This is a genomic window from Ruminococcus sp. AF31-8BH, from assembly GCF_003460605.1.
Classification (GTDB): Bacteria; Bacillota; Clostridia; order Lachnospirales; family Lachnospiraceae; genus Blautia_A; species Blautia_A acetigignens.
The window spans coordinates 19241-67592 of record NZ_QTVN01000022.1 but is presented as its reverse complement, the minus strand read 5'-3'; the positions used below and the strand labels follow the sequence as shown (position 1 = coordinate 67592).

The 48352-nt window shown below is 43.5% G+C and carries 49 protein-coding genes and 3 pseudogenes; 48 read left to right on the top strand and 4 right to left on the bottom strand.

The window, feature by feature from the left end:
- Positions 1–263: 263 nt before the first annotated feature.
- The 19 genes from DWZ38_RS20175 to DWZ38_RS20085 all read left to right on the top strand — a co-directional run bounded on the left by DWZ38_RS20175 (position 264) and on the right by DWZ38_RS20085 (position 19936).
- Positions 264–1226, top strand: coding sequence for a glycosyltransferase family 2 protein (locus DWZ38_RS20175; RefSeq protein WP_021926899.1), 963 nt, complete (start codon positions 264–266; stop codon positions 1224–1226).
- On the top strand, positions 1210–1623 hold the full coding sequence (locus DWZ38_RS20170; protein WP_021926900.1) for a GtrA family protein: 414 nt from the start codon (positions 1210–1212) through the stop codon (positions 1621–1623). The genes DWZ38_RS20175 and DWZ38_RS20170 overlap by 17 nt, the downstream gene beginning before the upstream one ends.
- On the top strand, positions 1623–2675 hold the full coding sequence (gene cobT / locus DWZ38_RS20165; RefSeq protein WP_117855002.1) for a nicotinate-nucleotide--dimethylbenzimidazole phosphoribosyltransferase: 1053 nt from the start codon (positions 1623–1625) through the stop codon (positions 2673–2675). Before DWZ38_RS20170 ends, cobT begins: the two co-directional genes overlap by 1 nt.
- 1 nt (position 2676) lies before the next feature.
- Positions 2677–3219: a bifunctional adenosylcobinamide kinase/adenosylcobinamide-phosphate guanylyltransferase gene (locus tag DWZ38_RS20160; protein WP_021926902.1), complete on the top strand. Its 543-nt coding sequence runs from the start codon at positions 2677–2679 to the stop codon at positions 3217–3219.
- Positions 3164–3970: an adenosylcobinamide-GDP ribazoletransferase gene (gene cobS / locus DWZ38_RS20155; protein ID WP_207725595.1), complete on the top strand. Its 807-nt coding sequence runs from the start codon at positions 3164–3166 to the stop codon at positions 3968–3970. Before DWZ38_RS20160 ends, cobS begins: the two co-directional genes overlap by 56 nt.
- Before the next feature lie 46 nt (positions 3971–4016).
- Complete coding sequence (locus tag DWZ38_RS20150; RefSeq protein WP_021926904.1) at positions 4017–4397, top strand: bifunctional adenosylcobinamide kinase/adenosylcobinamide-phosphate guanylyltransferase; 381 nt, start codon at positions 4017–4019, stop codon at positions 4395–4397.
- Positions 4390–4983, top strand: a complete 594-nt coding sequence (locus DWZ38_RS20145; protein WP_117854996.1) for a histidine phosphatase family protein — start codon at positions 4390–4392, stop codon at positions 4981–4983. Before DWZ38_RS20150 ends, DWZ38_RS20145 begins: the two co-directional genes overlap by 8 nt.
- Before the next feature lie 292 nt (positions 4984–5275).
- Positions 5276–6613 (top strand): putative aminohydrolase SsnA, encoded by a 1338-nt coding sequence (gene ssnA, locus DWZ38_RS20140; protein WP_117854993.1) that lies wholly within the window; start codon positions 5276–5278, stop codon positions 6611–6613.
- Between the two features lie 2 nt (positions 6614–6615).
- The gene (gene ygfK, locus DWZ38_RS20135) at positions 6616–9609 is read left to right on the top strand and encodes a putative selenate reductase subunit YgfK (RefSeq protein WP_117854991.1); all 2994 of its coding nucleotides are present in this window, start codon (positions 6616–6618) and stop codon (positions 9607–9609) included.
- A gap of 209 nt (positions 9610–9818) precedes the next feature.
- The gene (gene xdh / locus DWZ38_RS20130) at positions 9819–12398 is read left to right on the top strand and encodes a selenium-dependent xanthine dehydrogenase (protein WP_117854988.1); all 2580 of its coding nucleotides are present in this window, start codon (positions 9819–9821) and stop codon (positions 12396–12398) included.
- A gap of 1 nt (position 12399) precedes the next feature.
- Positions 12400–12882: a 4Fe-4S binding protein gene (locus DWZ38_RS20125; protein ID WP_117854985.1), complete on the top strand. Its 483-nt coding sequence runs from the start codon at positions 12400–12402 to the stop codon at positions 12880–12882.
- A gap of 260 nt (positions 12883–13142) precedes the next feature.
- Positions 13143–15416 (top strand): xanthine dehydrogenase subunit XdhA, encoded by a 2274-nt coding sequence (gene xdhA, locus DWZ38_RS20120; protein WP_117854982.1) that lies wholly within the window; start codon positions 13143–13145, stop codon positions 15414–15416.
- A gap of 17 nt (positions 15417–15433) precedes the next feature.
- Complete coding sequence (gene xdhB / locus DWZ38_RS20115) at positions 15434–16342, top strand: xanthine dehydrogenase subunit XdhB (protein WP_021926911.1); 909 nt, start codon at positions 15434–15436, stop codon at positions 16340–16342.
- The gene (gene xdhC, locus DWZ38_RS20110) at positions 16339–16830 is read left to right on the top strand and encodes a xanthine dehydrogenase subunit XdhC (protein WP_021926912.1); all 492 of its coding nucleotides are present in this window, start codon (positions 16339–16341) and stop codon (positions 16828–16830) included. The genes xdhB and xdhC overlap by 4 nt, the downstream gene beginning before the upstream one ends.
- A gap of 94 nt (positions 16831–16924) precedes the next feature.
- Positions 16925–17740: a selenium-dependent molybdenum cofactor biosynthesis protein YqeB gene (gene yqeB, locus DWZ38_RS20105; protein WP_117854980.1), complete on the top strand. Its 816-nt coding sequence runs from the start codon at positions 16925–16927 to the stop codon at positions 17738–17740.
- Positions 17741–17748: 8 nt separating this feature from the next.
- On the top strand, positions 17749–18474 hold the full coding sequence (gene yqeC, locus DWZ38_RS20100) for a selenium cofactor biosynthesis protein YqeC (RefSeq protein WP_021926914.1): 726 nt from the start codon (positions 17749–17751) through the stop codon (positions 18472–18474).
- Entirely contained in the window at positions 18471–19115 is a 645-nt protein-coding gene (locus DWZ38_RS20095; RefSeq protein WP_021926915.1) for a nucleotidyltransferase family protein, read from the top strand. Before yqeC ends, DWZ38_RS20095 begins: the two co-directional genes overlap by 4 nt.
- A 209-nt stretch (positions 19116–19324) precedes the next feature.
- On the top strand, positions 19325–19624 hold the full coding sequence (locus DWZ38_RS20090; RefSeq protein ID WP_021926916.1) for a BMC domain-containing protein: 300 nt from the start codon (positions 19325–19327) through the stop codon (positions 19622–19624).
- Positions 19625–19648: 24 nt separating this feature from the next.
- On the top strand, positions 19649–19936 hold the full coding sequence (locus tag DWZ38_RS20085) for a BMC domain-containing protein (protein WP_021926917.1): 288 nt from the start codon (positions 19649–19651) through the stop codon (positions 19934–19936).
- A gap of 111 nt (positions 19937–20047) precedes the next feature.
- Here DWZ38_RS20085 and arcC read toward each other — a convergent pair whose 3' ends face one another.
- The 4 genes from arcC to dpaL form a co-directional block, all read right to left on the bottom strand.
- A complete protein-coding gene (gene arcC, locus DWZ38_RS20080) occupies positions 20048–20992 on the bottom strand; it encodes a carbamate kinase (RefSeq protein ID WP_117854977.1) in 945 nt (314 codons plus the stop codon).
- 93 nt (positions 20993–21085) lie between these two features.
- A complete protein-coding gene (ygeW, locus tag DWZ38_RS20075; protein ID WP_117854974.1) occupies positions 21086–22279 on the bottom strand; it encodes a knotted carbamoyltransferase YgeW in 1194 nt (397 codons plus the stop codon).
- A 115-nt stretch (positions 22280–22394) separates the two neighbouring features.
- On the bottom strand, positions 22395–23705 hold the full coding sequence (locus tag DWZ38_RS20070; RefSeq protein WP_117854972.1) for a YgeY family selenium metabolism-linked hydrolase: 1311 nt from the start codon (positions 23703–23705) through the stop codon (positions 22395–22397).
- 27 nt (positions 23706–23732) lie between these two features.
- Entirely contained in the window at positions 23733–24962 is a 1230-nt protein-coding gene (gene dpaL, locus DWZ38_RS20065; RefSeq protein WP_117854969.1) for a diaminopropionate ammonia-lyase, read from the bottom strand.
- A gap of 286 nt (positions 24963–25248) precedes the next feature.
- Between dpaL and DWZ38_RS20060 the strand changes: the two genes are divergently transcribed.
- The 29 genes and pseudogenes from DWZ38_RS20060 (at position 25249) to DWZ38_RS19925 (ending at position 48039) form a co-directional block, all read left to right on the top strand.
- Positions 25249–26499, top strand: coding sequence for a DUF1015 family protein (locus DWZ38_RS20060; protein WP_117854967.1), 1251 nt, complete (start codon positions 25249–25251; stop codon positions 26497–26499).
- A 3-nt stretch (positions 26500–26502) separates the two neighbouring features.
- Positions 26503–26691 carry a hypothetical protein gene (locus DWZ38_RS20055; RefSeq protein ID WP_117854964.1) on the top strand — a complete coding sequence of 63 codons (189 nt, stop codon included), beginning with the start codon at positions 26503–26505 and terminating at the stop codon, positions 26689–26691.
- 170 nt (positions 26692–26861) lie between these two features.
- On the top strand, positions 26862–29207 hold the full coding sequence (locus DWZ38_RS20050) for a LuxR C-terminal-related transcriptional regulator (RefSeq protein ID WP_117854962.1): 2346 nt from the start codon (positions 26862–26864) through the stop codon (positions 29205–29207).
- Positions 29208–29251: 44 nt separating this feature from the next.
- The gene (locus DWZ38_RS20045) at positions 29252–30598 is read left to right on the top strand and encodes a hypothetical protein (RefSeq protein ID WP_117854959.1); all 1347 of its coding nucleotides are present in this window, start codon (positions 29252–29254) and stop codon (positions 30596–30598) included.
- 12 nt (positions 30599–30610) lie between these two features.
- The gene (locus DWZ38_RS20040; protein ID WP_117854957.1) at positions 30611–31171 is read left to right on the top strand and encodes a hypothetical protein; all 561 of its coding nucleotides are present in this window, start codon (positions 30611–30613) and stop codon (positions 31169–31171) included.
- Between the two features lie 60 nt (positions 31172–31231).
- Positions 31232–31801, top strand: coding sequence for a hypothetical protein (locus tag DWZ38_RS20035; RefSeq protein WP_117854954.1), 570 nt, complete (start codon positions 31232–31234; stop codon positions 31799–31801).
- A gap of 17 nt (positions 31802–31818) precedes the next feature.
- On the top strand, positions 31819–32682 hold the full coding sequence (locus DWZ38_RS20030; protein WP_117854951.1) for a hypothetical protein: 864 nt from the start codon (positions 31819–31821) through the stop codon (positions 32680–32682).
- Between the two features lie 157 nt (positions 32683–32839).
- Positions 32840–33343, top strand: coding sequence for a hypothetical protein (locus DWZ38_RS20025; RefSeq protein WP_147343040.1), 504 nt, complete (start codon positions 32840–32842; stop codon positions 33341–33343).
- Complete coding sequence (locus DWZ38_RS20020; RefSeq protein ID WP_117854946.1) at positions 33340–34095, top strand: hypothetical protein; 756 nt, start codon at positions 33340–33342, stop codon at positions 34093–34095. The genes DWZ38_RS20025 and DWZ38_RS20020 overlap by 4 nt, the downstream gene beginning before the upstream one ends.
- A 74-nt stretch (positions 34096–34169) precedes the next feature.
- Positions 34170–34658 carry a transposase gene (locus DWZ38_RS23700; protein WP_347520243.1) on the top strand — a complete coding sequence of 163 codons (489 nt, stop codon included), beginning with the start codon at positions 34170–34172 and terminating at the stop codon, positions 34656–34658.
- Between the two features lie 42 nt (positions 34659–34700).
- Positions 34701–35852 (top strand): transposase, encoded by a 1152-nt coding sequence (locus tag DWZ38_RS20015; RefSeq protein ID WP_330385756.1) that lies wholly within the window; start codon positions 34701–34703, stop codon positions 35850–35852.
- Between the two features lie 535 nt (positions 35853–36387).
- Entirely contained in the window at positions 36388–36846 is a 459-nt protein-coding gene (locus DWZ38_RS20010) for a GNAT family N-acetyltransferase (RefSeq protein ID WP_118111050.1), read from the top strand.
- Between the two features lie 47 nt (positions 36847–36893).
- Positions 36894–37298: a hypothetical protein gene (locus DWZ38_RS20005; RefSeq protein ID WP_004853444.1), complete on the top strand. Its 405-nt coding sequence runs from the start codon at positions 36894–36896 to the stop codon at positions 37296–37298.
- 68 nt (positions 37299–37366) lie between these two features.
- The gene (locus DWZ38_RS20000) at positions 37367–37552 is read left to right on the top strand and encodes a DUF6219 family protein (protein WP_117854944.1); all 186 of its coding nucleotides are present in this window, start codon (positions 37367–37369) and stop codon (positions 37550–37552) included.
- Positions 37507–37950 (top strand): LytTR family DNA-binding domain-containing protein, encoded by a 444-nt coding sequence (locus DWZ38_RS19995; RefSeq protein WP_117854941.1) that lies wholly within the window; start codon positions 37507–37509, stop codon positions 37948–37950. The genes DWZ38_RS20000 and DWZ38_RS19995 overlap by 46 nt, the downstream gene beginning before the upstream one ends.
- On the top strand, positions 37947–38417 hold the full coding sequence (locus DWZ38_RS19990; RefSeq protein ID WP_117854938.1) for a DUF3021 domain-containing protein: 471 nt from the start codon (positions 37947–37949) through the stop codon (positions 38415–38417). Before DWZ38_RS19995 ends, DWZ38_RS19990 begins: the two co-directional genes overlap by 4 nt.
- A 96-nt stretch (positions 38418–38513) precedes the next feature.
- On the top strand, positions 38514–39347 hold the full coding sequence (locus DWZ38_RS19985) for an ABC transporter ATP-binding protein (RefSeq protein ID WP_117854936.1): 834 nt from the start codon (positions 38514–38516) through the stop codon (positions 39345–39347).
- A complete protein-coding gene (locus DWZ38_RS19980) occupies positions 39348–40139 on the top strand; it encodes an ABC transporter permease subunit (protein WP_117854934.1) in 792 nt (263 codons plus the stop codon). It abuts the gene before it with no gap.
- A 148-nt stretch (positions 40140–40287) separates the two neighbouring features.
- A pseudogene (locus DWZ38_RS19975) lies at positions 40288–40583 on the top strand (nucleotidyltransferase domain-containing protein); the annotation flags it as partial.
- Positions 40564–41304, top strand: coding sequence for a class I SAM-dependent methyltransferase (locus tag DWZ38_RS19970; protein ID WP_117854931.1), 741 nt, complete (start codon positions 40564–40566; stop codon positions 41302–41304). The pseudogene DWZ38_RS19975 and the gene DWZ38_RS19970, both read left to right, overlap by 20 nt.
- A 37-nt stretch (positions 41305–41341) precedes the next feature.
- Positions 41342–41835 (top strand): annotated as a pseudogene (locus DWZ38_RS19965) (HD domain-containing protein).
- A gap of 62 nt (positions 41836–41897) precedes the next feature.
- A pseudogene (locus DWZ38_RS19960) lies at positions 41898–42140 on the top strand (GNAT family N-acetyltransferase); the annotation flags it as partial.
- Between the two features lie 147 nt (positions 42141–42287).
- Positions 42288–43052, top strand: a complete 765-nt coding sequence (locus DWZ38_RS19955) for a methyltransferase domain-containing protein (RefSeq protein ID WP_023924069.1) — start codon at positions 42288–42290, stop codon at positions 43050–43052.
- Positions 43053–43204: 152 nt separating this feature from the next.
- Positions 43205–43939, top strand: a complete 735-nt coding sequence (locus tag DWZ38_RS19950; RefSeq protein ID WP_004612415.1) for a MerR family transcriptional regulator — start codon at positions 43205–43207, stop codon at positions 43937–43939.
- A gap of 77 nt (positions 43940–44016) precedes the next feature.
- Positions 44017–44340 carry a hypothetical protein gene (locus DWZ38_RS19945; protein ID WP_004613237.1) on the top strand — a complete coding sequence of 108 codons (324 nt, stop codon included), beginning with the start codon at positions 44017–44019 and terminating at the stop codon, positions 44338–44340.
- A 277-nt stretch (positions 44341–44617) separates the two neighbouring features.
- Positions 44618–45958 (top strand): MATE family efflux transporter, encoded by a 1341-nt coding sequence (locus tag DWZ38_RS19940; protein ID WP_117854928.1) that lies wholly within the window; start codon positions 44618–44620, stop codon positions 45956–45958.
- Between the two features lie 22 nt (positions 45959–45980).
- A complete protein-coding gene (locus tag DWZ38_RS19935) occupies positions 45981–47312 on the top strand; it encodes an MATE family efflux transporter (RefSeq protein ID WP_117854925.1) in 1332 nt (443 codons plus the stop codon).
- Between the two features lie 16 nt (positions 47313–47328).
- The gene (locus tag DWZ38_RS19930; protein WP_330414948.1) at positions 47329–47517 is read left to right on the top strand and encodes a hypothetical protein; all 189 of its coding nucleotides are present in this window, start codon (positions 47329–47331) and stop codon (positions 47515–47517) included.
- Between the two features lie 111 nt (positions 47518–47628).
- A complete protein-coding gene (locus tag DWZ38_RS19925; protein WP_278286633.1) occupies positions 47629–48039 on the top strand; it encodes a LysE family transporter in 411 nt (136 codons plus the stop codon).
- Positions 48040–48352: the final 313 nt, after the last annotated feature.

Below are 48352 nucleotides of genomic sequence, written 5' to 3'. Positions count from 1 at the left end.
GTTCCATCGAACGAAGTGAGATGGAACTTCCGATTTATTCGCAAGGTTGAGAATGATTCAAAAGATTCCAAACGAGGATACAGCATGTATGTAGTTTTGAAGGTACAGTAAGCAAACGGTAGCCGATTGGTTATCGTTTTTTTTATTGCCATAAAACCCTAATATCCTTAAGAAATTCTGAAGAAACCGAAATAAGGTTGCCTGCCAAATGGTTTTGTACTATAATGGGAACGTTGAAAAATGAAAGACTAGAGGACAAAAAAATGAGCAGATTATCAGTAGTTTTGCCCGCTTACAACGAAGAACTGATGGTAGGAAAAACCTGCCGGGTCCTTCATGAGGTTTTAACAGAAGCAGGCATTTCTTATGAATTGGTACTTGTAGACGATGGCTCAAACGACAGAACATGGGAAGAAATCACCAAAGCAGGTGAGAAAGACGCAAATATCTTAGGCGTTCATTTTTCCAGAAACTTCGGGAAGGAAGCGGCAGTTTATGCAGGCCTTGCCCAGGCCACAGGAGATGTGGTCGCTGTGATGGACTGCGATCTGCAGCACCCGCCGGAAACCCTGATCCCAATGTATCACCTTTGGGAAGAAGGCTGGGAAGTGATTGAGGGCGTGAAGAAAAGCAGAGGAACTGAAAGTCTTCTGCACAAAGAAAGCGCAGGCTTTTTCTATGGGATCATGTCCAAGGCAACAGGGGTAAACATGCAGAATGCCTCCGATTTTAAGATGATGGACCGGAAAGCTGTGAACAGCATTCTCTCCATGCCGGAGCGGAATATGTTTTTCCGTGCCACCTCCTCATGGGTAGGCTTCAAAACCACACATGTGGAATTCGAGGTTCATGACAGGGAGGCAGGACAATCCAAGTGGTCCACCTGGTCCCTTGTGAAATATGCCTTTACCAATATTGTGGCATTTACTACAGTCCCCCTGCAGTTTGTAACCATTATAGGAGGAGCCTGTTTTGGATGTTCTCTGATTCTGATCATCTACTCTCTGGTGCAGTTTTTTGCCGGAAGAGCAGTGGAAGGCTACACCACCACGCTGATCGTACTGCTTCTTATTGGAAGTGCGATTATGCTAAGCCTTGGAATCATTGGATACTACATTGCAAAAATATACGAAGAAGTAAAAAGGCGTCCCCGCTACATTATTTCCCAGATCGTTCGCGGGAAAAAGGACGTTTATCAGGAGGTAAATCATGATCGCTCTCATTAAGAAGCTTTATGCCAATGACGTAATACGCTACATATTTTTCGGCGGCTGCACCACAGTTGTAAATTTAGCCAGCTTTTTCTTTCTGCGCCAGGCAGGCCTGCAAAGAGAAATTGCCAATGTGATTTCCGTTATTCTGGCAATTGTGTTTGCCTATGTGGTAAACTCCAAATTTGTTTTTCTGGACAAATGCGAAACCTTGAAGGACCACATCCGGCCTTTCTGCAAGTTCGTAGGAGCCAGACTGAGCACCATGGTCATCGAGGTTGGCGGAGTATGGTTTTTCGCCGAGATCGTACATTTAAATGATATGGTTGGAAAACTGATCATCCAGTTTGTAGTTATGGCTTTAAATTATGTATTCAGCAAATTCCTGGTATTTACCAGTGGGAGGAAATGATGACATTAGAAGAAGCACGGAAGAAGATAAAGCCTCTTGATGAGGAAAAGATGGAGACTGCAAGGAAGCGCTGGGACAGCATTGCCAAGCCTCTTCATTCCCTTGGAAAAATGGAGGACCTGATCACCCAGATCGTGGGAATTACAGGTGAGGTGAAGGTTGACATTGGCAAAAAAGCACTGGTTGCCATGTGCGCAGACAACGGAGTTGTGGAAGAGGGAGTTACCCAGACTGGACAGGAAGTAACCGGAATTGTGGCGGACAACTTTGTGAAAGAAACCACCACTGCATGTGTGATGTGCCATCAGTGCGGCGTTGCTGTGAAGCCTGTAGATGTGGGAATGGTGAAAGACACTACTGCCCGCACTGATCTGAAGGTTATGTACGGAACACGCAATATGACAAAGGACCCGGCTATGACAAGAGAAGAAGCTGTGAAAGGAATCGAAGCCGGAATCGCCATGGCAGAGGAGCTGAAAGCACAGGGCTATCGCCTTCTTGCTACCGGAGAAATGGGCATTGGAAATACCACAACCAGCAGTGCAGTTGCTTCTGTACTTCTGGATCAGCCTGTGGAAACGATGACCGGAAGAGGCGCAGGCCTTTCCAGCGACGGACTGACCCGCAAGATCAATGCCATCAAAAAGGCAATCGCCCTCAATGAGCCAGATCCGTCAGACCCCATTGATGTGCTTGCCAAGGTTGGCGGACTGGATATCGCAGGTATGGCCGGGGTTTATCTTGGCGGAGCCGCTTTGCAGATTCCGGTGCTGATCGATGGCTTTATCTCCGGAGTAGCAGCCCTTGTGGCTGCAGGAATCTGTCCGCAGGCAAAAGATTATATGATCGCAAGCCATGTCTCCAAAGAGCCGGCAGCGCATCTGGTTCTGGAAAAGCTTGGTAAGGAAGCGGTGCTTCATGCAGATATGTGTCTTGGAGAGGGAACCGGGGCCATTGCCCTCTGCCCGTTTTTGGACATGGGAGCCACTCTTTACAATACCTTAAGTACGTTTGATGATATTCACGTAGACCAGTACGAGGAGCTGAAATAACATGATGGCTGTAGTGACAGGCGGAAGCGGAAGCGGGAAATCTGCTTTTGCCGAGGACAAGATCCTGTCTCTGGGACAGGGAAAACGATTCTACATCGCGACCATGCACCCTTATGATGAGGAAAGCTATAAGCGCGTAGAGCGCCATCGCAAAATGCGTGCGGGAAAAGGCTTCGAGACAGTAGAGTGCTATACAGGACTTGAAAATCTGGAATTTCCACAAGACGCCATTGTTCTTCTGGAATGCATGTCCAATCTTGCGGCAAATGAAATGTTCGAAGAAAGTGGGGCAGGAGCGGATACTGTGGAGGCTGTCCTAAGAGGTGTCCGAAAGCTGAAAAGCCAGGTCCGTCACCTTGTGATTGTTACCAATGAGATTTTTTCCGAGGCAGCTTCCTATGAGGGAGATACCGTCCGCTATCAGGAGTATCTTGGGAAAATCAACCAGAAGCTTGGAGAAATGGCAGATCAGGTGGTAGAAGTAGTATATGGAATCCCGATTTGGCACAAAGGAGGAAAAACAGGTGAAAATGCTGTGGAATAATTTTAAGGTGGCCTTTGCCATGTATTCGAAAATCCCCATGCCAAGAGCTGACTGGAGCAAGGAGAATATGAAATATACCTTCTGCTTCTTTCCCTTTATCGGTCTTGTGATCGGGGCTTTGTCCCTGGCTGTGGGCTGGGCGGGAAGCAAATTTGGGTTTCAGGCGGCATTTGTGGCAGCTGTGCTGGTACTGGTTCCGGTATGGGTCACAGGAGGAATCCATGTGGACGGGCTTCTGGACACTTCCGATGCCTTAAGCTCCTGGCAGGAAAAGGAGCGCCGCCTTGAGATCTTGAAGGATTCCCATGCTGGGGCATTTGCTGTGATCACGGCCTGTGTTTACTTTCTTGCCTGGTATGGTGCTTACAGCCAGCTGTGGCTTTGCAAACCTGCACTTGAGATCATGGCGCTTGGCTTTATGGTTTCCAGATGCTTTTCCGGAATCAGCGTCATGACTTTTCCAAAGGCTAGAAAGGATGGCACTGTGGCGGAGTTTTCAAGAAAAGCAGAGGATCTGGCGGTGCGGAATGTGCTGATCGTTTATCTTGTGATCCTTCTGGCTGTGATGGTCTGGATCCAGCCTGTGCTTGGGATTCTGGCATTTGCGGCAGCTGGGGCAATCTTCCTTTTTTATCATCACAAGGCCATGAAGTATTTCGGCGGAATTACAGGAGACTTGGCCGGCTATTTCCTTTGCCTCTGCGAGGTGGGAATGGCAGTAGTGCTGGCGGTGGCTTCTGTGCTGATTTAGAAGAAATAATATACAAAAGCGTGAGTGTAGAAGGAGAGATACCAGAATGGAAATGATTATCGGCGGCGCTTTTCAGGGAAAAAGCGATTATGCAAAGGAAAAACACCCGGAAATCTGCTGGAAAAATGGCGGCAAGTTAGAGGAATACCAGCTTATGAAGGCAGAGGGGGTTCTGGATTTCCAGGAATTTATCCGTAAGGAATTAAAGGCTGGTCATGATGTTGCCGGGCTTGCAGAGAAGCTTGCAGAAGGGAATCCGGACATTGTGGTCGTAAGCCAGGAGGTAGGCTACGGCGTCGTTCCCATGGACGCTTTTGACCGGAAATACCGGGAAGCAGTGGGCAGAGTCTGTACGGGACTTGCTTCCAAAAGCAAAAAAGTGACCCGTGTGGTCTGCGGAATTGGGACGGTGATCAAGGATGCTTAAGCTGATGCTTATTCGTCACGGAGAAACCGCTGGCAATCAAAAACAAAGATATATAGGAAGAAGAACCGATGAGCCTCTTTTACCTCAGTCTCAGGAAGTGCTGAAGCAGCTGGACTATGGAGAACCCCAGGCAGTATATGCAAGTCCCATGCTGCGCTGCACCCAGACTGCGTCTATTCTTTTTCCGGGAAAACCACTGAACATAATCGATGAGCTTGCAGAGTGCGATTTCGGGGAATTTGAGAACAAAAATTATCTGGAGTTGGACGGCAATGCAAATTACCAGGCATGGATCGATTCCGGCGGACTTCTTCCATTCCCGGGAGGGGAGAGCCGGGAAGAATTTAAGCGAAGAAACATCACCGGATTTCAGATGGCAGTTGGCAGCTGCATCCGCAAAAATATTTCCAGCGCCGCACTGGTGGTACATGGCGGCACCATTATGAATATTATGGAAGAATATGCAGATGAGGAACGGTCCTTTTATGACTGGCATGTGAAGAATGGAAAAGGCTACGAAGTGGAAATCGACACAGAACTCTGGAAAAAGGAGCGCAGAAGCCTGCATGTGGTCAGAGAACTGTAGGGAAATGTACTCGGAACAACTTAAATCAGAAAAATAGAATAAGCAAGTGGCAGAAAGAGCAGTTCGCATAAAAACGGGCTGCTTTTTTTGCGCCCTTTTTCCTGTAAATACCAGGTTTGCCCCCAGGCAACAAAAGTTAGACTACAAAAATTTTAAGAAAGCCAAAAATATTTTTTGAAATACTATTGAAATTCGGATGAGAATATGTTACATTATCTGTATAAAATATCCTAAAAAATGTTGAATTGTGCATTTTGATTCAACAATTTTAACAAGTAAAGGAGGACTCCATATGCTTATTATTGGTAACGGAAGAATGATCACACGGGACGCATCCAATGCATTTATAGAGAACGGCGCAGTTGCAATGGATGGTAACACCATAGTAATGGTGGGGACTACAGATGAGGTGAAGAGAGCATATCCGAATGGAGAATTTGTGGATGCCAGAGGCGGAGTAATCATGCCTGCATTTATCAATACTCATGAGCATATCTACAGCTCTTTTGCCAGAGGCTTAAGTATTAAGGGATACAATCCCAAGGGATTCCTTGATATTCTGGATGGACAGTGGTGGACCATTGACCGCCATCTGACTCTGGAGCAGACCAGACTTTCTGCAATGGCTACCTATATTGACAGTATTAAGAACGGTGTTACTACTGTATTTGACCATCATGCAAGCTTTGGACATATTACAGGCTCCCTTAGCGCTATTGAATCCGCTGCTAAGGAACTGGGCGTAAGAACCTGTCTTTGCTATGAGATTTCTGACCGTGACGGCATGGACAAGTCCAGAGAGTCCGTAATGGAGAATGTGAATTTTATTAAACATGCACTGGATGATGACAGCGATATGCTGGCAGCTATGATGGGTATGCATGCATCCTTCACAATTTCTGATAAGACCATGGAGCTGTGCAATGAACTGAAGCCAGAGGGCGTAGGTTATCATATTCATGTAGCTGAGGGAATCTATGACCTTCATCAGTGCCTGAAGGAGCATAGCAAACGAATTGTAGACAGGCTTTATGATTGGAACATTCTTGGACCGAAGACTCTTTTGGGACACTGTATTTATATCAATGAGCATGAGATGGATCTGATTAAGGAAACAGATACAATGGTTGTCCATAATCCGGAATCCAATATGGGAAATGCCTGCGGATGTCCTCCTACTATGGAGCTGGTTCATAAGGGAATCGTGACCGGACTTGGAACAGATGGTTATACTCATGATATGCTGGAATCCTGGAAGGTTGCCAATATTCTTCATAAGCATCATCTGTGCGATCCTAATGCTGCATGGGGAGAAGTTCCGAAGATGCTCTTTGAGAATAATGCTGTTATTGCAAACCGTTACTTTAAGAAACCTCTTGGCGTATTAAGAGAGGGTGCTGCAGCTGATGTGATCGTAATGGATTACAACCCGCTGACACCTATGAGAGCTGATAACGTAAACGGACATCTGCTGTTCGGTACTACAGGACATGATGTAGTAACGACTGTCTGCAATGGAAAGATTCTTATGAAGGACAGAGAAGTACTGGTATGTGATGTAGATAAGGTTATGGCTGACTGCAGACAGTCTGCCAAGGAACTGGCTGATGATATTAACGGAGGAAAATAAATATGAGCGATATTATGACATGTATGCCTTTCGGGCAGCTGATGGAATGGGTCCTTCAGGAAAAAAGCGGGAAAGATACAGTATTTGGGGTACATCGCCCATATACAATAAATGCAGATCATAATCTGACAATCTTTGAAAGAACTCTGGAGACACCTGTGGGACCTGCAGCAGGTCCACACACACAGCTTGCCCAGAATATTATTGCTTCCTATTATGCAGGAGCACGTTTCTTTGAGCTGAAGACCGTTCAGAAAATGGATGGTGCAGAGCTTTCCGCATGTGTAAATAAACCGTGTATTCTTGCGGATGACGAAGGCTATAACTGTGAATGGTCTACAGAGCTTACCGTTCCGGATGCAATGAGTGAATATATCAAGGCATGGTTTATCCTTCATGTTATGGCGAAGGAATTTAATCTTGGAGCACAGGATGGCTTCCAGTTTAATATTTCCGTAGGCTATGATCTGGAGGGAATCAAAGGTGACAAGGTGAACACCTTTATCGATGGAATGATGGAAGCCAAGGATACTGCTGTCTTCCAGGAATGTAAAAAATGGCTTCTGGACAATGCAGACAGATTCCACAATTTCACCAGAGAAGATATTGAGGCGATTCCATCTGATGTCTGTAATTCTGCAACGATTTCCACTTTACATGGATGTCCGCCACAGGAAATCGAGAGCATTGCAAACTACCTTCTTACCGAGAAGCATCTGAATACCTTTGTAAAATGCAATCCTACTCTTCTGGGCTATGATTTTGCAAGAAAGACTATGGATGAAATGGGATACGACTATATGGTATTCGGTGATTTCCATTTCAGAGATGACCTGCAGTATGAGGATGCAGTTCCTATGCTTACCCGCCTGATGAAATTATCAGAGGAGCTGGGGCTGGAATTCGGTGTGAAGATCACCAATACCTTCCCTGTTGACGTTACAAGAAATGAGCTTCCAAGCGAAGAAATGTATATGTCAGGTAAATCCTTATTCCCTCTGTCCATTTCTCTTGCAGCCAAGCTTTCTGAAGAATTTGCAGGAAAGCTGAGAATTTCCTATTCCGGTGGTGCTGATTATTACAACATCGATCGGATCGTAGGCTGCGGAATCTGGCCTGTAACCATGGCAACGACTCTTCTGAAGGCCGGCGGTTATCAGAGATTTTCTCAGGTTGCAGCTAAGACTGACGGAATTGCTCCGAAGAAATGGGATGGAATTGATGTGGATGCACTGAAAAAGCTGGCAGCGGATGCCATCACAGATGCACATCATGTAAAGAATATCAAGCCGATTCCAAACAGAAAGAGCACAAAAGAGGTTCCGCTTCTGGACTGCTTCTATGCTCCATGTGCAGAGGGATGCCCTATTCATCAGGATATTCCGCAGTATGTGGCTCTTACAGGTGAGGGCAAATACAAAGAAGCTCTGGAAGTGATCCTTGAGAAAAATGCACTGCCATTTATTACAGGAACCTTATGTGCGCATAACTGTATGAATAAATGTACCCGTAATTTCTATGAGGAATCTGTAAATATCCGCGGAACTAAGCTGATTGCAGCACAGAAGGGCTATGAGGAGCTGATCGGTCAGATCAAAGCCGGAGAACCAAACGGTAAGAAGGTTGCTGTTGTAGGCGGCGGTCCTGCCGGTATTGCTGCAGCTTATTTCCTTGCAAGAGAGGGCGCAGCTGTAACTGTTTTTGAAAAAGAGGAAAAAGCAGGCGGTGTGATCCGCTACGTGATCCCGGGCTTCCGTATTGGAGATGATGCCATTGACAAAGATATTTCCTTTATTGAAAAGATGGGAGTAAAGATCTGCACCAATACAGAAATTACATCTGTAGCAGAGCTGAAAGCACAGGGCTATGATGCAGTGATTCTTGCGATCGGAGCCGGCAAGCCAGGTACCTTGAAGCTTAAGAAGGGTGAGACTGTAAACGCACTGAAATTCCTTCGTGATTTCAAGGCAAGTGATGGCAGTCTGGATATCGGAAAGAATGTGGTAGTTATCGGCGGCGGTAACACAGCCATGGATACTGCAAGAGCAGCAAAGCGCACAAAAGGCGTAGAGCATGTATATCTTGTATACAGAAGAACCAAACGCTACATGCCTGCAGCAGAGGATGAGCTTCTGGAGGTTCTGGAAGAGGGCGTTGAGTTTAAAGAGCTTCTTTCTCCGGTAAGTCTTGAGAATGGAAGACTGATCTGCCAAAAGATGGAGCTTGGACAGATGGATGCGTCCGGACGTGCCGGTGTTACTGAGACAGCAGACGTAGAAGAGGTTCCTGCTGATACTGTAATCGTGGCAGTTGGTGAGAAGCTTGATACAGACTTCTATACTGCAAACCAGATTGCAGTGGACGAAAGAGGAAGAGCAAAGGTCAACGACAAGACTCTTGAAACCAGTGTAAGCGGCGTTTATGTTGCTGGAGACGGAGCAAAGGGTGCTGCTACGATTGTAGAGGGAATCCGCGATGCGCAGCTTGCAGTTAAAGATATCCTTGGCAAAGAGATCACAAGGGATGCAGCTGTAACCGGCAAGGAAGCAGACTGCTATGCAAAGAAGGGAATCTTAAAGCACAGCGAAGAAGTGAAGACAGAGGAAGAAAGATGTCTTACCTGTAATAAGGTCTGCGAGAACTGTGTGGATGTTTGTCCGAACCGTGCAAATATTTCTGTAAAGGTTCCGGGAATGGCAATGAATCAGGTGATCCATGTAGATTACATGTGTAATGAGTGCGGTAACTGCAAGAGCTTCTGTCCATACGCAAGTGCACCATACAAAGACAAATTCACTCTGTTTGCAAATGAAAAAGATATGGCAGACAGCACAAACGACGGATTTGTTGTGCTTGATAAAAAAGCAAAGACCTGCAAGGTAAGATTTGTAGGCCAGATTACAGATTGCAAGGCAGATGATCCTGCTGATAAGCTGTATGATGGTCTGAAGAAGCTGATCTGTGCAGTGATCGATGATTATGGATATATGATCTGATCTGTGATTTAACCGAATCAAGCTGCGAAGCAGCATTTGGTTATGAGCAAGCAGCGAAGCGGATTGCGAATATCCGCTTGACCAACAAGGCAAATGCTGTCCACAGCTTTATCCGGGCTGTGGACAGTATCTATATAATGTAAAAGCTTCCGGAAAAATGGCAAAGCGTATGCCTGACCGGGAGAACCCGCAAGAAAGGAGAGTCCAATATGGCAGCATTTACAGTCAATGGACAGACCGTAGAGTCCGGGAAAAACCAGAAGCTGCTTCGCTTTCTGCGTGATGAATTGCATCTGACCTCTGTAAAGGACGGCTGCAGTGAGGGCGCCTGCGGAGCCTGCACCGTGATCATTGATGGCAGGACCTGCAAAGCCTGTGTGCCGGACACGGATTCCCTGGAAGGGAAAAACGTGATCACAGTAGAAGGCCTGACCGATTGGGAAGAAAAAGTATATACCTATGCATACGGTAAAGCCGGAGCTGTACAGTGCGGTTTTTGCATTCCGGGTATGATTATGTGTACCAAAGCTCTTCTGGATGTAAATAAAGAACCAACTGATGAGGAAATCAAGTATGCCCTGCGCAACAATTACTGTCGCTGTACAGGGTATGTAAAAATAATAGATGCAGTGCGGATTGCCGCAGGAATTATGCGGGAGGGCGTAATTCCACAGGAGGATGAAAACTGGGAGCTTGGATCCCGTGTGGCAAGAATTGATGTGGGGGAAAAGGTTCTTGGCACCGGAAAATATCCTGATGATTTCTATCCGGAAGGCATGCTTTACGGAGTGGCTCTCCGAAGCAAATATCCGCGGGCACGTGTTCTTTCTATTGACACAACAAAAGCAGAACAGCTTCCGGGGGTGGAGGCTGTTGTTACAGCTAAGGATATTCCGGGTGAGAATAAGATCGGCCATTTGAAGCACGATCAGTATACCCTGATTCCGGTTGGTGGCCTGACTCATTATCTGGGGGACGCCATTGCACTTGTCGCAGCAAAAGATAGAGAAACTGCAGAGAAGGCGAAGAAGCTGATCAAGGTAGAATATGAGGTGCTGCCTCACATCCATACCATTGAGGAAGCTGCTGCACCGGACGCACCAAGGGTATTTGATGAGGAAGAGAATAATATCTGTGCATATAAGCACATTAGCCGCGGCAATGCCACAGAAGCTATTGAAGGCTCTAAATACGTGATTTCCAAGCATTTTGAAACACCATGGACCGAGCATGCATTTCTGGAGCCGGAGTGTGCAGTGTCATTTTACGATGAGGATGGAGATATTTTCATATATTCCACAGACCAGTCTGCACATCAGACATTGCATGAATGCAGTCTGCTTCTTGGAACAGATAAGGTGAAGGTTCAGAATGCCCTGGTAGGCGGAGGCTTTGGGGGCAAAGAGGATATGACCGTGCAGCACCTTGCAGCGCTTCTTACTTATGTGACTAAGAAGCCTGTTAAAATGAAGCTTTCAAGGGCAGAATCTTTGCTGGTTCATCCAAAACGTCATCCATTTTATATGGATATGACAATGGGCTGTGACGAGAACGGAAATATTATGGGTGTTAAGGCAAAGGTTAAGGCTGATACCGGCGCGTTTGCATCTCTTGGAGGTCCGGTTCTGGAGCGTGCCTGCACTCATGCAGCCGGTCCCTATCATTATCAGAACTTTGAGATTGAAGGAACTGCTTATTATACTAATAATCCGCCAGCAGGAGCTTTTCGGGGCTTTGGAGTTACGCAGACCTGCTTTGCAACAGAGACCTTACTGAACATGATGGCAGATAAAGTGGGAATTACACCATGGGAGATTCGCTATCGAAATGCTATCCGCCCGGGAGAAGTTCTCCCTAATGGACAGATCGTAGATGATTCCACCGGTCTTGTGGAAACCCTGGAGGCAGTGAAAGAGAAATATGACGCAGCATTAGAGGCTGGCAAAGCGGTGGGCCTTGGATGTGCCATGAAAAATGCCGGAGTCGGTGTAGGAATTCCGGATACCGGCCGTGTGAAGCTGATTTTCGAGGAAGACAGGAAGCTTCATATTTATTCCGGTGCATCCTGTATTGGCCAGGGACTTGGCACTGTGCTGACTCAGATGATCGTTACCAACACAGATATTAAAAGAGAGGATATTGTTTATGAGCGGAGCAATACCTGGATTTCACCTGATTCCGGAACAACCTCCGGCTCCAGACAGACTCTGATAACCGGAGAAGCATGCAGAAGAGCCTGTGAGAAGCTGATGGAAGATAAGCGTGCCGGAAAAACAGTAGAGGAAATGATCGGCAAGGTTTATTACGCAGAATATCTTGCAAAAACAGACCCTCTTGGAGCAGATGTGCCAAATCCGGTATCTCATGTGGCATATGGCTATGCTACCCAGGTCTGTATCCTGGATTCCAAAACCGGCAAGCTAGAGGAAATCGTTGCGGCTCATGATGTTGGCAAAGCAGTGAATCCTTTATCCTGTGAAGGCCAGATTGAAGGCGGCGTAGTAATGTCCATGGGATTTGCTTTAAGAGAAAAATATCCGATTGATGAAAATTGTAAGCCAATTGAGAAATATGGTTCTCTTGGTTTATTCCGTTCCCACGAAATTCCAAAGATCGATGCCATTGTAGTCGATAAGCCGGGACTTAAGGTTGCCTGCGGCGCGATTGGTATCGGTGAGATCACATCAATTCCGACAGCACCTGCAATTGCAGATGCATATTTCCGAAGAGATGGTGTAAGGCGGTACAGCCTTCCTCTTAGCGGGACACCATATGAAAGGAAGGGATGATATGGCTGTAAAAAAGAAATTCCCATATAAAGCAGCTTTTGTGGCATGTAATGGAGGGTGCAGAGCCACATCAGGTGAGCACGGCTGTAAGGACGGATGCATCGGCTGTAAAGCCTGTGTAAGCAAGTGCAAGTTTGGTGCCATTTCTCTTAATGAATATGGTGTGGCAGAAGTAGATGAAGAGAAATGTATTGGCTGTGGAGCGTGTGTAAAGGTATGTCCCCAGAAGGTAATTCATATTCACGAATGTGCCAACTGGATGGTTGTGAAATGCTCTAACAAAAGTAAGGGCCAGGAGGCAAAAAAACAGTGTCAGGTCAGCTGTATCGGCTGCGGCATCTGCCAGAAAACATGTACTGCAGAAGCCATTAAGGTCACAGACAATTGCGCTTTGATCAACGAGGACTTGTGCTTAAGCTGCGGTATGTGTGTGGTAAAATGTCCAAGACATGCTATCTATGACCTGCGAGGTATTATCAATTAATCAGACATTAAAAGAATAATATGTGAAAGTTTCAAAAATAACAGTACAAAATTCTTGCATTATGCATAAAAATATTGCAAAACATCTGAGAAATGTGGTACAATTGCTTTATGCAGAAGAGATATTTTAGACAATATTTTTGAGACACAAGGCAATGAGCCCATAGCCGACAGCCAGTTCAAAGAAGAACCGTGATATTGTTTTTTGAACGGCGTCGGCTTTTTTAAACAAACTAAGTAAATGTAAAGAAGGTGAAGCATATGATTGGAAAGAGTGTTCCAAGAGTAGACGCTTATGAAAAAGTAACAGGAAGAGCGAAGTTTACAGATGATATGATCCTGGACAAGTGTCTGGTGGCAAAGGTCTGTCATGCCACAATCGGTAATGGTATTGTGAAGTCCATTGATACCAGTGAGGCCGAAGCTTTGGACGGCGTGGTAAAAGTAGTGACTTTTAAGGACGTACCGAATCATTGCTATCCTACACCGGGGCATCCCTGGTCTGTGGAACTGGCACATCAGGATGTGGCTGACCGTAATCTTCTGACCGGAAGAGTACGTTATTATGGAGATGATATTGCAGCAGTTGTAGCAGAGGATGAAGTGACTGCATCACGGGCATTGAAGCTGATCAAGGTAGAATATGAAGAATATCCGGTTGTGCTAAGCCCCAGGCTTTCTATGCGGGGAAGTGAGCATCCCATTCATCTTGATAAGAAGGATAATATTCTTGCGCGTTCCAGCTTTGCTATCGGTGATGTGGATAAGGGATTGGAGGATGCTGCTGTACAGATCCACAGAAGCTATAAGACCCCTATTGTTCAGCACTGTCACATTGAGAATAATATTTCTTATGCATATATGGAAAAGGGAAGAATTGTTGTGGTTTCTTCCACACAGATACCTCACATTGTCCGCCGTGTAGTTGGTCAGGCACTGGGAATCCCATGGGGACAGGTGCGTGTCATTAAGCCATATGTAGGCGGCGGCTTTGGAAATAAGCAGGAAGTGCTTTACGAGCCTTTGAATGCCTTTCTTACCATGCAGGTTGGCGGACGTCCGGTGAAGATCGAGCTTACCCGTGAGGAGACCTTTACCAATACCAGAACCCGTCATTCCATTGAATACGAAATGACAGCAGGAGTGGATCGGGAGGGGCATCTTCTGGCAAAAGAGATGACTGCCTATTCCAATCAGGGAGCTTACGCTTCCCACGGACATGCCATTGCAGCTAACGGTCTGACTGCAAGCCGTCTTCAGTATGCCTGCCCGAATATCCGAGGTGAGGCATATACGGTTTATACCAATTGTCCTACTGCAGGAGCCATGAGAGGCTATGGCATTCCTCAGGTCTGCTATGCAACAGAGAGCTTTATGGATGACATTGCTTATGAGATTGGAATGGATCCTCTGGAATTCCGAAGAAAGAATCTGATTCATGGATATTATGAGGATGCTTATCTGAAACCGATCGCAGCGAATTCAAATGGTATTTTTGAGTGTCTGGATAAGGGTGCTGCTTATATACACTGGGATGAAAAGAGAAAGGCATATGCAGACCAGACAGGAGATATCCGCCGCGGCGTAGGTATGGCACTTTTCTCCTATAAGACAGGTGTATGGCCTATTTCTCTGGAAATTGCAGGTGCCAGATTGTCGCTGAACCAGGATGGAAGCGTACAGCTTCAGGTGGGAGCAACTGAGATCGGGCAGGGTGCAGATACTGTTTTCTCTCAGATGGCAGCAGAAACCTTACATATGGATATTTCCAGAGTGCATATTGTGACGATGCAGGATACAGATGTGACACCTTTTGATACAGGTGCTTATGCATCCAGACAGTCCTTTGTTACAGGAACTGCAGTGAAGGAATGTGCCCAGCTGCTGAAGCAGAAGATTCTGGATTATGCCAGAACTCTTGTGCCGGGTAATGTGGATCGTCTGGAGCTGGAGGACGGATATATTCTGGCAGACGGCAGGCAGGCCATTTCCCTGGAAGAGCTTGCAATGGAGAGCTATTACAGCCTGAGCAATTCTTCCGTTCTTACAGCTGAGGTTTCCAGACAAGTGAAAAAGAATACGGTTGCAACCGGATGCTGCTTCGCAGAGGTGGAAGTAGATATGAAGCTTGGTAAGATCAAGGTTCTGGATATTGTCAATGTACACGACAGCGGAGTCCTTCTGAACCCACAGCTTGCGGCTATGCAGGTTCACGGCGGTATGTCTATGGGAATGGGCTGCGGGCTTTCCGAGCAGCTTCTTCTGGATAAGAAAACAGGAAGACCGTTAAACGGTACTTTGCTGGACTATAAGCTGATGACAACGATGGATACACCGGATCTTACAGCAGAATTTGTAGAACTGAATGACCCTATGGGACCTTATGGAAACAAGGCTCTTGGAGAGCCTCCGGCAATTCCGGGGGCACCGGCAATCCGTAATGCAGTTTTACATGCAACAGGAATTGGATTTGCTGAAATTCCTCTGACACCGCAAAGACTGATAGACGGTTTTACAAAAGCCGGACTGATCTGAGAAAGGGGGCATGAGGAATGTACGATATCGAAAATTATTATAATGCAGAAACTATAAAAGAGGCAGTTTTGCTTTTGAAGGAGCATCCTGATGCAAGGATAATCTCCGGCGGAAGTGATGTTCTGATCAAAATACGTGAAGGGAAAATGGCAGGAACATCTTTGGTAAGTATCCGGGATATTAAGGAAATCCGGGGGATCCGGCTGATGGATTCCGGTGACATTTTCATCGGAGCAGCTACCACCTTTTCCCATGTTACCAAAGACCCGGTGATTCAGAAGCTGATACCGGTCCTGGGTGAGGCTGTGGATCAGGTTGGAGGTCCTCAGGTTCGCAATATCGGGACTATCGGCGGAAATGTATGCAACGGTGCAGTTAGCGCAGACAGTGCACCTACCTTGTTTTCCCTGAATGCAATGCTTCGGATCGCGGATGGAACCGGCGGACGAATGGTTCCGATCCAGGATTTTTATCTGGGACCTGGAAGGGTAGATCTTCACCAGGGAGATGTACTTACCCATATTGTGATTCCGGGAAAGGATTATCAGGGATATCATGGCTTTTATATTAAATATTCCATGCGAAATGCCATGGATATTGCAACCTTAAGCTGCAGTGTGGTAAGCAGGATCGATCCGCAGAAGAAGGTACTGGAGGATGTGCGGATTACCTTTGGTGTAGCGGCACCTGTGCCCTATCGCTGCCATAAAACAGAAGAAGCATTGAAGGGCATGGAAATCGGTGATGAGCTGTTTGCAAAAGTGGAGGCGCTTGTACGGGAGGAAATCAATCCAAGAGATTCCTGGAGAGCATCGAAGGCCTTCAGGCTTCAGATTGGCGGCGAGATTGCAAAAAGAGCATTAAAAGAAAGTATTCGCCGCGGCATGGTCGATGATGAAAATGCAGCAGGAGGTGAGCAGTCATGAAAAAGGATATGAGGCTGGTACAGTGTACTGTAAACGGAAGAGAGGTTGCTGAGTATGTGGATGTAAGAGAATCCCTTCTCGATATGCTGCGCAACCGTCTCGGGCTTACCTCTGTAAAAAAAGGCTGTGAGGTAGGCGAATGTGGTGCCTGTACGGTAATCATTGACGGTGAGACTATTGATTCCTGCATTTATCTGGCTGTCTGGGCAGAGGGCAAGAATATCCGCACTCTGGAAGGCCTTGAGAAAGACGGAGAGCTGACTCGTATTCAGGAGGCTTTTATTGAAGAGGGAGCTATTCAGTGCGGATTTTGCACACCTGGCTTTGTTATGTCTGCCACAGTACTTTTGGAGCGCGGTGAGAAGCTGACAAGGGATGCAATCCGCAAGCACATGGCAGGAAATCTTTGCCGCTGCACAGGCTATGAGAATATTGTGAATGCAGTGGAGAAGGTAAATAAAGAAAATATGGCTGCAGAGGATAAATGACAGCGGCTATAAGAAGGCGGGGACATCCCCGCCTTTGCAGTTTTTTCAAATATGCTCCACCATTACAAAATAAGAAAACAGGCAGGACAAAATCATGAATAACAACTGTGTGATCGTCCGCGGCGGGGGAGATTTGGCAAGTGGTGTAATCCACAGGCTGCATCGCTGCGGTTATCGTGTACTAATCTTAGAATGTGAGAAGCCAAGCGCAATTCGCAGGAAAGTAGCTTTTTGCGAGGCTGTATATGACAAAACAGCAGAAGTAGAGGGTGTTTTGTGCAGACAGGCAAATGCTCTGGAAGAATGTGACAAAATATGGCAGGCAGGTGAAATCCCTCTTATAGTGGACCATGATGGAACGTGTATCGAGACACTTAATGAACAGGGAAAGGTGGCTGTCCTTATAGATGCTATCCTTGCAAAAAAAAATCTGGGAACTACCAAAGAGATGGCACCTCTTACCATTGGGTTAGGACCTGGCTTTACAGCAGGGCGGGATGTAGATTTCGTGGTGGAGACTATGCGCGGACATGATCTGGCAAGAATTATCACAGAGGGCTGTGCAATTCCCAATACCGGTGTTCCGGGCATAGTAGGCGGCGTAAGCAAAGAAAGGGTCATTCACTCTCCTGGCACCGGTACAATCCGTGGTATTGCCCATATTGCTGATATTGTGGAGAAGGGGCAGATACTTGCCTATGTGGGAGATGTGCCCGTAGAAGCCTCTATAACGGGTGTTCTGCGCGGGATTATAAAGGATGGCTATTATGTTCCCTTTGGAATGAAAATTGCCGATATAGACCCCAGAAAAGAGGAAAAAAAGAACTGCTTTACCATTTCAGACAAGGCAAGATGCATTGCAGGAAGCGTTGTAGAAATTTTGCTTAGCAACGGTATTTTGCCGAAGTAGGAGGCCGGATGAAAGAAAGTGGATATTTTTTAGATTTATTAAAGCTGGATATCGAGAAATACCCGGTGATCGCTGTTGTTGGAGGAGGCGGGAAAACCAGTCTGATCTATCGTCTGAACGAAGAGCTGCAGGTCTTGGGTAAGAAGGTGATCATTTCGACTACTACCCATATGGCCTTCGATCCGATGCTGCCAAGAATTGGCAGTGATGAGCTTGATAAGCTTCCCAAAATGCTGGAGAATCACGGATTTGCAGCGGTGGCTGATATAGAGGAAGCCTCCGGGAAAATGTGCTCCATAGAAGCGGGGAAACTGCAGAAACTGGCTTCCCTTTGTGATGTGATGCTGATCGAAGCGGACGGTGCGAAGCACAAACCTTTGAAGGTTCCGGCAGACTGGGAGCCGGTGATACCGGAATTTGCGGATATTGTAGTAAGCGTGATCGGTCTGGACTGCCTTGGCAAGCCTATCTGTGAGACCTCCCACCGTGCAGAATACACCAGTGCTTTCCTCAAAAAAAATCTGGATGCACCGGTAACGGCAGAAGATATTGAGAAAATCGCCACTTCCGTCCACGGATTATATAAGAACGTGGATCACAAAATCTATCGGGTTTATTTGAACAAAGCAGATGTATTATCGGATCCGGCTCCGGCAGAGCACATTGTGGAAGATCTGGCAAAACAGGGAACTGTCGCTGCTTACGGCAGTTTAAGAGAGGCAGAGAAATTATGAGGATTGCATTGATCATGCTGGCCGCCGGAAACAGCCGCCGTTTTGGAGGCAACAAGCTGCTGTACGAAATTGACGGAAATCCTATGTACCGATATATTCTGGAGAGGCTGATAGCGGTGGCTGGGGCCGGGGGACAGGGAAAAGAGGTTTCCAGCTGTGTTTTGGAAACAGGCAGTTTAAAAAACATAAAGCAGGAGATGACGGTAACGGTGGTAACTCAGTATGAGGAAATTGAGGAGGAAGCGAGAGCATTAGGAGTTCCGGTATATATAAATCCCCATCCGGATGAGGGAATCTCTTCCTCCTTGAAAATTGGCCTGAAAGCCAACCTGGATGCGGACGCCTGTCTTTTTACTGTATCCGATCAGCCCTGGCTTACAGCCGGGACGATCCGCCAGCTTATCACGCTTTTGGAAACCACAGGAAAAGGAATTGCCTGCGTTTCCAGCGAGGGCAGGCTTGGCAATCCCTGTATTTTTACAAAGAAATATTATGACCAGCTTCTCTCCATCACCGGAGACCGTGGCGGAAAATCCGTCATAACCGCGCACAGAGACGATACAGCTGTTCTGAAGGTAGAGGATGGGAAGGAACTTACGGATATAGATGTTAAGGCGGAAGCTGGCAGAGGGCAGATGTAATTATCGCGACATTTGTAGAATGGGGATTAGATTGTGAAAAAAATGTGGGATTGTGTTGTATTTTGTGAATTTGTGTGAGATTACAGGCAGAAATTACTTGTAATTACAGGAAAAACAAGGTATACTGGTAAAAAAGAAAGCAGTCGGGAGATCCTTTTTTTGCTGTCGTGAAAGGGCAGCCCCTTTTCCCGTCTCGTAAGGAGGATAAAATGGCAGAAAACTATAACGGCATGGCAGTTGGGGTATTTGAGCTGGATAACCTGGTAGCCTGCTTTGTAGCTCTGGACGCAGCATCCAAGGCTGCGAACGTGAAGATCCAGAGTGTAGAGCGAAACCGACTGAAAAGCGGAGCCTGTGTGAAAATGCGAGGCAGCATAGCAGATGTAAATGCAGCAATGGAAGTGGCACTGGAGACAGCGAAGCCCCTGGGCAAGGTGGTATCCCACACAGTGATCGCATCCCCTACTGCAGACACAGAAGTTGCACTGAAGATGACCATCAACAAATAGAATATGTCAGGAGGAAATAAGAGGATGTCATATGGAGCATTAGGATTAGTAGAGGTTCTGGGAAGCTGCAATGCAGTAGTTGTCCTTGACCAGATGCTGAAAACATCAAATGTGGAATTTCGTACCTGGCATACCAAGTGCGGAGGCCATGCGACCGTATTTCTCAGCGGTGATGTGGCAGCTGTGAAGGCAGCAGTTGATAGTGTAAAGGAGAATCCGCCCTGCGAGATCATTGCAGCAGCTGTAATCTCCGCTCCCTCTGGTGAAACCGCAAGACTGGTGGAAGAAGAGGAAGAGAAACATCACAAATGATAAAAAAAGGACTTTCTGCAGCTCAGTGAGTGAAATGCGGAAGGTCTTTTTTATAAAACAAGGGCAGTCTCCATGGACTGCCTCGTGCTTTTTTCGTTATAAAAGATTTTCTTACAGATGAATTTGTGTTCCTGTTTTTCCCATAATGCCGTCTTTGGCTTTTTCCAGGAGGGTGATCATGGCGGTTCGGCCGGCACCGGAGCTGGCGAAGTCTACACAGGCCTGGACTTTTGGCAGCATGGAGCCAGCGGCGAACTGTCCTTCTTCGATGTATTTCTTTGCCTGGGAGACGGTAAGGTCATCCAGCCATTTCTCATTTTCTTTGCCGAAATTGACAGCAACCTTTTCTACTGCAGTAAGAATGATCAGCATGTCCGCATCCAGCTGTTTCGCCAGAAGGCAGCTTGCGAAATCCTTGTCGATAACCGCGGAAGCGCCTTTGAGATGATGGCCTTCTAAGGTAACCGGAATACCGCCGCCGCCGCAGCAGATCACGATCTTATTGGCATCTACCAGACTGTTGATGGCATCCTGCTCCACGATCTCAACAGGCTTCGGGGAAGCAACCACACGGCGGTAGCCGCGGCCTGCATCCTCTTTCATAACATGTCCGTAAGCTTTTGCCTGATACTCTGCCTCTTCCTTGGTAAGAAACTTGCCGATCGGCTTGCTTGGATTCTCAAAAGCCGGATCATCAGGATCTACACGTACCTGTGTCACAACGGTAACAACCGGAGTTCTCATAAAGCCGCGTTTGCGAAGCTCCTCACGAAGAGCATTCTGAAGATCGTATCCAATATAAGCCTGGCTCATTGCAACACAAACAGAGAGAGGGGTATTTGGCTGCGTCTCATCCTCATGGGTAAGAGCTGTCATGGCATTGTTGATCATGCCAACCTGTGGTCCGTTTCCATGGACTACAACCACCTGATGCCCTTCTTCAATAAGATCGCAGAGTGCTTTTGCTGTGGATTTTACAGCAATCATCTGTTCCGGAAGTGTATTTCCAAGAGCATTTCCGCCAAGGGCAACTACGATTCGTTTTCTTTTATACATTGTAAAAACCTCCATTCAATATAGTCGGAAAGCTGTTTATCCCGAAAAATGAGAACAAAAAAGGGCTGTATTCCTACAGCCCCAAAAAAAGCATTATTCCATAATTCTCGGAGCAGCTTTTACTTCCAGTTTTTTCAGGATATCCTGTGGGTTCTCAAATTTGGAGAGCATGATCATTGCTGCAATTACATATGGTTTGAAGCTAGCTTCTTTGTAAAGCGGGATACGGTAGCGGTCAAATACGCTTGCATCAACCTCACCTGTCTCACAGCTTACGCCTGTGATATCTGCCGGCAGGCAGTGCAGGTAAAGTGCTTTTCCATCCTTAGTTGTCTTCATAAGCTCTTCTGTGCAAGCCCAATCCTTATGCTGTGCATTCTGAGCAAGAAGCTCCTTCTCAAGCTTGTCGATTCCGTCGAAATCGCCCTCGCCGTAAAGGTTGGTACGTTTTTCCATTGCTGCAAATGGAGCCCAGCTCTTTGGATAAACGATATCAGCATCCTTGAAAGCTTCTTCCATGCTGTTTGTCTTTGTAAAGGAACCACCGGAGCTTTCGGCGTTCTTCTTAGCAATTTCCTCAACCTCAGGCATTACATCATATCCTTCCGGATGAGCAAGAACAACATCCATACCGAAACGTGTCATAAGTCCGATTACGCCCTGTGGAACAGAAAGCGGTTTACCATAGGATGGGGAGTAAGCCCATGTCATAGCAAGCTTCTTGCCCTTCAGATTCTCAACACCGCCGAACTCATGGATGATGTGGAGCATATCTGCCATACACTGTGTAGGATGGTCAACATCGCACTGAAGGTTTACAAGAGTTGGTCGCTGTTCAAGAATACCATCTTTATTTCCCTCTGTTACAGCATCCATAAATTCTTTCTGGTAGGTGTGACCTTTTCCGATGTACATGTCGTCACGGATACCGATTACATCAGCCATGAAGGATACCATGTTAGCGGTCTCACGAACAGTCTCGCCATGAGCAATCTGGGATTTCTTCTCATCCAGATCCTGTACCTCAAGTCCAAGAAGGTTGCAGGCAGAAGCAAAGGAGAAGCGGGTACGGGTGGAATTGTCACGGAAAATAGAGATTCCAAGACCGCTCTCAAATACTTTTGTGGAAATGTTGTGCTCTCTCATGAAGCGAAGAGCATCAGCAACTGTAAATACAGCTTCAAGCTCATCGTCTGTTTTGTCCCAGGTCCAGAAGAAATCGTTGTTGTACATTTCCTTGAAGTTAAGGCTGTTGAGTTTGTCAATGTAATCCTGTAATGTTTTCATGAGTTATTCTCCTTATAATTTGTATTTGAAATATTTAAAAGACAGATAAAGTGGAGGTCATGGAGCAGATACATTGTCAAGCTATCCGCTCCATGGCGTATATTGCTGTTGTTTCTTATTTGCAGTATGCAGTAGGAAGTGCTGCGTAAACAGCTGCACATCTTACAAGGTCATCTTTCCAGGTCTTCTCATTCGGAGCATGAGCCTGTGCCTCTGCGCCAGGTCCGAAGCCGATGCAAGGAATTCCGTTACGTCCCATAATGGAAACACCGTTGGTTGAGAAGGTCCATTTGTCAGTAAGCGGACGAGCCTTTCTCATAGCTTCTGTCTCAGCATTTCCCATACGCTCTGTTCCATACAGATTGTGGTAAGCTTCCTCAAGAGCAGCAGTAACCTTGTGATCCTTCGGGATTACCCATGTTGGGAAGTAACACTCGATTGGATATACAAGCTCTGTCCAGGATGGACGGGAGTACTCATACATGGAAACCTTAACATCATCGCCGTATTTCTTAACGGAAGGAAGTGCACGGATTTCATCCAGGCAGCTCTCCCAGGTTTCACCTGCTGTCATACGACGGTCAAGGGAAACTGCACAGGAGTCAGCTACTGCACAGCGGCTTGGGGAAGTGAAGAAAATCTCGGATGTGGTAACAGTACCTCTTCCAAGGAAGTTTGCCTCTTCCCACTCAGGATTGTATTTCTTATCCAGCATTTTTACAAGACCTTTAATTTGGGTCTCATCTGCTGCATCGTTCTCATTTAATGCACGAACGTCCTGAAGGATGTCAGCCATTTTGTAGATTGCGTTGTCACCGCGCTCCGGAGCAGATCCGTGGCAGGAAACACCTTTTACATCGATGCGGATTTCCATACGTCCGCGCTGTCCGCGGTAGATACCGCCGTCTGTAGGCTCTGTGGAAACTACGAATTCCGGACGAACCTTATCTTCGTTGATAATGTACTGCCAGCAAAGACCATCGCAGTCCTCTTCCTGAACAGTTCCGGTAACAACTACCTGATATTTGTCATTTAAAAGACCAAGGTCTTTCATGATCTTAGCACCGTAAACTGCAGATACAATACCGCCCATCTGATCAGATGTTCCACGGCCGCCGATCTCAGTCTCAGTCTCGAAGCCCTCGTATGGATCAAATTCCCAGTTGCTTCTGTTTCCGATACCTACTGTGTCGATATGTGCGTCAAAGCCGATCAGTGTGCTTCCGCTTCCCATGTAGCCCAGGATATTTCCCATCGGGTCAATATCAACCTTATCAAAGCCAAGCTTCTCCATCTCTTCTTTAATGCGCATTACATGATCCTTCTCACCGCAGCTCTCGCCGGGGAAGTGAACCAGTTCGCGAAGAAATCTGGTCATGTCTGCTTCATAATTCTGAGCCGCTTCTTTAATTTTGTTGTAATCCATTGTAATTTACCTCCGTAAAATTTATATTTATTCACTTAATGATTTGTCTGTTCCGTATAATCCGTCCCATACAATTTCGCGGTAGCGGATGGGATCGGTGTCTCCTTCTGTGGAGATTACCAGAATGTTGGAATTTTCATCCAGCTTCAGGGCTTCTTTAAGATCTTTTGCATCTTCATCGTGAAGTGCTGTGTATACAAGTCCAAGCGGTACAGATCCGGATTCACCGGATACGATATGTGGATCACTTTCAAGCGGGTTTGCATAGATACGGGTTGCCTTTGCACTCATCCAGTCCGGACAGGAAGCAAATACAGTAACATGATTCTTCAGGATATCCCATCCGATTGTATTTCCCTCACCGCATGCAAGACCTGCCATAATAGTCTGAAGATCGCCGGTAACATTTACCAGATTGCCGTCAGCCTGTGCAGCAGAGCGATAGAGGCAGTCAGCTGCGCTTGCTTCACAGACAACCATTACAGGAGGATTTTCTTTATATTTGTGAGCGAAATATCCTACAACTGCACCTGCAAGAGAACCAACACCAGCCTGTACAAATACATGGGTAGGACGCTCAACGCCGTTCTCCTTCAGCTGCTTGTCAGCTTCAAGAACAAGAGTACCGTATCCTTGCATGATCCAGGAAGGAATCTCCTCATAGCCGTCCCATGCAGTATCCTGAACAATGATTCCGTGTTCGGTCTTAGCTGCCTCTGCAGCTGCCATTCTTACACAGTCGTCGTAGTTCATTTCCTCGATGGTTACCTCAGCACCCTCTTTGGCAATGTTATCAAAACGGGTTCTGGTGGTGCCCTTCGGCATTCTTACTACAGCCTTCTGTCCAAGACGGTTGGCAGCCCATGCAACCCCACGTCCGTGGTTTCCGTCTGTGGCAGTAAAGAAGGTAGCCTGTCCGAATTCTTCTCTTAATTTGTCAGAAGAGAGGACATTATAGGGAAGCTCGCTGATGTCGCGGCCAAGCTCCTTTGCAATGTAACGACCCATGGCGTAAGAGCCTCCGAGAACCTTGAATGCGTTCAGTCCGAAACGATAGGACTCATCCTTGCAGTAGATTCCCTTTACTCCAAGATAGGAAGCAAGTGCGGAAAGCTTCTGCAGAGGTGTAACGGAATACTGTGGGAAACTCTTGTGAAATTCATTTGCTTTGGTTACGTTTTCTTCGGACATCAGATCCAGAAACTTATCATCAGATTCCGGAACATGATTGACCGTCCATTTCAGTCCTTCTGTCATGGGGAAAACCTCCTTTGTGGTGTTTGATTTATTTGGTTATATTGCATTACGTTTTTGTTTTTCTAATAGTATAATAACATAAATAAAACAATTTGCAATAGAAAAATACAAAAAAATTTAGCTTTCTCAAAAATTATTTAGTTTCATTGCGAAGCCGCATTATTTGTGATATAATATAAGTTACGACACCTGTAAAAACAGAGGAAAATAGTCTGCCGTCAGAGAAAAAGACCGCCTTTGGAGCACTTTAAAAAGAGGCAGGCAGATTTGAAAGGAGTATAAAACTATGGCAGTATTTCGGGCATTTAAGGCTTTAAGACCTGCCAGGGAAAAGGCTGCGGCAGTAGCAGCACTTCCTTATGATGTGGTGAGCCGGGAGGAAGCCGCAGCAATCGGAAAAGAGAATCCGGATTCTTTTTTGCATGTGGACAGAGCGGAGATGGATCTTCCGGCAGATGCCGGGCTTTATGACCCTGAGGTATATAAGAAGGCAAAGGAGAATCTGCTTCAGATGGAAGAGAAGGGGATTCTTTCCCAGGACCATAAGCCCTGTTATTACATATATGAACTGGTTCGCAAAGGGAAGGTACAGACTGGAATTGCAGGCTGTGCTTCCATTGACGATTATCTGAACAATGTGGTGAAGAAGCATGAGCTTACCAGATCGGATAAGGAACTGGACCGCATCAATCATGTGGATGTGTGCGATGCAAACACAGGCCCTATTTACCTGGCATGCCGCTACACCGACAGACTGAGCGGTCTTCTTGCGCAGTGGAAAAAGGATCATCTGGCAGAATATGACTTCACAGAGGAAGATGAGATTACACATCGTGTGTGGGTGATCGATGAGGACGAGGCAATTGCCCTGATCCGGGAGGAGATGGAGAAGATTCCGGCGCTTTACATTGCAGACGGACATCACAGAGCTGCCTCTGCGGTGAAGGTTGGCTTGAAACGAAGAGAAGAGAATCCGGGGTATACAGGAGACGAGGAGTTTAACTTTTTCCTGTCCGTTGTTTTCCCCTATGACCAGCTTACGATTCTGGCCTATAATCGTGTGGTGAAGGATTTAAATGGTCAGACACCGGAGCAGGTACTTTCCCGGATCAAGGAGAAGTTTGACATGACCATAGTTCCGGGCTTTCCGGCCAAGCCTGTGGAGAAGCACTGCTTCGGACTGTATCTGGATGGCTTCTGGTATCTGCTGAAAGCGAAGACGGAGCTTTATGAGGGCAAGGACGTAGTGGGACAGCTGGATTCCCAGCTTTTGCAGGAGCAGGTGCTTGCACCTATACTTGGAATCGGAGATTCAAGGACGAATAAGCGGATTTCTTTTGTGGGCGGAAGCCATAAATTAAGAGAGCTTCAGGCTATGGCAGATAGGAGCCGCGGAATTGCTTTTGCACTGTATCCCACTTCTATGGAAGATCTGATGCAGATTGCAGACGAGAATAAGCTGATGCCGCCCAAATCCACCTGGTTTGAGCCAAAGCTTCGAAGTGGTATTTTTATACATAAGCTGTGTCAGAGGTGAGCTATGGAGACGGAAGAATTTATTTCCGGCTTTTGCCGCACCTGCAACGGAAGCCAGACGGTATGCTGTGAATACGAGGAAAAGGATGGCAGACGAATTCTCACATTTATGGACTGTGCATATAAAAGATGTGTACATCACAGTGCCTGTGAGATTTATAAAGAGGCTCATCGGCTTGGAAGCGAAGAATAGAAAGCCTTATTAAACAGACCCCATTATATTTCATAAAGCAGATTATGAAATATGACAGGGTCTGTTTTTATTGCAAATTTTTGCCCGAAACTATCCTTTTGGATAGTTCCATCTCAACCTTCAATTTGCTACAATATTTACATAAATACGATAAAACAAAGGAGGGAAATATGCAGAAAATAGTCAAATTTACTGATGATAAATATATATGCCCTCAAAAAGCTATTTGCAAATTTCGCTCTGCCAAAAAACTTCGAACACCGTTATACCTGTATGGAGTTACAGGCATCGGAAAGACTTCTCTGGTTATGCACAATTTGAATATGAAACGCTGCAGCTATTACAGTGCATCAGAAACAAGTGCAGACCAGATTAAAATAAAAGAACAATCTGCGGAATACACAGTAATACTTGATGATCTTCAAAATCTCACAGATACAACAGAAAGAGAAAGTTATTTTGAAGTAATCTGCAAATTACTGAGCTTAAATAACGTATGGCTGATCCTGATCGCCAGATGTCCGTTTCCGAGATGGCTTCTTCCACTTCGGACGAAATACATATTTGCCGAAATCGAAGAAAGTGATTTTCTTCTTTCATTAGATGAGCAGATTACATATATAGAACAATATGATATTCATCTTACCCGGGAAGAACATCAGAAGGCATGGAATCTGGGCGGTGGAAATGCGTTATCTCTTTTATTTTTTGCAATGGAAAAAGGAAATCTGGAACTGACACAGAGACGGCAGTGGGATTATCTGGAAACCCATGTATACGATCAGTGGGATTTGGAACTGCAGGAGTTTTTTATGGACATGTCCATTGTAGAAACATTTACAGTCAGACTTGCGTCCATGCTTACAGGACGAAGTGATGTGGAGAAACTGATCTTTCGGGCTGAAGAAGTTGGAAACTTTTTTGACATAAGAGGAACCGATGGAATCTGGAAATGCAGATGGCCTATGAGGAAATCCATGCAGCAGAGACTACGGAGGAAGAGAAGCATTGAGCAGATCAACCATCTTTATTATGTAGCTGGCTTATATTATGAATTGGAGGAAAAACCTCTTGAGGCACTTTCCATGTATGAAAAATACAACGACATGGAAAGCATTTCCAGACTTTTGATCTCCAATGCACGTAAGAATCCTTCCAGTGGACATTTTTATGAACTGCGGAAATACTATCTGAAACTGCCGGAAGAACTCATCTCGGGAAGTCCGGTACTTATGGCAGGAATCAGTTTGCTGCAATCTATGCTGATGAATATAGAAGAAAGCAACCGCTGGTATCATCAGCTGGAAAAATTTGCAGAAGAACACTCAGGTAGTATGAAAAAAGAAGCTCTCAGCAGGCTGCTTTATTTAAAAATAGCACTTCCTCATACTGGCACAGCGAACATGATCGATCTGCTGAAAAATGCAGACCTGTTAATTCATAATAAAAAAGCAGTTCTTCCAGAGCTGTCTGTGACCAGCAATCTTCCTTCTATGATGAACGGAGGAAAAGATTTCTGTGAATGGTCGAAACGGGACACAGAACTGGCACTTACGATTGGTAAACCGGTAGAATTTGTTCTTGAAAAATATGGAAAGGGCCTTGTATATCTTGCTCTTGCGGAGAGCTATCTGGAAAAAGGAAAAGATATTTTTGAGATTTTTTCAAAGGCGGAAAAAGGCCGTATGGATGCAGAACGGGGGGGTATGCTGGAACAGGTTTTTGTAGGAACAGGAATCCTTGCATGGCTGTCTGTTTTGAAAAATGATGCAGATGGCGCACTTGTATCTCTTGATGCATTGCGTGATCGTGCGGAAGAGGAAGCACCGAATCTGATTTCCAATATTGATGCTTTTATTTGCCGGATTAAGCTGTATCAGGGTGAAGATGTTTCAGACTGGATGAAACAGGCACCAGATGAGAATGCGGAATTTTGCACAATGGAACGTTTTCGATATCTGACAAAAGTGAGAGTATATATTTCTCTTGGAAAATTGGAAGCAGCTTATTGCCTGCTGCAGCAGCTCCTGCATTATGCGGAGATTATGAAACGCACCTATATTCATATGGAAGCGATGATCTTGCTTTCTATTGTTCAGTATAAACTGGAACAGAAGCAGTGGAAGGATACTCTTCAAACCAGCATCAGTCAGGCGGAAGAATATCATTTTGTGAGAATATTTACTAGGGAAGGAACAGCACTTCTTCCAATGTTTAAAAAGTGCGAATTTATATGGAAAGACAATAGTTATCGAAACCAGATCATGTCAGAATGCAGACAGATGGCTAAATCATATCCTTCTTATCTGGCTTCCAGAAACAATATTGTTTTAAGTGAACATGCGCTGGAGATATTAAAACTGCAGTCAGAAGGTAAGTCGTCTGCAGATATAGCAAAAGAGCTGAAAATTTCAGAGGCAACAGTGAAATACCATAATAAAGAAACTTATCGGAAATTTGGTGTCAGGAATAAAGCAGCAGCAATTACAGAGGCCAGAAAGCGGAAGCTGATCTGAGTCAATGCCCGCTTTAGCGCAAATGGCGAAAAGAGGATAACGATATGAAAAAAGAAAGCAAAAATCGGTTCTGCTTCAAAAAAGCCAGATGGATACTTGCGGCTGCAGCAGCACTTAGCCTGATTTCCGGTACAGTGTCTGCAGCCGAGACTGAAATGACGAAGCAATCAACAGAGTCGGAAACACAGACTTCGGAAGCGGAACCTTTCCAGTCATCAACAGAGCTGCCGGTTGAGGAAGAAACAGAGGCTCCAGTGGAAACTCCGACTGAAGCTATAACAGAGACGCCAGTGGAAGCTCCGACTGAAGCTATAACAGAGGCTCCAGTGGAAACTCCGATTGAAGTTATAACAGAGGACTTTGTGGCAGTTCCGAATGAGAACGAAACAGAGATGAAGGAACCAAATGGGGATGAAAATGAAACATTTACGGAGCCGGTTACGGAAGATTCCACACAAACCCCGGCAGAAATGACATTTGACCTGGCTACAAGAGTTTCTTTGGGAGTGAATCAGCTGAAACTCAAAGACGGGCAGCAACCGTTCGCACGATCATTATTTTCGGAGGATGAGATCAGGCAGGGGGGACATGGAAATGTGCTGATATACGCTGACCTGCTGGATGATCTTTTGAAGGATGAGCAGGAGAAAGCAGAAGAACAAAAACTCTCAGAAGAAGAAAGAAATTCCCTGAAAGCGGAGAATGCTATTCTGGAACAGTGGGCAGAAAGTAATGGATACACTGTGGAGCAGTATTTTTCTCTGCGTCTGTTCAGGCAGAAAAATGATGAGGAACCTTTGAGAATTGCAGAAAGCCAGGAAATGCTTTCAATGATTATGGAAACAACCGATGTACAGGCGCAGATGGAAGACAGGGTACTTGTCTGTGTCAGGGATGGGCAGGCAGTAATCTGTGGTGATGCAGACAGCCGTGAAAATATCATTGCCTTTGATACCGGAACGTTTGGAACCTATGCTCTTGCTTCCCGTTCTCTGATACCGGAACCGGATACAGAAAGTGAGGATTCCATTGTAATGGAATTGTCTGGGCTAAATGCTGTTTATCATCCGGGTTCCAGAGGTCAGTGGAATCCAGATACACATTGCTATGAAAATGCGACGTCCGGGCAATGGACTTATGAAGAGGGAGAAGGGAAAGTGAGTTTCACAAATAAAGGAAATGAGGATGTGACACTTATTCTGTCTTATAAGCCGTCAGAATCACACAAGGAAATTACCGGAGTATTCAAGGACCAGAAAGGCGAAACAGTTCAGAAACTTTCCATTTCTGCCGAGAATACGGCTACGGTATACCTTAACCTTTACGGGGAACCAGATCCGGGAATAAACGGTGAGGTGATCGGAACGGTATCTTATGAACAGGCCGGGTAAGGAGGTGATCAAGTGGGAAAACAGTCCGAAAAAAAGATATCTGCAAATAGGACAAAAATAATCATTACTGTACTTCTTGTTGTTACATTTGTTGCATTAGCAGTGACAATCTGGGCGTTATTTTTCAGGAATACCGGTCCGGCACTTGCTCCTGACTATGCACCACAGAAAGAAGAAGAATATGCAGAACCTGTAACAGGTGATTCAGAAGAAAAGATGGAGGTATCTAAGGGCGGGGGAGCAGTCAGTATGGTTTATCAGAAGGAAGTACATATTTCACTTTCTGATAATAAGGCAAACCTGATGTTTCAAAATCCATCGAAATCAGTAAATGATATTGTGCTTCAACTTGTTATTATCAGTGAAGATGGAACAGAAACTGTGATTGCCCAGTCCGGAACTCTGTCACCCGGATATAAAATTGAACAGCTGGATCTGATAAAAGATGCAGCAAAACTCTCTGTGGGAGATTATACAGGAAGATACAATGTTCTGTATTATGATCCGGATTCAGGGGAGAAAGCAGTCCTGAATGGAAATATCGAAGGAATCAAAATTACAGTGACTGATTAAGCGAAAACATACTTCAAAAAGAAGATGTAATAAAATGTTTTGCAGAAAGGAAGAAAAGCAATGAAGAAAAAAGCATTAACTCTTTGTGTAGCGACTATACTTGGGTTATCCTCCGGGACAGTAGCAATGGCGGCACCAATAAATTCAGCCGGAGGAACAGACCGCCATGCAGTATATGGAACTTATCAACCTGAAGGCGAAGTAGCAACAGTGTATGCCGTTGATGTATCGTGGGGAAGCATGGAATTCACGTATACGGATGGAGCTGTATCCAAAACATGGAATCCATCAACACACCAGTATACGGAATCTGTCGGAGAAGGAAGCTGGTCGAATCAAGATGGAGCGAACAAGGTGACAGTTACCAATCGCTCTAATAAGGCATTGACTGCAACTGTTGAAGCAGCAACGTCGGGTTCGTATACAGGTATCACTGCGAAAGTTGATAATGATTCTTTGAGTCTTAAGGATGCGTCTATTGGTGCGACAACCGCAGTAGCGGGTACTGCATCTACTGCGTCGACTACGATTTCTCTGTCAGGGGCATTAACAGATAAAAATGCAAATAAAGCAAAAATCGGTAGTGTAACAGTAAAAATCGCAGATGCAGATACAGCATCACAGGAATAAGAAGGAGGGCGGAAAGAATGATGAAAAAAATAATTGCAGCAACACTCGCTCTTACTTTGAGCATGTCTATGGGAAATCTTGTATATGCAGTAGAGGATAAATCAGCTGATATAAAAGCAACTTATCAAGCCGGGAAAGAAAACACAGATACTGTATATAGTGTTGATGTGAAGTGGGGAAGTCTGGAATATACATATAGTTCGGGCGTTACAAAAAGCTGGGATCCAACAACTTTAAAATATAAGGAAGCATCCGGTACAAGTTCATGGACTTGTCAGGAAGGGGCTGATCAGATTACTGTAACGAATAATTCGAATGCGGATATCACAGCTTCTCTGGCTTATGATAAAACTGACAGTAACATTACCGGAACTTTTACGAATTCTAAAATAGGATTAAAATCAGCAGAAGGAACAAACGTTGGGGAAAGTCCAAGTGAAACAACGACCTTGTCCTTGGAGGGGGCTCTTTCAGATACAAAAGCCGAAAAGAAAGAGATTGGCAATGTGACGGTGACTATTTCGGATTATGTTGGTACCTCCTCGAATTATAAGTGGGATGGAAATGGCGATATAAGCTGGGGATTTTTAAAAACTACATTGACAGATGGTGTATACACTGTAGAGAAAGAATGTACAGCGGATAATTATTCGGCTAGCATCTTCTATATTTATAATAAAGTAAATTCACAAGAAAAATATGTCATTAAAGATGGAACCATAAAGGCAGAGGGTACATATTCCCTGCAGAAGGTAAATAGTGGAAACGGAAGTTATGGTGTTTCTTTACCGAGTACAATGGCTTTGACTGGCAAAACTATCCGTCTCACGGTTGATTTGAGAAATGAAAATAATCCAACATTGACAGTAAAAGTTATTTAGACAATATGTTGGAGTGTGTTTGCTGGATAGAAAGCAAATTAAAATAGGCAGAGATCTGTGCAGGCTGAACGGTCTGTGCAGATCATCTGTGATATTTACTCCAAACCGCATTGTTTGAGGCAAATATGACAGATGATAATGTAAATGAGGGATTTTAATGAATAAAAATTGGAGCTTGCCTGTTGCCTGTATGGTATGTGTGTTGTCATTGTGTGCTATGGTACTGGCATTAATAAACAATGGGAAACAGGATGATGTTCGCTCGTTCTCACCACCGCCTTTCGAAAAAGCGGCGGTTAGTGGCATGCCGACAGTACCGGAGGACCTTGGATGGTCGGAAATCTATCAGGATGGAATGGAATTTAGGGCATATATCTGTGGAAATGTGATTGTGAAAGACGATGCAGCAGATGTTTATTTTACGAATTCAGAAGAATTTGATGTATGGCTGAAGCTTCGTGTCCTGACTGCAAATGGAACTCTTTTGGGAGAGACAGGACTTATCAGGCCTGGAGAATATGTAAAATCTGTATCACTTACTTCCGAAGTGGAAGATGGTACTGCAATTAAATTAAAGATTATGGCTTATGAGCCAGATACATATTACAGTGCCGGTTCGGTTACTCTAAATACAATACTCAGGGAAGAAGGGGCAGAATGAAACGGTTCGTAACATTTTTTCTGATCTGCATACTTACAGTATATTCAACTACGATATGCTATGCCTGGAACTCTGCCCTGACAGGAGAACAGAGTCAGACAGATTTTGGCATTTATGCAATTTATATTGCAGGAGAAACAGAATATTTAACATCACCTGTCAAAAAAGGGAAAGCTGAGATTCAGTTACCGGATGGCAGAAGGATTGTGGTCAGTGGAGTTACAGACAATAGCCTGACGCTGGTGGTCTATCCGATAACCAGTCAGGATACAGAGGCATGGGAGTGGTTTGCTGCATGTCTGGAAGGAAAGGGGAAAAACATTTCACCATTTGAAATCTATTTTACAGATAAAAAGGGAAACAGAATAGCGGTGGATGGAGTGACAATTTCTTTATCGGATGCGTTGAAGAATTCTTCTGCTTTTTCTTTAAACAGCAATGGGACTTTGAAGACATTATCTGTGCAAAGCAGAGATGGACAGATAAGTTTTCAGGCGGATGGCAGTTACTATTATGTGCTGGCAGAAAAAACAGAGCAGGATATTCCAAATGAACCAACAACACAGCCAACACAAACAGGTGCAGATAATAGCACAGATGTGAATCATGCTGGAAGTGGAGCGGCTTCTGGGGCAAAAACAGGAGATGACACACCGTTGGAATTATATATGGTTTTATTGTTTGTGGGCTTGATAACTACATCTATAGCAGGACTTTGTAGGAAAAAGAATTATGTAGCCAAGCAAAAATAGTAAGTATCGACTAATTATTATATAACGACTTTTTTGAGCTTGGGCAACAGAAAATGAACTTTAGTTTCTTCGAATTGAATTTACCCGACGACGATCCAGTCTATACCCTGAAAAAAGTGATGGAGGATTTAGATTTTTCTGGTCTGCTGGCCAATTGTTCAGATAAGGGAAGAACCGGGTATAACCCAATTATGATGTATGCTGTAGTTACTTACGCAAACATGCGCGGGGTACGTTCTGTTGACCGTATTGTAGAATTATGTGAAAGAGATCTGGCTTTTATCTGGCTGACCCGTGGGCAGAAACCAAAACGGGACGCTTTTTATGAGTTTAAAGGGAAAAAGCTGACCTCTGAAATACTGGATGACCTTAATTACCAGTTTTTGCGCCGGCTTCAAAAAGAAGGCCTTGTTACACTGAAAGAACTTTTTATTGATGGGACTAAGATTGAAGCCAATGCAAACCGTTATACATTTGTCTGGCGTGGTACGATCAATTACCATCTGGCTGGTCTGCTAGATTCTATTGAACTGAACTTTGCCAGGTATAATATATTTTTGTAAGAGAATGGTTATGGGCAAAAGTATGATATAGGGAATGCACAGATGTTAGTGATCGAGGGAATGGATAAAGTCCGCAGTGTAATAGAAAAGAACCGTAAACGGAAGCTGTCAAAGCATAAGAAACTTGCAAATAATACAGTCATTGAGATTGATAACTGCTCTCCTCTTGAAATCCTGAAGCTGCAGAAGAACCTTAATACGATTGCCACTGGAGAAGGGATAGAGTTCGTTTATGGAAAAGGAAAAAGAAAACCTGAGATCCAGCAGCTGTATGAGGAACTGGAGCATCTCGGCCAGCGTCTGATGGGATATAAAGAATGCTTCGAGATCATGGGAAAAGACCGGAACAGCTATTCCAAGACAGACCTGGAAGCTACTTTTATGCGGATGAAAGAGGATCATATGCTGAACGGACAGTTAAAGCCGGCGTACAACGTACAGATTGCCGTGGAAAATTATTTCATCATTCACGGTTACGTAAGTAATGACCGGACGGATTACAATACCCTGATCCCAGTCCTGGAAAAGCACCAGCAGGTTTTTGGCAGCATCCTGGAAGAGGTAACTGCTGACAGCGGATACTGTAGTGAGAAAAATCTGCTTTATTTAAAAGAAAAAGGGATAGAAAGCTATATAAAACTGCAGGATCATGAAAAACGCAAAACACGCGCATATGCCGAAAATATCAGTAAATATTACAACATGAAGGTCGAAGTATTTGAAGATGAGCAGTTCTATATCTGCCATGACGGACGTGAACTGCGTCACATAAGAACGGAAACCAAAGAGCAGAATGGTTATACCCAGACCTTTGAGGTGTACGCCTGCGCCGACTGCAGTGGATGCGAACATAAAGCCCGCTGTCTGTATAAATATAATGCCGAAAAGGATGCTGAGAAAAACAAGGTAATGAAGATCAATGAGCAGTGGGAAGAACTGCGTGAAAAATCCCATGCAAACATCCAAAGTGAGCGTGGGATCCTAAAACGGCAGACACGTTCGATCCAGACAGAAGGACATTTCGGTGATATCAAAGAAAACGAAAACTTTAGGCGTTTTAATTACCGTTCTGCAGATAAAGTGTACAAAGAATTCATGTTGTATGCAATCGGAAGGAATATAAATAAATACTGTCGTTTTCTCAATGAAAAACTAAAGAAGTTTGAGGGAAAAACAACGGAAAAAACAGCCTGATCAAAAGTGCGGCTGTAAAAATCCAGACAAGGGATTTTTGCGGCCAAAAATAAATTTCATCTTTTATAGAAAAAAAGGATCCCTCGCAAGGTAGAAAGCTAACAAGCCTTGCCCTTGCTGGGATCCTTTCAATTACTACTGGGGATGCCGGAATTTGCTATTAACCGACAGCCCCTTAATATCATTCAATCAATCCCTAATTAAAAACTCAGAAGCATTTCAATCAGTTCACCATGTCACTTTTATTTTGTGTTATACTGTTTTATATGATTTTCTTGCCCTTGTATTTGCCCTTATCAGAGTTCGTAAACACTGATGGGACGATATAACACAAGGGAAACAATAAGGGAAAGCTCACCTGCGATAAATCCAGTGTTTTCAAGGATTTGCGGAGAATTTAATAACAAAATATAACAGCTATTAAATCTTTTAAAACAGGTGAAATCTCAATCGGAATTTTTGAGGAGATAGATATAAAATGACCTTCCAATTAGTTTGTATAGAACCAAAAGAATTAACCCAATACAAGGCGGATATGCAGGAAGCATTTCAGAAAGGTTTTGAAGATGCTTTTGGGAAAACAGATGCTGTTATTCTGCCTGAAAAGGACATTGACCAGTCGCTGAATGCGGAGGGTTCTGCTGTCTATAAAGCCGTTGTCGATGGAGAAATGGTGGGCGGTGCTGTTGTTATTATCAATGAGAGTACACAGCATAACCATCTTGACCTGCTTTTTGTAAAGAACGGAGTTCAGAGCAATGGTATCGGTAAGAAGATATGGTTTGAATTGGAACGAATATATCCGAACACGAAAGTATGGGAAACCTGTACGCCGTACTTTGATAAGCGCAACATTCATTTTTATGTGAATGTCTGCGGCTTTCATATTACAGAATTTTTTAATGAAAAACATCCTATGCCGGATACACCGGACGATTTTGTCGGTGATGGCAATGAGGGAATGTTTGCGTTTAAGAAGCAAATGCGTTTATGAAATTCCAGTTTTTGAAACTGAGAAATCGGTATTTAAGGAGGTCTTGTATGAAGAAAATCGTATGTACAATGCTATGTATTATGCTTTTATTTGTTTTGAGTGCTTGTGGTGGAGATGTCAGTGAAGTAAAAACTCATAATGTTGAATCTGAGAGCTATTCAGAAGAGGATATTAAAGCCGCTATTGACACAATAAAAAAGGAGTTTAAGAGTGACTGGAAAGGATGCACTCTCACAGAAATTTACTATGCCGGAGATGACTGCACGAAAGATCATAAAGATTGGGCAGACAGAAACAATGCAGATGAAGTCATTGTTTTATTATCTTCATTCGATGTTGATTCATCTGGTGGAGACGGGTCTTTGAATCCAAATAGTACATACAGTGATTGGAAGTGGATTTTAGTTAGAACAGATGGCGGAAAGTGGCAGCATGTTGACCATGGATATTAAGTCAAATTCAAGTTTGTATATATCTTTTAAAAGGTATATTTTTAAGAAAAACGGCAGGAGGTATCTGAATGAAATCACATAAATATTGGTCTATCGGTGCACTGATTACAATGCTTGGAACTTTTTATACAGGTTATAAGGGATCAAAAGAAGGCCATAAGTACTTTGCAGCAAGTTCTTTGCTTTGCATGATTAAGAAAGGAGTTCTATGCGATACACAATTAATAAGATTAATAAAGGCGAAGATGAGCTGATTTTAAATTATAAGGAGAAAAATCCTGAGGTTGAGGCGGTGTTGCTTTTTATGGACAAACGTCAAAGAAAACTAATTGGACGAAAAAACGATGAGACAATTGTTTTTACACCGGAGGAAATTCTGTATATAGAAAAGGTGGATAATAAGACATTTGTCTACACAGATGATAATGAAATTCAAGTAGAGATGTCATTATATTCAATCGAATTATTTCTAGACGATGAGAGTTATTTCCGCTGTAGCAAGTCGATGATTATCAATGTAAACAAGGTGGAAATGCTAAAAAGTATGCCGTCGAATAGGATTGATGCAACACTTGTCAGCGGTGAGCATATCATTATTTCCCGTACATACGCATCGGATTTTAGGAAGCTTCTGAAAGGAGAAATGGCATGAAAAAAAGTTATAAGAAAAAAGTATCCCTCTGGGAAAGGTATCTTACAAAGGAAATTGGAATCGAGTTTAAGGCATGTCTTTATTTTTTCGGAGTTCTTTTTTACTACTGTACATATCGGCTCTGCATTGGGGTGACTGTGGCAGAAATACTGCATATGGCGGAAATGATTTTTTTGACCTATGCAGTTGGGTATCTTCAGGTTTATGTACTTTGGAATTTTGATGAGTCAGATGAAATAAGCAAGAAGGAACTGCTTGGTATAATAATCTGCACAATAATATATACGGCAGTGTCATACATAGGAAAATGGTTTGATAGAAATTCTTATGTGACTTTGGGGTTCACTGCCTATATTGTATTCGTATATATTTGTACTTATCTGGTATATAAATGCAGGCGCAGAATTGATGACAAAATATTGAATTCTGATTTAAAATTATTTAAAACAAGGACAGATAATAAATAGTGCAACTTAGAGTTGAAAAAGTGTCACTGATGGGTACAGTTATTGTGCCCATCTTTTTTATGTACTATTCTATCATCAAACGGAGGTACATGAGAAATGAAAGATATGATAACGATTCAAAATTTAACAAAAACTTATGGAAAACACAGAGGTGTGGAGGATGTAACATTCTCGGTTCGGGAAGGCGAAATTTTTGGGTTCCTTGGACCGAACGGTGCCGGAAAATCAACGACTATTCGGTCAATGCTTGGATTGATAAAGTATGATCAGGGCGAAATAAGAATCAATGGTCTTGACAGCGTAAAGGACAGAGAAAAAATCCTTGCAGACATTGGCTATATGCCAAGTGAAGCATGGTTTTATCCGGGCATGAAAATCAGGGAAATACTGAAGTATTCGGCAGCAGTCAGAAAGGTTGATTGCACCGATGAAGCAGAAAAACTTTGCGACAGACTTCAGGTGGACGTAAAAAGAAAAATCAATGAGCTCTCACTTGGGAACAGGAAAAAGGTCAGCATCATCTGTGCAATGCAGCATAGACCAAAGCTTTTTGTTTTTGATGAACCGACCAGCGGACTTGATCCTCTGATGCAAAATGTTTTCTTTGAGTTGATTCAGGAGTATGTGAATGAGGGTGCGACCTGTATGCTTTCCACACACGTTTTATCGGAGGTGAGAAATCACTGTACTCGTGTGGCAATCATGAAGGAAGGAAAGTTGGTTGTCACAGATACCGTCGATAATCTTTTGAGCAGTCGGTCAAAGAGAATCAAAATGATACGGGATGGCGAAAAGCTTGACTATATCTATAAGGATAACCTAAACAATTTATACAAGGAACTGGAAGGACATCATATCGAGGATATTATTATCGAGGAACCGTCCATAGAAGAAGTATTTATGCACTATTATTTGAAGGAGGAAAAATAAATGCCGGTAATATTAAAAAACGAATGGAAATCAGGTTGGAAAAGTCTTTTGATATGGGCGCTTTCCGTGGGTGGAATGGGGCTCATCTGCATCATTTTATATAAGGGTATGGAAGATAGCATGGCAGATATGGCAGAGAGTTTTGCAACAATGGGCACGTTTTCTGATGCTTTTGGAATGAGTACACTCAGTATAGCAACATTAAAAGGATATTTTGCCACAGAAATCGGAACGATTCATGCACTTGGAAGCAGTATGTTTGCAGCTTCCATCGCCACAGTAATTCTTTCAAAGGAAGAAGATGGGCATACTGCGGAATATACGTTTACACTTCCGGTTTCACGGGGCAAGGTAATAGCAATGAAGTTTTTTGCAGTGCTACTAAACCTTATTTGTTTTACATTGATTTGTGGCATGCTTTATGAAGTCGGGTTTGTTTTTCTTGGAGAAACGGATTTTGGAAGCATATTCACAGAGTGTATGTTTTTTCAGTTAATGATGAATATCGAAATTGCGGCTATTTGCTTTGTGATCTCTGCGGTAAGCAAAAAGAACAGGTTAGGAATTGGAATTTCAGTTGCCATGCTGCTGTATGTGTATGATTTGATGGCAAGAGTTGTTCCTGATTTAAAGGACGCTATCTTTATTTCGCCGTTTTCCTATTCAAATGCGACATCAATTTTTGCTGGAGAATCAAGGGATTGTGTTGCTTTGATTTTAGGGACGATAATGATTGTGATTATGACTGTGGGAGCTGGTATGATTTACGCAAAAAGGGATCTCGCTTCATAATGATTAGATTTTAGTTGCTTGTTTTCTGATTTTAAATAAGAAAAAATTGAGCTGTTTCTCTACTTTGCATAGGTAGTAAATATAAGTTCTGTGTTTATGATATTTTTATAGGACAATATGAAGTGCCCCACATTTATAAATAAGGTGTAAATTCTTTGCAGGCCATGTTTTTCGTATTATTTCATGCTTAAATCAAGTACTATTTGCATGCAATAATGCTTTATTGCATTAATGAAAAGAAAGCTATAAAACTGCTTGAAACTTTTGAATATAAACCTAAAAAATATGCCGAAAGGGTAAATCATGTTTTTGAAGTACTCGGTCTTTCAATTTTTAAATGCTACGATATGACCGAGAAGCTTTATAAAGAAGTGAAAAAAATTGCAACGGAGATAAATAACTTTTTAAACGAGGGGGAATTCAGATGAAAGAAAACAAATATGACGATAATATATTTTTTCAAAAATACAGTCAAATGAGTCGCTCACAGCAGGGACTAGCCGGTGCAGGAGAATGGGAAACATTGAGAAAGCTGCTGCCGGATTTTAAAGATAAGCGTGTGCTTGATTTAGGATGCGGCTATGGATGGCACTGTATTTATGCGATGGAACACGGAGCGTCTTCTGTTGTAGGTGTTGATATTTCTCATAAAATGCTCGAGGTAGCCAAAGAAAAAACACATTTTCCACAGGTTGAATATAAATGCTGTGCTATAGAAGATGCGGAATTCCCAGAGGAGAGTTTTGATGTAATATTAAGTTCACTTGCGTTTCACTATGTAGCAGATTATGAGATTTTAGTAAAAAAGATATATAGAATACTGAAGTCTGGTGGTAAGCTAGTTTTTACGGTTGAACATCCTGTTTTTACTGCCTATGGAACACAAGACTGGCATTATAACGAAAAAGGAGAAATACTGCATTTTCCGGTGGATAATTATTATTATGAGGGCAAACGGGCAGCTGTGTTTTTGGGAGAAAAGGTTACAAAATATCATAGAACACTGACCACATATCTAAATACACTGCTTTCAAATGGTTTTATAATAAATCATATTGTGGAGCCGCAGCCGCCGGAATACATGATGGATATTCCGGGGATGCAGGATGAAATGCGCCGTCCCATGATGCTGATTGTATCGGCGAACAAAAAAGTGGATAGATAGAACTAAAACACCTATAAGGTATAAATGGAGGTAATTTATGTTTAAAGAAAAAATTATTATAGAGATGAAAGAAGTATTCAAAGAAATTCCTTTTGGCATAGAGCATACTCTCAAAGTTTTGAAAAATGCAGAAGATATAATGAAAGGAGAAAATATCGGAGAGGAAGAAAAAGAATTCATCAGTATTATTGCTATACTACATGATATTGGTGCGGTTGAAGCACAAAAAAATACGGTTCTATTGATGGTGTCTATCAAGAAAAGGAAGGACCAGAAGTAGCGAAAGAAATATTAAAAAAGGTAGGCTATAACAAAAATATTGATAGAATATGCTTTATAATAGGCAACCATCATACTCCATCTAAAATTGATGGACTTGATTTTCAAATACAATGGGAAGCTGATTTGCTTGAAAATTTAACGGTTATGGATAAAGAAAAAGAACAGGAAAAGATAAAAAAGTGTATAGATGAAAACTTTAAAACAAACACAGGAAAAAGGATAGCTTATAATCGCTTTATTTTAGATTAGTAGTAGATTATTACAGTTATGTATTTTATATCGCAAAGAAAAAATAGTAGTTAAGTTTAACCCTAGGGTTAAATGATGAATATGTTGAGGGCATTTTTGTTTCTGGTGAAATGCAATCGCAGGGTCTAGGTAAAATTCTGCTGAATTATGCAAAGGATAAAAGGAATAAGTTGTACTTGAACGTATACCAAAAGAACGCACGGGCAATATCTTTTTATAAGAGAGAAGAATTTGAGATTCAGCATAGTGGCTTAGATGAGGCTACCGGAGAAAAAGATTATGTAATGACATGGCAACACAAATAGAAATTCAAGTTTGCAGAACTGACCCAAAAGAGCTCGAAGGAGCTCTTTTTCCTTTTTTATAATAGTATCATTATGGTATAATAGAGACATTAAAATCGAAGTTTGTAAGGAACAGAAACTTTGAAGTTTACAGCGAGGTAAAAGTTTATGAATAACTATAATGAAGTGAAAAAATCATTTGGTACACAAGCAGAGAAATTTGCTTCATATCATATGTCTAAGGCAGAATATACCGATTATTTGATTCGTAGTATTCAGGCAAAGGGCAATGAACATGCATTGGAGGTTGCTGCTGGAACCTGTATATGTGGAAGAGCAGTGGCTCCTTATGTTAAGGACATTACTTGTTTGGATTTGACAGAAGCAATGTTGGAGCAGGGAAAAAAACTGGCAAAGCAAGAAGGTATTCAGAACATATCATTTGTATCGGGGAATGCGGAATGCTTACCTTTTGAAGATGAAACATTTGACCTTGTGATTACAAGACTTTCATTGCATCATTTTGTTGAGCCTGAAAAGCCTTTTCGGGAGATGCAACGAGTTTTGAAAAAAGGTGGAAAACTTGTTATTTGGGATATGGTAGCGACTACAGAAGAATTGCGTGAAACTAATGACGCTATTGAAACGATGCGTGATAACTCACATACAAGAATACTTAGCAGAGAAGAATTTGAAGCATTGTTTGAGGATGCTTTTGAGCTTCAGCTTGAAGAAACAACACTTGTTCCTGTAAATCTACAAAGTTGGATGGATTTGACAAGTACACCAGAGGATATTCAAAAAGATATTATTGATAAAATGGAATACGATTTGAATGGTGGAGATAAAACAGGTTTTAATCCCTATATCAAGGAGGGACAAATATGCTTTGACCATAGGTGGTTATTGCTGATTGGAAAAAAGGAAAACTAATCCCCATTTATCAAGAAAAAGAAACTTTCAGTTTGTATAACAGGAAAATTTAAATTTATCAAGCTGTTAATTTTGAAAATTTCTTTGAAAAACTATTGACTCCTACGCAACGTAATAGTTTACGATATGTTTATCGAGAGGAGGAAATGACAATGATGACAGTGAATGAGGTAAGTAAATTAACAGGAGTGAGTATACGCACTCTGCAGTATTATGATACCATTGGTCTCTTAAAACCTATTGAATATACAGAGTCAGGTTATAGGTTGTATGACGATACATCCTTGGAAAGGCTGCAACAAATTTTACTGTTTAAGGAATTGGAATTTCCGCTTAAGGAGATTAAAAAGATAATTGATGCCCCTAACTTTGACAGGAACAAAGCATTAGAGCAGCAGATTGAATTGCTAACTATGAAAAAAGAGCATCTTGAAAATCTTATTAGTTTCGCTCGAGGAATAAAAGGAATAGGAGTGAAATATATGGATTTTAAAGTATTTGATACAACAAAGATTGATGAGTATTCTAAACGAGCAAAAGAACAATGGGGACAAACCTCTGAGTATAAGGAGTTTGAAGAGAAAACAAAGAACTGGACGAAAGACGATGAAGCTACTGTTGCAAATGAGTTTATGCAATTATTTGTTGAATTCGGACAAATGAAAGAAATGGACCCAGAAGATGAACAGGTGCAGTTGCAGGTAAGGAAACTTCAGGATTACATTACAGATCATTTTTATACATGTTCTGATAAGATTTTATGCGGTCTTGGAAGAATGTATGCCGGTGGAGGAGAACTTACGGAAAATATTGATGATGTTGGAGGAGTTGGCACAGCAGAGTTTGCAAGTAAAGCTATTGATATATTTTATATGAGCAGAAGGTAAATTCAAGTTTGGAGAATTGAGAAAATCGGAATTTATCAGAAAATGAGGAATAGTTGAAATGGAGGCGCTATAATAACATGAAGATTGAAGGGAACCAGAAAGAACTGGATGCAATGGTAGAATTTCATAAGGGAAACCGTGTCGAGGGGCTGAGACTGCAAGAAGAATTTGCAGCGGAATTTCGTAAGGAGTATAAAGACAAAGATCACTGTCCTTGCCTGAAAGCCTGTCGTTATCACGGAAACTGTAAGGAATGTGTAGCAATCCACAGAGCACATCAAGAACATGTTCCTAATTGTATGCGACCATTGATTAATAAAAAATTGAAATTGATGTCAGAATTAACAGAGCATACCTTGGCAAATGAAATAGAAGCTCCACATGAGATTTTAAGAAAATAGGCAAGTCAAATTCAAGTTTGCAGAACTAATAGAGAAATAACATATAAAACAATAAATATGCCACCACAATTCCGTAATGATTAATGCTTGAAAGTCTCCTGAAAGAATGCTATAATACTGAGCGTAAAATTTGAGTGGACTTTTCCGGATTCGGTCATCTTTTTGCCACACAGCTATCTTGTGATAGCCGTGTGGCTTTTTTGTTGTCTGCATACTGGAAAATCTGGCAGAACGGAGGATGGAAGCTGCCGGACACTTTGTGGAGAGGAGGGAAAGTATGCAGACCAATAATAAAATGGCGGTCGCTCCTGTTGGAAAGCTCATCTGGCAAATGTCGATACCGCCGCTGATTTCCATGTTCCTGCAATATTCCTATAACCTGATAGACAGCGCGTTTGTGGCGCGGTTGAGTGAGAATGCATTGACCGCTGTTTCTCTGTCATTCCCGATTACAACATTGATGAATGCAGCGTCTATCTGGATCGGTGTCGGCGTGAATGTGCTGATAGCAGGGTATCTTGGACAGAAAAAGCAGGATGAGGCAAATGCAACTGTCACACATGGATTGTTACTGGCTTTTGGAATAGGTGCTTTGCTCAACCTTATGTCATTACTGATTATGAAACCCTATTTTCGGGCATTCACCAATAATGAAGAAATTTATCAGCTGAGCATCGCCTATATGAGTGTGTGCTCCTTCATGCAAATTCCCAATATGGTGCATATCGCCATCCAGAAGATGATACAGGCCACCGGGAACATGGTCGCTCCCATGTGGTTCCAGATTGCGGGCGTGGTCGTTAACTTCGTGTTCGACCCCATTCTGATTTTTGGGATTGGTATTTTCCCGGCTATGGGAATCCGCGGCGCTGCGGTAGCTACCGTTGCAGGCTATCTGCTGTCCATGATTTTGGCATTTGCTTTACTGCTGGGCAAAAAGCAGAAAGTGCAGGTAAAAATCAAAGGCTTTCATTTGAAAAAGCAGATGATCTACCGTATTTTTGCCTTTGGCCTGCCATCTTTTATCATGAACGCCCTCAGTTCGTTTGTGGTGACCTTTGTCAATCTGTTTTTGGTGGCGTATTCCGATACGGCGATCGCTTTCTTCGGCGCATATTTTAAGGTGCAGCAGCTGATTGTTATGACGGTAAACGGCTTGATTCAAGGCTGTTTGCCTGTCATGCGGTTTAACTACGGCGCAGGCAACAGCGAACGGCTGCATTCAGCTTTCCGATATGGAACTGTTTTGGTCACCGGCATGATGATACTGGGGACGTTGGCTGTCCTCCTCTTTCCGGCGCAGATTCTGGGATTGTTTATGGCGTCGGAAGCCATGCGCTCCTTTGGAATCTCCGCCATGCGGATCATGGCGGCAAGCTATCTGTTTTGCGGCCTTTCTACGATGATTTCCACCTATTTTCAGACCACAGAAAAAGTAGGGTCCAGCATGGCAATCCAATTATGCAGGCAAATGCTTTTCCTTGTGCCTGCCCTGTGGTGTCTGGACAAATTGTTCCAGCTGAACGGAATCTGGCTTGCATTTCCGGTTGCGGAAACCGCCACTTTGCTCGTTGCACTTGTGATGATGGCATGGCATCGACGCAAAAATATCTCATAACGTGTTTTGCGAAGGAGGAATTATGAACGACACTTTCATGAAAGAGAAACCGATATTGCCGCTGATTTTATCCATGTCCCTGCCGATGGTGTTATCCATGCTGGTCAACTCCCTCTACAACATTGTGGACAGCTTTTTTGTCGCGCAGATCAGCGAGGAGGCTATGACGGCATTATCATTGGTTTACCCGGTTCAAAATTTTATCAATGCTGCCGGAATTGGATTTGGCGTTGGGATCAATGCAGTGATCGCCTTGTATCTGGGCGCGGGGGATCACAGAAAAGCGGATCAGGCAGCCACGCAGGGACTTGTGCTTGCCGTGATTCATGGCGTTGTTATGACAGTCTGCTGTATTACGATCATGCCGGTTTTCCTGCGGATGTTCACTTCATCCGAAGCGGTCATTGAACTTGGCGTCCGCTATTCTGTCGTTGCGTTCGCCTTTACACTCATTGTTACCGTCAGCATGACGTTTGAGAAATTGTTCCAGGCAGTAGGAAACATGAAAACGACCATGATAAGCCTGATGTGCGGGTGCATCACAAACATTGTCTTAGATCCCGTTCTGATTTTTGGCTATGGACCATTCCCGGAAATGGGAATCGAAGGCGCTGCGCTGGCGACCGGCATCGGACAGGCTCTGACGCTGACGATTTACCTTGTAGTCTATCTTGCGCGGCCAATTCGCGTGCATATCCGCAGGCAGTACATTCTCCCCAGCAAAAAGATGGTAATAAAGCTGTACTCCATTGGCATTCCCGCAACCCTGAATCTCGCGCTTCCGTCTCTTTTGATTTCGGCGCTCAATGCGATTTTGGCGGCATATTCCGAAGTGTATATTCTGGTTTTGGGAATCTATTACAAATTGCAGACATTTGTCTATCTTCCAGCGAATGGCATTGTGCAGGGGATGCGCCCCCTGATCGGCTATAACTACGGCGCGGGGGAACACCAACGGGTCAGCCAGATCTTTAAGATCGTTTTGTGCATGAGTGGTATCATTATGGTGTTTGGGACAGTAATATGTCTGCTGATCCCCGGACAGTTGATGGGGCTGTTTACCCACACAGAAGCGACGATTCAGGCCGGGGAAACCGCCTTACGCATCATCGGGGCTGGGTTTATCGTCTCGGCGGTTTCTGTTACATCTTCCGGCGCATTGGAGGGACTTGGGAAAGGAACTCCCTCCTTACTGATTTCCCTTTGCCGGTATGTAGTGGTCATCATCCCGGCTGCGTTTTTACTCAGCAGGTTTTTCGGAGCGGTTGGCGTCTGGAATGCGTTTTGGATCACGGAAGCGATTACTGCGATCATTTCCCTTGTCATTTACCGCAAGGCAATCACAGGCCCGTGACGGCGGCCCGAAAGGAATGAATGCCTATACTATTTCAAGTGGCATTTTCCCGAAATATTTGAATGGAGAAAATATCATCTCCGTTCCGCTTGCAGAAAATGAAACAATGCATATTGGATATGTGCTGAATGAAAATCAGGAATTAAATGAACTTGGAAAAAGCTATCTGGAAGAATTATGGAAATATGCTCCAGCCAATCCATAGTCGTATGCTATGGATAATCATATAAAATAGGTGTTATGTATGTACCGCTGTTTGCTGATATAATAACAGCAGAAAGGTGGTTGATGATTATGCCTATGGCGGTACTGCGCAATTTTTGTATATGGGGTTAATTCTTTGCTTCTAAATGTAATGGAAGTGCTGAAGTACATCGGAGCAGCCTATATCCTGTGGCTTGCGATTCATATTGCTTTTAGTAAGCCGTCAACAGAAAACGCAGAGCAATCGGCATCGTTTCTGAAAGGCTTCATGCTGCAATTTGTCAATGTGAAGATCTATATGTTCGGAGTTACCGCACTAACGGGTTATGTTGTAGGATATATGTCCTCTTTTCCGGCTTTGCTGTTTTTTGAGCTGGTTATTGCAACAATCGGAACGATCGCAACCTGTACTTGGACTGGCTTGGGCGCACTGATTCAGAAGTTTTATCTACGGCATTTCCGTGTTATTAACATTATCCTTGCACTAACATTACTGGAGTGTATTTGGGGAATGTTAAGATAATTGTTGCTTTGAGAGCAATTCTAATTAACAAATTCAAGTTTGTTGAATTAAAAATGAAATAAAGTTCCAGTAATCATAGAGTGTATGGATTCAATTCCATATGCTCTTTTTCTTTACTTAATTTCATGAAAAATGTAAAAATCTAATGTTACGAGTTGCATTAAAGAAAACTCGTAAGAAAAAAGTAAAAAAATTTGCTTTTGACCACTGTAAAACAACCTCTGAGCGTTTCGTTATATGAAGGAATAATTTTTCTTTCATATTTCAAAGAAAAGAGGATAAAGAAATGTTAGAGAAAAGATGTTATACAGTA

What these genes read in the sequence shown, in the direction of transcription:
- DWZ38_RS20175 (WP_021926899.1), top strand. Translation starts at nt 264, where the DNA reads ATGAGCAGATTATCAGTAGTTTTGCCCGCTTACAACGAAGAACTGATG.
- DWZ38_RS20170 (WP_021926900.1), top strand. Translation starts at nt 1,210, where the DNA reads ATGATCGCTCTCATTAAGAAGCTTTATGCCAATGACGTAATACGCTAC.
- cobT (WP_117855002.1), top strand. Translation starts at nt 1,623, where the DNA reads ATGACATTAGAAGAAGCACGGAAGAAGATAAAGCCTCTTGATGAGGAA.
- DWZ38_RS20160 (WP_021926902.1), top strand. Translation starts at nt 2,677, where the DNA reads ATGATGGCTGTAGTGACAGGCGGAAGCGGAAGCGGGAAATCTGCTTTT.
- cobS (WP_207725595.1), top strand. Translation starts at nt 3,164, where the DNA reads ATGGAATCCCGATTTGGCACAAAGGAGGAAAAACAGGTGAAAATGCTG.
- DWZ38_RS20150 (WP_021926904.1), top strand. Translation starts at nt 4,017, where the DNA reads ATGGAAATGATTATCGGCGGCGCTTTTCAGGGAAAAAGCGATTATGCA.
- DWZ38_RS20145 (WP_117854996.1), top strand. Translation starts at nt 4,390, where the DNA reads ATGCTTAAGCTGATGCTTATTCGTCACGGAGAAACCGCTGGCAATCAA.
- ssnA (WP_117854993.1), top strand. Translation starts at nt 5,276, where the DNA reads ATGCTTATTATTGGTAACGGAAGAATGATCACACGGGACGCATCCAAT.
- ygfK (WP_117854991.1), top strand. Translation starts at nt 6,616, where the DNA reads ATGAGCGATATTATGACATGTATGCCTTTCGGGCAGCTGATGGAATGG.
- xdh (WP_117854988.1), top strand. Translation starts at nt 9,819, where the DNA reads ATGGCAGCATTTACAGTCAATGGACAGACCGTAGAGTCCGGGAAAAAC.
- DWZ38_RS20125 (WP_117854985.1), top strand. Translation starts at nt 12,400, where the DNA reads ATGGCTGTAAAAAAGAAATTCCCATATAAAGCAGCTTTTGTGGCATGT.
- xdhA (WP_117854982.1), top strand. Translation starts at nt 13,143, where the DNA reads ATGATTGGAAAGAGTGTTCCAAGAGTAGACGCTTATGAAAAAGTAACA.
- xdhB (WP_021926911.1), top strand. Translation starts at nt 15,434, where the DNA reads ATGTACGATATCGAAAATTATTATAATGCAGAAACTATAAAAGAGGCA.
- xdhC (WP_021926912.1), top strand. Translation starts at nt 16,339, where the DNA reads ATGAAAAAGGATATGAGGCTGGTACAGTGTACTGTAAACGGAAGAGAG.
- yqeB (WP_117854980.1), top strand. Translation starts at nt 16,925, where the DNA reads ATGAATAACAACTGTGTGATCGTCCGCGGCGGGGGAGATTTGGCAAGT.
- yqeC (WP_021926914.1), top strand. Translation starts at nt 17,749, where the DNA reads ATGAAAGAAAGTGGATATTTTTTAGATTTATTAAAGCTGGATATCGAG.
- DWZ38_RS20095 (WP_021926915.1), top strand. Translation starts at nt 18,471, where the DNA reads ATGAGGATTGCATTGATCATGCTGGCCGCCGGAAACAGCCGCCGTTTT.
- DWZ38_RS20090 (WP_021926916.1), top strand. Translation starts at nt 19,325, where the DNA reads ATGGCAGAAAACTATAACGGCATGGCAGTTGGGGTATTTGAGCTGGAT.
- DWZ38_RS20085 (WP_021926917.1), top strand. Translation starts at nt 19,649, where the DNA reads ATGTCATATGGAGCATTAGGATTAGTAGAGGTTCTGGGAAGCTGCAAT.
- arcC (WP_117854977.1), bottom strand. Translation starts at nt 20,992, where the DNA reads ATGTATAAAAGAAAACGAATCGTAGTTGCCCTTGGCGGAAATGCTCTT.
- ygeW (WP_117854974.1), bottom strand. Translation starts at nt 22,279, where the DNA reads ATGAAAACATTACAGGATTACATTGACAAACTCAACAGCCTTAACTTC.
- DWZ38_RS20070 (WP_117854972.1), bottom strand. Translation starts at nt 23,705, where the DNA reads ATGGATTACAACAAAATTAAAGAAGCGGCTCAGAATTATGAAGCAGAC.
- dpaL (WP_117854969.1), bottom strand. Translation starts at nt 24,962, where the DNA reads ATGACAGAAGGACTGAAATGGACGGTCAATCATGTTCCGGAATCTGAT.
- DWZ38_RS20060 (WP_117854967.1), top strand. Translation starts at nt 25,249, where the DNA reads ATGGCAGTATTTCGGGCATTTAAGGCTTTAAGACCTGCCAGGGAAAAG.
- DWZ38_RS20055 (WP_117854964.1), top strand. Translation starts at nt 26,503, where the DNA reads ATGGAGACGGAAGAATTTATTTCCGGCTTTTGCCGCACCTGCAACGGA.
- DWZ38_RS20050 (WP_117854962.1), top strand. Translation starts at nt 26,862, where the DNA reads ATGCAGAAAATAGTCAAATTTACTGATGATAAATATATATGCCCTCAA.
- DWZ38_RS20045 (WP_117854959.1), top strand. Translation starts at nt 29,252, where the DNA reads ATGAAAAAAGAAAGCAAAAATCGGTTCTGCTTCAAAAAAGCCAGATGG.
- DWZ38_RS20035 (WP_117854954.1), top strand. Translation starts at nt 31,232, where the DNA reads ATGAAGAAAAAAGCATTAACTCTTTGTGTAGCGACTATACTTGGGTTA.
- DWZ38_RS20030 (WP_117854951.1), top strand. Translation starts at nt 31,819, where the DNA reads ATGATGAAAAAAATAATTGCAGCAACACTCGCTCTTACTTTGAGCATG.
- DWZ38_RS20025 (WP_147343040.1), top strand. Translation starts at nt 32,840, where the DNA reads ATGAATAAAAATTGGAGCTTGCCTGTTGCCTGTATGGTATGTGTGTTG.
- DWZ38_RS20020 (WP_117854946.1), top strand. Translation starts at nt 33,340, where the DNA reads ATGAAACGGTTCGTAACATTTTTTCTGATCTGCATACTTACAGTATAT.
- DWZ38_RS20015 (WP_330385756.1), top strand. Translation starts at nt 34,701, where the DNA reads ATGTTAGTGATCGAGGGAATGGATAAAGTCCGCAGTGTAATAGAAAAG.
- DWZ38_RS20010 (WP_118111050.1), top strand. Translation starts at nt 36,388, where the DNA reads ATGCAGGAAGCATTTCAGAAAGGTTTTGAAGATGCTTTTGGGAAAACA.
- DWZ38_RS20005 (WP_004853444.1), top strand. Translation starts at nt 36,894, where the DNA reads ATGAAGAAAATCGTATGTACAATGCTATGTATTATGCTTTTATTTGTT.
- DWZ38_RS20000 (WP_117854944.1), top strand. Translation starts at nt 37,367, where the DNA reads ATGAAATCACATAAATATTGGTCTATCGGTGCACTGATTACAATGCTT.
- DWZ38_RS19995 (WP_117854941.1), top strand. Translation starts at nt 37,507, where the DNA reads ATGCGATACACAATTAATAAGATTAATAAAGGCGAAGATGAGCTGATT.
- DWZ38_RS19990 (WP_117854938.1), top strand. Translation starts at nt 37,947, where the DNA reads ATGAAAAAAAGTTATAAGAAAAAAGTATCCCTCTGGGAAAGGTATCTT.
- DWZ38_RS19985 (WP_117854936.1), top strand. Translation starts at nt 38,514, where the DNA reads ATGAAAGATATGATAACGATTCAAAATTTAACAAAAACTTATGGAAAA.
- DWZ38_RS19980 (WP_117854934.1), top strand. Translation starts at nt 39,348, where the DNA reads ATGCCGGTAATATTAAAAAACGAATGGAAATCAGGTTGGAAAAGTCTT.
- DWZ38_RS19970 (WP_117854931.1), top strand. Translation starts at nt 40,564, where the DNA reads ATGAAAGAAAACAAATATGACGATAATATATTTTTTCAAAAATACAGT.
- DWZ38_RS19955 (WP_023924069.1), top strand. Translation starts at nt 42,288, where the DNA reads ATGAATAACTATAATGAAGTGAAAAAATCATTTGGTACACAAGCAGAG.
- DWZ38_RS19950 (WP_004612415.1), top strand. Translation starts at nt 43,205, where the DNA reads ATGATGACAGTGAATGAGGTAAGTAAATTAACAGGAGTGAGTATACGC.
- DWZ38_RS19945 (WP_004613237.1), top strand. Translation starts at nt 44,017, where the DNA reads ATGAAGATTGAAGGGAACCAGAAAGAACTGGATGCAATGGTAGAATTT.
- DWZ38_RS19940 (WP_117854928.1), top strand. Translation starts at nt 44,618, where the DNA reads ATGCAGACCAATAATAAAATGGCGGTCGCTCCTGTTGGAAAGCTCATC.
- DWZ38_RS19935 (WP_117854925.1), top strand. Translation starts at nt 45,981, where the DNA reads ATGAACGACACTTTCATGAAAGAGAAACCGATATTGCCGCTGATTTTA.
- DWZ38_RS19930 (WP_330414948.1), top strand. Translation starts at nt 47,329, where the DNA reads ATGAATGCCTATACTATTTCAAGTGGCATTTTCCCGAAATATTTGAAT.